Source organism: Variovorax sp. 10N412 (assembly GCF_056394985.1).
On sequence record NZ_JBFTIO010000009.1, the window covers coordinates 112,954 to 168,220 of the forward strand.

The following is a 55,267-nucleotide window of genomic DNA, read 5'->3' on the forward strand; positions in this document are numbered from 1 at the left end:
ATTCGCTGCGCGACGACCGCCACGTGGAAACCGCGGCGGCGTTGCATTTCGATGCAGAGTTCGACAGCGTGTATGCCGCACCCGCCCAGCCGCTGCGGCTGGTGCAGCCGGGCGGCAAGCTCGAAATCTCGCAAAGCGCGAGCTGCAGCGAAACGGTGGTGTGGAACCCCGGCGCGGTGCTCGGTGCGAAACTCGCCGACATGCCCGCGGACGGCTTCCGCCACATGCTGTGCGTGGAGGCTGCCCGCATCGACGAGCCCGTGCTGCTCGCGCCCGGCGCCCAGTGGCAGGGCTGGCAACAGCTGCGCGTTCTCTGATTCTTTCTCTGCTTCCTTCCTGGTCCACCCCATGCTTGCCAAACGCATCATTCCCTGCCTCGACGTCACCGGCGGCCGCGTCGTCAAGGGCGTCAACTTCCTCGAACTGCGCGACGCGGGCGATCCGGTCGAGATTGCCGCACGCTACAACGCGCAGGGCGCCGACGAGCTCACCTTCCTCGACATCACCGCCACCAGCGACGGCCGCGACCTGATCCTGCCGATCATCGAAGCGGTGGCTTCGCAGGTCTTCATTCCGCTGACCGTGGGCGGCGGCGTACGCACCGTGGCCGACGTGCGCCGGCTGCTCAACGCGGGCGCCGACAAGACCAGCTTCAACTCCGCCGCCATCGCCGACCCGAACGTGATCGACGACGCCTCGCAGAAGTACGGCTCGCAGTGCATCGTGGTCGCCATCGACGCCAAGCGCCGCAGCCCCGAAGAGGCCGCCACGCGCGGCGCGGGTTGGGACGTGTACAGCCACGGCGGGCGCAAGAACACCGGCCTGGATGCCGTCGAATGGGCCACCGAGATGGCGCGCCGCGGCGCCGGCGAGATCCTGCTGACCAGCATGGACCGCGACGGCACCAAGAGCGGCTTCGACCTGGAGCTGACCCGCGCGGTGAGCAATGCCGTCAGCGTGCCGGTGATCGCCTCGGGCGGCGTGGGCAGCCTGGACGACCTGGCCGACGGCATCCAGACCGGCGGCGCCGACGCGGTGCTGGCGGCCAGCATCTTCCACTACGGCGAGCACACGGTGGGCGAAGCCAAGGCCCGCATGGCCGCGCGGGGCATTCCCGTGCGGATCGACCGCTGAGCCAGCGCCCCCGGGGGGCCGTTCGAACGCTCCTCAAGGGTCTTTTTCTATCCCCGACAATACCGCGATGAAATGGCTCGATGAAGTGAAGTGGGACGCGAACGGCCTGGTGCCGGTCATCGCGCAGGAACAGGGCAGCAACGACGTGCTGATGTTCGCCTGGATGAACCGCGAGGCGCTCGAAAAGACCGCCGAGCTGGGCCGTGCGGTGTATTTCAGCCGCTCGCGCAACAAGCTGTGGTTCAAGGGCGAGGAGTCGGGCCATGTGCAGACCGTGCACGAGATCCGGCTGGACTGCGACAACGACGTGGTGCTGCTCAAGGTCACCCAGCTCGGCCACGAGCCCGGCATCGCCTGCCACACCGGTCGCCACAGCTGCTTCTTCAGCAAGTACGACAAGGGCCAGTGGACGGTGGTGGAACCGGTCTTGAAAGACCCGGAATCGATCTACAAATGACGGCCACGGTGAACACCCCCAGCCCCTCCTCGTCCGTCGACGCCCTGGCACGCCTGGCCGCCGTCATCGAGAGCCGCCTGCCTGCGAACGGCGGCGACCCCGAAAAAAGCTACGCCGCCCGGCTGCTGCACAAGGGGCCCGACGCCTTCCTCAAGAAGATCGGCGAGGAAGCCACCGAGGTCGTGATGGCGGCCAAGGACGCCGACCATGGTGGCGACCGCTCGAAAATAGTGAACGAAGTGGCCGACCTGTGGTTCCACACCATGGTGGCGCTGGCGCACTACGGTTTTTCGCCCGCCGACGTCACCGCGGAGCTCGAGCGCCGCGAGGGCACCAGCGGCATCGAGGAAAAGGCGCTGCGCAAGGTGCAGGCCCGCGAAGCTGGCAACGGTTAACGGTTGAAAGGACATCCCTCATGGCCAACGACATCGTGAACGTGGAACCCGACGACTCCCTCAAGACCTGGGGCTGGGTCAGCTACATCCTGCACCTGATCGTGGCCATCGGCGCCGTCGTGCCGGGGGCGCAGGCGTCGGTGCTGCTGCTGCTGATCGCGCTGGTGATCGATTTCGTCAAGCGCGACGACGCCGCAGGCACCTGGCAGGCGTCGCATTTCAGCTGGCGCATCCGCTCGGTGCTGTGGGCCGGGTTGCTCTACATCGTGACCTCGTGGCTCTGGCTGCTCTTCTTCATTCCGGGCTGGATCGCCTGGAGCCTGATTTCGCTGTGGTTCCTGTACCGGATCGTGAAAGGCATGATCCGGATGAACAACAGCCGCCCCATGGAATCCAAAGATGTCATCTGACCCGAACTGCGTCTTCTGCAAGATCGTCGAAGGCAAGATCCCCTCGCGCAAGGTCTACGAAGACGACGACCTGTTCGCCTTTCACGACATCGCGCCGTGGGCGCCGGTGCATTTCATGGTGGTGCCCAAGAAGCACATCGCGTCGATGGCGCAGCTCACGCCCGACGACGCGGCGCTCATGGGCAAGATCATGACCCTGGCGCCCCGGCTGGCGCTGGAGCAGGGCTGCAAGCCCTATCCGGAGGGTGGTTTCCGGGTGGTCGTCAACACCGGCAACGAGGGCGGGCAGGAGGTTCACCATCTCCATGTCCATGTCATGGGCGGTCCCCGGCCATGGCTTCGCGGCTGAGTACGCTTAAGCCAAACTGTCACATTTCGCCCGACTAAAATCGGACACATTCTTAGGAGTTCTCCCATGGGTTCTTTTTCCATCTGGCACTGGCTGATCGTGCTGCTCGTCGTGGTCATGATCTTCGGCACCAAGAAGCTGCGCAACATGGGCTCCGACCTTGGCGGCGCCGTCAAGGGCTTCAAGGACGGCATGAAGGACGGCAGCGCAGACGCGCCCGCCGGCACGTCGGCACCCGCCCAGCAAGTGACCGGCCAGCCGGTCAACGACAAGTCGACCATCGACGTCGAAGCGCGTCAGAAGTCCTGAGCGCGGACCGCACGTGTTCGACCTCGGTATCGAGAAGCTGGCACTGATCGGCGTCGTGGCGCTGATCGTCATCGGTCCGGAGAAGCTGCCGCGCGTGGCACGCACCGTGGGCACCCTGCTCGGCAAGGCGCAGCGCTACGTGAACGACGTCAAGTCCGAAGTCAACCGGTCGATGGAGCTCGACGAGCTCCGCAAGATGAAGACCACCGTGGAGGATGCGGCGCGCGACGTCGAGCACAGCATCCACACCGGTGCGAGCGACTTCGAAAAGCAGTTCAGCGGTTCTTCGGGCGAAACACTCTCGGCGCTGGCCGAACCCGAGCCGCCACCGCCGCCGGAGTACCGGCACCCGCGCAAGAACTGGCGCTTGAAGCAGGGCGCCACACCGCAGTGGTACAAGTCGCGCAACGGCGTGCGCACCAAAGCGCTGTCGGGTGCGGCGCGGGTCGCCCGCTTCCGCCCCCACACGATCAACAAGATCAACTAGCGCACCCCCACCACCGCGTTCCCCGAGCGCCGCACGCCGGCCGACGTCACGCTATCTTCTTTTCCAATGGCCGATTCCGACAACAAGAACAACGACAAAGAAGACGAGCTGGCGGGCACCGAACAGCCGTTCGTGGCTCACCTGGTCGAGCTTCGCGACCGCCTGCTCTATTGCGTCTACGGCCTGGTCATCGCGGGCATCCTGCTGTCCATCTGGCCGGGCCCCGGCGGGCTGATCGACATCATCGCGATGCCGATCAAGGCGCACATGCCGCACGACGCCAAGCTGATCGCCATCGGCGTGTTCTCGCCGTTCTTCGTGCCGCTGAAGGTGCTGATGATGGCCGCCGTGCTGCTGGCACTGCCCTGGCTCATGTACCAGGCGTGGATGTTCGTGGCGCCGGGGCTCTACAGCCATGAGCGCAAGTTCGCGCTGCCGCTGATCTTCTTCGGCAGCCTGCTGGCCTACGGCGGCATCGCCTTCGTGCAGCTGTTCGTGCTGGACAAGATGTTCAGCTTCATCCAGCGCTTTGCGCCAGCCGCTGTGCAGGCGACGCCCGACATTTCCTCGTACGTCGAGGCCATCCTGTCGCTGTACATCGCCTTCGGCGTGGCCTTCCAGGTGCCGATCGTGGTGATGCTGCTGGTGCGCTTCGAAATGGTGACCATCGAGAAGCTGAAGTCCTTCCGCGGCTACTTCATCGTGGTCGCGTTCGTCGTGGCCGCCGTGCTCACGCCGCCCGACGTGGTGTCGCAGCTGGCGCTGGCGGTGCCGATGTGCCTGCTGTACGAGGTGGGCATCATCGGTGCCAAGTACTTCGCCAGCTCCGGCAAGAAACCGGAAGAAGAGGAAGGCGCCGACTCGGCGTCCAGCTGAGTTCCGGCGCGCAAAGCCCGAGGGCGGGCCTTATTCGGGCTGGTTGGGCACCTGCTTGACGGGGCTCTTCGGTCGCAGCCCCGGCGTCACATCCAGCTCCATCTTGTCGCTGCCGCGCTGCAACGCGAACCGTGAGCTGCTGCCGGGCTTCAGGCCCGCCACCGCGGTCAGCAGCGCCTGCACGCTGTCCGTCTTCTTCTCGCCCACCGCGATGATCACGTCGCCGGGGCGAATGCCGGCCTTGGCGGCCGGGCCGTTCTGCAGCACGCCGGTGATGATCACTCCCGTATCCGCCTTCACGCCGAAGGTCTCGGCCAGTTCGGGCGACAGTTCGTTCGGCTCCACGCCGATCCAGCCGCGGCGCACCTGGCCTTCCTTGACGATTCCCTCGAGCACGATCTTGGCCATCGACACCGGAATGGCGAAGCCGATGCCCATGCTGCCGCCCGAGCGCGAATAGATCGCGGTGTTGATGCCCTGCAGGTTGCCGTTGACGTCGATCAGCGCGCCGCCCGAGTTGCCGGGGTTGATGGCCGCGTCGGTCTGGATGAAGTTCTCGAAGTTGTTGATGCCGAGCTGGTTGCGCCCCAGCGCCGAGACGATGCCGCTGGTCACGGTCTGGCCCACGCCGAAGGGGTTGCCGATGGCCAGCACCTGGTCGCCCACCTGCAGCGCGTCGGAGTCGCCCAGCACGATCACGGGCAGCTTGTCGAGCTCGATCTTCAACACGGCCAGGTCGGTGTCGGGGTCGGTGCCGATCACCTTGCCGCGCGCGTGGCGGCTGTCGTTCAGCGTCACCTCGATCTCGTCGGCGCCCTCGACCACGTGGTTGTTGGTGAGGATGTAGCCGTCGGGGCTGACGATCACGCCGCTGCCCAGGCCCATCTGGGGCTGGTCGTCCTGGTCACCGAAGAAGAAGCGGAACCAGGGGTCGTTGCTGCGCGGATGGCGCTGAGCGGCCTTGCTGGTGTTGATGCTCACCACCGCGGGCGAGGCCTTCTTGGCCGGCACGCTCAGGCTGCCGGGGGCCGGGATGGCCGCGCCGCCCGCCGGCGCCTCCACGATGGACACCACGCCGCCCAGCGATGTCGAGCGCTTGTTGATCCACTCGGGCTTGAGCGTCGCAACGACGAAGTAGGCCGCCAGCAGGACGGTCACGGCTTGGGCAAAGAGCAGCCAGGTGCGTTTCATGAAAGATTGGAGAGAAAGACGGTGGAAGGCTGCCTGGAGATGCAGCAATGTTGTCAATTGTCCACCAATCGCATGGGACAGAGACCGCGCTGTCCGGTCGAGATTCGGACGGCCCGCGTGCGGAAATAAGGGTTAACACTTAGCATCTCCCGTCGGCTCGAACCGGGCCGCTCTTTCAGGCCTCCTGCGGCGCCCATCCGGCGAACGCGGCCAGGCATTTCGTCCACGCGCCATTGTTCCGTTTCTCATCCGCTCCACGGGCGGGCGCGCGGCCACGACCTCCCTGCCAGCCATGACTTCACAAGCAACCCTCCCGGACGGCGCCCAGCCGCAACCGGCCCGCACGCTCGGCGCGAGCGACTACAAGACCCTGGCCCTGTCCGCCCTCGGCGGCACGCTGGAGTTCTACGACTTCGTCATCTACGTGTTCTTTGCCACCGTGCTGGGCGCGCTGTTCTTCCCGGTGGACATGCCCGACTGGCTGCGCCAGCTGCAGACCTTCGGCATCTTCGCGGCCGGCTACCTGGCGCGCCCGGTGGGCGGCATCGTCATCGCGCATTTCGGCGACGTGTTCGGGCGCAAGCGCATGTTCACGCTGTCGATCTTCCTGATGGCGGCGCCCACGCTGGTCATCGGCCTGCTGCCCACCTACGCGAGCATCGGTATCGCGGCGCCGTTGCTGCTGCTGGCCATGCGCGTGCTTCAGGGCGCGGCCATCGGCGGCGAAATGCCCGGCGCCTGGGTGTTCGTGGGCGAGCACGTGCCCGCACGGCGCTACGGCTTCGGCATCGGCATGCTGACCTCGGGCATCACCGGCGGCATCCTGCTGGGCTCGCTGATTGCCGTGGCCATCAACCGCCACTACGCGCCGGAGCAGGTGAGCGACTTTGCCTGGCGCATTCCGTTCATCCTGGGCGGCGTGTTCGGGCTGGTGTCGGTCTACCTGCGCCGCTTTCTGCATGAAACGCCGGTGTTCAAGGAGCTGGCCAGCCGCCGCACCGTGGCGCGCGAGCTGCCGTTGCGCACCGTGCTGCGCGAACACCGCCTGGCCTGCGTGTATGTCGCGCTGCTGACCTGGGTGCTTTCGGCCGCCATCGTGGTGGTGGTGCTGTACACGCCCACCTACCTGCAGAAGGTGCACCACATTCCCGCCGCGTTGGCGCTGGAGGCCAACGCGCTGGCCACGCTGACCCTCACGCTGGGCTGCATGCTGACCGGCTGGGCCAGCGACCGCCTCGGCACGCGCGCGGTGATGCTGGTCGGCTGGGGCGGCCTGTTCGCCACGGCGTACCTGTTCTACAGCGGACTGCCCGGCACGCCGGCCACGCTGTTCTGGCACTACGGCCTGGTGGGCCTGTTCGTGGGCACCATCGCCACGGTGCCGATCGCCGGTGTGCGCGCCTTTCCGGCGCCGGTGCGCTTCACGGGGCTTTCGTTCGCCTACAACATGTCGTACGCGGTGTTCGGCGGGCTGACGCCGGTGATCCTCACGCTCTGGCTGCAGCACGACACGATGGCGCCCGCGCACTACGTGGCGGTGCTTGCGGGCCTGGGCTTCCTGCTGGCGTTCCTGCCGCTGGCCGCGCGCGGCCATGCCATGCGCGACGGCACGGCGGGCGAGGGCGGCGCGACAATGGCGCGATGAGCACCACCCGCCACGAACTGCTTCACGCATTCGACCTTCTGCTGGCCCCCGGCCGCTTCAAGGACTACGGACCCAACGGCCTGCAGGTCGAGGGCCGCACCGTGGTCCGCAAGATCGTCTCGGGCGTCACCGCCAGCCGCGCGCTGATCGAGGCCGCGATCCACGCCGAGGCCGATGCCATCTTTGTTCACCATGGCCTGTTCTGGCGCGGCCAGGACGGCTGCGTCACCGGCTGGATGAAGCAGCGCCTGGGCTTGCTGCTGGGCGCCGACGTCAATCTGTTCGCCTACCACCTGCCGCTGGACGCGCACTCGGAGCTCGGCAACAACGCACAGCTGGGGCTGCAGCTGGGGCTCGTGGCGCATGCCGGCGCCGGCGGGCGCTTCGGCGAACAGGAGCTCGGCTTTCTCGGCGCGCAGGAACGCGGCGCCGGCTTCGCCGATGCCCGAACGCTCGCCGTGCATGTCGAATCGGTGCTGAAAAGGCCGGTAACGCTGGTGGATACTGCGCATCGCGCTATTAAAAACATAGCGTGGTGCACAGGCGGCGCGCAGGGCTACTTCGAGGCCGCCATCGCAGCGGGCGCGGATGCCTTCATCACCGGCGAGATCTCCGAGCCGCAGGCCCATTACGCGCGCGAGATGGGCGTCGCCTACCTGGCCTGCGGGCACCACGCCACGGAGCGCTACGGCGCGCAGGCGGTGGCCGCGCACGTGGCGACGCAGCTCGGCCTGGTGCACGAATTCATCGACATCGACAACCCCGCATGAACGACGCCATCGCCATCACCCTGGGGGACCCGGCGGGCATCGGCCCCGAGATCATCGTCAAGGCCTTCCGCGACGCGCCGGAGGCCGCCCGCGGCGCCTTCGTCGCGGGCGACGTGGGCACCGTGCGCCAGGCCTCGCAGGCGCTGGCCGCGCCGGGGCACCCGGCCTGGCCGGTGCTGGAGATCGAATCGGTCGCCGAGGCCGCCACCGTGCCGCCGCGCTGCATTCCCGTGCTGCAGGTGATCGCTGCGCCGTCGCACATCGCCCAGGGCCGCATCAGCGCCGAGGCCGGCCGCGTGGCGGGCGAATGCGTGGTGTGGGCCGCGCGGGCCGCGCTGCGCGGCGAAATCGGCGCCATCGTCACCGCGCCGCTGCACAAGGAGGCGCTGTCGGCCGCCGGCTTTCCGTACCCCGGCCACACCGAGCTGCTGCAAGCCGAGGCGGCCGCCCACCTGGGGCGCACCGTGGCCGAGGTGCCGGTGCGCATGATGCTGGCCAACGACGAGCTGCGCACCGTGCTCGTGAGCATCCACATGTCGCTGCGCAACGCCATCGACGCGGTGCGCTTCGATGGCGTGCTCGACACGCTGCGCATCACGCACCGGGCGCTGACCCATGCGCTGGGCCGCGCGCCGCGCATCGGCGTGGCAGGCCTGAACCCGCATGCGGGGGAGGGCGGCCTGTTCGGCTTGGAAGAGCGCGAGATCGTTGCGCCGGCCATCGAGGCCGCGCGCGCCGAAGGCATCGACGCCCGCGGGCCCTACGCGCCCGACACGGTCTTCATGCGCGCGCGCGCCAAGGCGGGTATGCCGGCCAGCGGCGAGTTCGATGTGGTGGTGGCGATGTACCACGACCAGGGCCTGATCCCGGTCAAGTACCTGGGCGTGGAGAAGGGCGTGAACGTGACGCTGGGCCTGCCGCTGGTGCGCACCAGCCCCGATCACGGCACCGCGTTCGACATTGCGGGAACGGGGCGGGCCGATGCGGCCAGCCTTGTCGAGGCGCTGCGCATGGCCAGGGTGCTCAAGGGCGGCTGAGCGGCGCCCGGTTTACTTGACGAAGGAACGGCGCCTGAGCGGCACCCGACTTGCCTGAAGGGAAGGTCCCTGAGCGGCACCCGGCTTGCTTGAAGGGAAGGTGCCTGAGCGGCACCCGGCTTGCTTGAAGGGAAGGTGCCTGAGCGGCACCTTCGTGCTCAAGGGCGTTGCTTGAGGCTGTCGCGAATCTCGCGCAGCAGCACCACGTCTTCGGGCGTGGCGGGTGCCGGCACCGGTGCCGGCTCGTCGTTGCGCTTCATGCGGTTGATCTGCTTGACCATCATGAAGATGATGAAAGCCAGGATCACGAAGTTGACCGCGATGGTGATGAAGTTGCCATACGCCAGCACCGGCACGCCGGCCTTCTTCAGGTCTGCCAGCGTGTGCGCCACACCGGGCGGTGCGGTGCCCAGCACCACGAAGAGGTTCGAGAAATCGAGCTTGCCGAACACCAGGCCGGCGATCGGCATGATGATGTCGGCCACGAGTGAGTCGACGATCTTGCCGAATGCGGCCCCGATGATCACGCCCACTGCGAGGTCGATCACATTGCCCTTGACGGCAAATTCCTTGAATTCACTGAGGATGCTCATGATTCAAATGGCTGCTTGAGCTTTGCTTGTTGAGGGAGACGCTAGTATGCCTGCGGAACCCTCGCACGCATGCGCGTCTCCCAGTGGGGTTTGCCTCTTCCGCCCTCGTTCTCCGCCCGGCTCCTGACCTCACCCATGCACAGTTTCTGGCAGGCCTTCACCTGGTTCGGTGACAGCGGCTTCTTGCTGCCCACGGCGCTGCTTGTTGCGCTCTGGCTTTTCGCGGACACCGGCTCGCGGATGGCCGCTGCGCAATGGGTGCTGCTGTTTGGTGCCTGCGGCCTTGTCGTCATGGTGTCGAAGATTGCCTTCATGGGATGGGGCATTGGCAGCGCCACCCTCAACTTCACCGGCTTCAGTGGCCATACCGCGCTGGCGACCAGCGTGTGGCCGGTGTTGCTGTGGGCGACCGCGTCGCGCTTTTCCGCGCGCGTGCGCCTCATGGCCGCGGCCTTCGGGTGGTGCCTGGCCATGGCCATCGGCGTGTCGCGGCTGGCGCTCGAAGCGCACTCGAACTCCGAAGTCGTGGCTGGCGCATTGCTGGGCACGCTCGCGAGCGCGGTGTTCCTGACGCTGCAGCGGCACGCGCCTGCGCGGCCGTGGGGCGCGCGCTGGATGCTGCTTGGCGTGGCAGCGCTCATGGCCGTTCTCATGCATGGCCGCGCGGCGCCGACCCAGGGGGCGCTCGAGATCATCGCCGCCAGGCTCGCCAATCTGGAGCGACCTTTCACCCGGGCCGACCTCCTGCGAAGAAGTTGATTGAGTGCTACGTAACGTGCTCCGCCACATGCTTCGTAACAGTGACGCGAAATAGCGTCCACCTACCGCTTTCCGCAGGCCCGGATTTCACCGATTGCTTCGGTATTCCCCAATGAAATCAATGTGATCGGCCTGAAGACGGGGTCCACGCATCCAACTGTTTCCGGGCGGGCATCGTTCCTGCAACGTCTGATACGAAAGTGAACATTTCCCGGAGTTGTCGCCATGAGTCTTGTATTCCAGCCCTCTTCTTCGTTGCCGATGCTGGCGCCCGGAGCGCCCGAGGCCTCCTACGGCGCCGCCTTCCACGGCGTGCTGGTCGTGGAGCAGGACCTCGCCATGGGCGGGCGCATGCGGCGCATCGTGAGCGGGCTCGCGCCGGGTCGCCGCGTGGTGATTGCGTCCACGCGCGCCGAGGCCTGCAACCTGTTGGCGGCGCTGCCTTACGACCTGGTGCTGATAGACATGCGCCTGCCCGACCGCGACGCCGTGGCGCTCATCAAGCACGTTCGCCAGACCTACCCGTGGATCGAAAGTGTTGCGATGTCGGCCGCCGACGACCACGAACTGGTCGACGCCGCCATTGCCGCGGGGGCGGTGGGGTACCTGCTGACCGAGGCGGACGATGCCGAACTGGCCTTCCTGCTGAGATCGATCGAGCGCGGCGGCGCGCCGATGGACTCGCGCGTGGCGCGCCGCCTGCTGAGCATGATCGCAGCGTCGTCCAGGCCGCAGGGCATCGCGCCGGTCATGACGCGGCCTTCGATGCCGTCGGCGTCTCCCGCCCAAGCCCGTCCGGCGCCCAGCCCGCTGTCGCCGCGTGAACTCAAGGTGCTGCGGCTCATTGCGCAGGGCTGGAGCAATCGCGAGATTGCCGAGGCGGTCTTTCTCTCGGTCAACACGGTCGAGTTCCACGCCAAGAGCATCTATCGCAAGCTCTCCGTGAAGTCGCGGACCCAGGCGGTCCACGAGGCGACGCAGCACGGTCTCCTGAACTGAGAGCCCGTGCGGGGCCGTGCCGCCCCGTCACGCGGGCGGCACGGCCGCTCCTTCGATGGCGCGCAGCGCAAGCCCGCGCGGCGCCCCCGCGCGCCGCTTCAGCGGGTTTTCCGCCTGTTGAAACTCCTTGAAGCGCCCCGCTACAATCCTTGGTTGACCTTGCTACGGTTAAGGTTGGCCCTGCTCCAGCGAAGAAGACAAGAGGATCCCCATGAGTGACATGACCTCCGGCTCGCCCCGGACCGACACCAGCAAGCGGACGTGGTTGATCGCATCCGGATGTGCCGGCGTAGCAGGTGGCGTGGCCACCGCCATCCCCTTTGTGAGCACTTTCCAGCCGTCCGAAAAGGCCAAGGCTGCGGGTGCCGCGGTCGAGGTCGATATCAGCGGCCTCAAGGTCGGCGAGAAGATCACCGTCGAATGGCGCGGCAAGCCGGTCTGGATCCTCAAGCGCACGCCGGCGCAACTCGCCGAACTTCCCAAGCTGGACGGCCAGCTCGCAGACCCGCTCTCCAAGCGTCACCCCGACGAATTCACCCCCAAGTACGCGCAGAACGAGCACCGCTCGATCAAGCCCGACGTGCTGGTCGTGGTCGGCATCTGCACCCACCTGGGCTGCTCGCCCACCGACCGTTTCCAGGCCGGCCCGCAGCCCTCGCTGCCCGCCGACTGGGAAGGCGGCTTCCTCTGCCCTTGCCACGGTTCCACGTTCGACCTGGCCGGCCGGGTCTTCAAGAACAAGCCCGCGCCCGACAACCTGCCGGTGCCGCCGCACATGTACCTGTCGGAAACCAAGCTCCTGATCGGTGAAGATTCCAAGAAGGCCTGAGGCAGAAGAACGACATGGCTGAATTCCACGACATCTCCCCCAATGCGCCCGCGGGCGCGAAGCTGCTCAACTGGGTCGACAACCGGTTCCCGCTGAGCAAACTCTGGAACGACCAGTGGGGCAAGTACTACGCACCGAAGAACTTCAACTTCTGGTACATCTTCGGCTCGCTGGCCATGCTGGTGCTGGTGATCCAGATCGTCACCGGCATCTTCCTGGTGATGCACTACAAGCCCGACGCGACCCAGGCGTTCGCATCGGTCGAGTACATCATGCGCGACGTGCCGTGGGGCTGGCTCATCCGCTACATCCATTCGACGGGCGCCTCGGCGTTCTTCATCGTGGTGTACCTGCACATGTTCCGCGGCCTCATGTACGGCAGCTACCGCAAGCCGCGCGAGCTGATCTGGGTGTTCGGCTGCGCGATCTTCCTGTGCCTGATGGCCGAAGCCTTCATGGGCTACCTGCTGCCGTGGGGGCAAATGAGCTACTGGGGCGCCCAGGTCATCGTGAACCTGTTCGCCGCCATTCCGTTCATCGGCCCCGACCTGGCCCTGCTGATCCGCGGCGACTACGTGGTGAGCGACGCCACGCTGAACCGCTTCTTCAGCTTCCACGTGATCGCCGTGCCGCTGGTGCTGCTCGGCCTCGTGGTGGCCCACCTGATCGCGCTGCACGAAGTGGGTTCGAACAACCCCGACGGCATCGAGATCAAGGCCAACCGCGGGCCCGACGGCCATCCGGTCGACGGCATCCCGTCGCATCCGTACTACACGGTGCACGACATCTTCGGCGTGGTGGTGTTCCTCACGATCTTCTCGGCGGTGATCTTCTTCGCCCCTGAAGCCGGCGGGTACTTCCTGGAATACAACAACTTCATTCCGGCCGACTCGTTGAAGACGCCGAACCACATCGCCCCGGTCTGGTACTTCACGCCGTTCTATTCGATGCTGCGCGCGACCACCGACGACATGGTCAACGTGTTCGCGCTGATCATCGGCGCGGCCGCCATCTGGAACTTCGTCAAGGGCAAGTCGGGCACGGGCCTGAAGATCGCGGCCCTGGTCGTGGCGGCCGTGGTCATCTTCCTGCTGAAGACCTTCGACGCCAAGTTCTGGGGCGTGCTCGTGATGGGCGGCTCGGTCATCATCCTGTTCTTCCTGCCGTGGCTCGACCACAGCGAAGTCAAGTCGATCCGCTACCGCCCGAGCTGGCACAAGTACGTGTACGGCGTGTTCGTGTTCTTCTTCCTGATCCTGGGCTATCTGGGCATCCAGCCGCCGGGCGTCTGGGGCAACCTGGTCATCGGTTCCTTTGCCCTCGACATCGCACAGACCATTTCGCAGATCGGCACGCTCTTCTACTTCGGCTTCTTCCTGCTGATGCCGTGGTGGAGCCGCAAGGGCGATTTCAAGCCCGTGCCCGAGCGCGTGGTCTTTGCCGCGCATTGAGACAAGCCGCCCCCAAGAGCTGAGAGAACACACGATGAAGAAAAGCATTTCCGGCTGGCTCGCGGTCCTGGGTCTGGCACTGGGCCTGACCTTTTCCGCGGCGGCGTCCGCCGAGTCCGAGGGCATTGCCTGGGACAAGGCGCCCAACAAGACCAACGACGTGGCATCGCTGCAGAACGGCGCCAAGCTGTTCGTCAACTACTGCCTGAACTGCCACTCGGCCGCGTTCATGCGCTACAACCGCCTGCAGGACATCGGCATCACCGAGCAGCAGATCAAGGACAACCTTCTGTTCACGACCGACAAGGTTGGCGAAACCATGAAGGCCAACATCGACGCGCGCCAAGCCAAGGAGTGGTTCGGCACCACGCCACCCGACCTGACGCTGGTCGCCCGCTCGCGCGCCGGCCACGGCGGCACGGGTGCCGATTACCTCTACACGTATCTGCGCACGTACTATCGCGACGACACCAAAGCCACCGGCTGGAACAATCTCGTGTTCCCGAGCGTCGCCATGCCGAACCCCCTGTGGGAACTGCAAGGCGAACGCCGACCGGTCTACACCAAGGTCGAACAGCACGGCCACGAAACCGAAGTGTTCAAGGGCTGGGAGCAAGTCACTCCCGGCACCCTGACATCCGTGCAATACGACAATGCCGTCGGCGACCTGGTGAGCTACCTGCAATGGATGGCCGAACCGGCACAGAACACCCGCATTCGTATCGGCGTGTGGGTGCTGCTGTTCCTGGCCATGTCGGTGGTTTTTGTGTGGCGACTGAACGCCTCGTACTGGAAAGACGTCAAGTAGTTCCGTCCACGCCGACCGGGCGCCCGCTGGGGGCAACCGGTCCCACAGAGTGGGTTGCCAACGCGACCCACTCTTTTTGATTTTTAGGAGTCTCTCGCCATGATGGTCTTGTATTCAGGAACGACCTGCCCCTTTTCCCACCGTTGCCGTTTCGTGTTGTTCGAAAAGGGCATGGACTTCGAGATTCGCGACGTCGATCTCTACAACAAGCCCGAAGACATCAGCGTGATGAATCCGTACGGCCAGGTGCCGATCCTGGTCGAGCGCGACCTGATCCTGTACGAGTCGAACATCATCAACGAGTACATCGACGAGCGCTTCCCGCATCCGCAACTGATGCCCGGCGACCCGGTCGACCGCGCCCGCGTGCGCCTGTTCCTGCTCAATTTCGAGAAGGAGCTGTTCGTGCACGTCGCCATGCTCGAGAACCGCACCACCAAGGGCAACGAGAAGGCGATCGAGAAGGCCCGTTCGCACATCCGCGACCGCCTCACGCAGCTGGCCCCCGTGTTCCTCAAGAACAAGTACATGCTGGGCGACAACTTCTCGATGCTCGACGTGGCCATTGCGCCGCTGCTCTGGCGCCTGGACTACTACGGCATCGACCTCAGCAAGAACGCTGCGCCGCTGCTGAAGTACGCCGAGCGCATCTTTTCGCGCCCCGCCTACATCGAGGCACTGACCCCGTCCGAAAAGGTCATGCGCAAGTAAGTAAGCTCCGTGCCTGCTTTCACTGTTCTTCGCCGTCTTTCATGATCAACGCGCTCGAGTCGTCTTCCACCCGCCCGTACCTCATCCGGGCGTTGTATGAATGGTGCACGGACAACGGGTTCACGCCCTATGTCGCCGTGCAGGTCGACGACACCGTCCAGGTGCCGCGCGAGTACGTGAAGAACGGCGAAATCGTGCTCAACATCAGCTTCGACGCGACCAGTTCGCTCAAGCTGGGCAACGATTTCATCGAGTTCAAGGCCCGTTTCGCGGGCTCGGCGCGAGAAATCAGCGTGCCGGTGGGGCGCGTGATTGCGATCTACGCGCGCGAGAACGGACAGGGCATGGCGTTTCCTGCGCCTGTGCCCTCCGTTCCCGCGGACCTGCAGGGCGGCGACGCCCCGGCGGCCGTGCCGTCGCCGCAGGGCCCGGCGCGCATGCCCTTGCGTGACGCTTCGCGCGGCACCGAAGGCGACGCTGGCAAGGTCGTCCACCTGGTGACGGGCGAGGACGGCGACGAACCCGTCGTCGATACCGGTGCAGGCACCGACCCGGTCGACGAGCCGCCACGCCCGCCGGTCAACGGCGGCTCGCGGCCGTCGCTCAAGCGCGTCAAGTAGGTGTGTGCAGGGCGGGCGGCCGTGCCGGCCAACGCCACTAGAATCACGCACTGGAATTTCAGCCGCTTTAGCTCAATTGGTAGAGCACCCGCCTTGTAAGCGGAAGGTCGTCAGTTCGATTCCGACAAGCGGCACCATGCAAAGAACCCCCAAGTCAGCCATGGCTTGGGGGTTTTTTCATGCCGATGCCTCTGTGGCTGCGGACTGCGCCACGCCCTGCATCAGCAGCCCCAGCATCGCCAGTTGCGCCACCAGCGCCGGCCGCTGTGCCGAGCGCAGGTTTTCCAGAACCGTGCCCAGCAGCGCCGCGCCTCGGCCGAGCCCGGCCTGCTTCAGGCGCAGCACCTGTGCCTCGGCACGCGACAGCGCATTGCCGCCCTGATGCCGAAGGCCCTGGCGCAGCCACAACGCCAGCAGCGCGAGCGTGTCGTTCGCGAGCGCGTTCAGCGCGGGCGCCTCGTCGACTTCGCTGTGCAGGCCCAGCGGCTGCGGCGCCACCGTCTCGACCTGCAGCACCACGGCGCGTTGTGCGGTCAGAAGGCTCAGCGGCTGCATGACCGCCACGCCGCCTTGCAGGTGCACCGTGCCCGCCACGGCGCGCAGCGCGCCATGGTCGCCGGCGAGGGTGCGGGCCAGCGCATCGACCGCGCCCGGCGCCACCGCGCGATGCGGCAGCGCCAGATGCAGCAGTTCTTCGGCGGGAACCGCCACGGGTTCGCCTGCCTCGTCCACCAGCGCCTGTGCCTGCGCCAGCGCCGCATGCAGCACCTGCGCGGCCGCATCCCAGTGGCACGACACCACCTCCATGCGATCGAAGGCCACCACGTGCAGCTGCCCGGAGGCCCCGGCGGACGCACCGCTCGCCGCCTGCCTGGGCCGGACGAAATCGGGCGGCGCCTCGCGCAGGTGCGCCACCAGCGCGGCCACGCTGCCTTGCCGCAGCGGCGCGACGAGGTCGTTCCACGACGTGGGCGAGAGCGGCAGCACGCCCGTCTGCCGCGCGCCGGCCGTGATGTCGACCAGCCCGTTGGCGCGCCGCGTCGCGGTCTTGGTGATGACCTGCCCGCTCGCGAGCTGCCGCAGCGGAAAGCCTGCCACGCGCCGGTTCATCAGCGCCTGCGCCGCGCCGCCGGCCGCCGCGTCGGCCGCGCGCGTCCACTGGCGCTCCAGCACCGTCACGTTCTGCGTGTCGGGGTCGGCAAAGAGAATGCTCGCGCCTTCCGCCGTGTCGTCGGACCAGAGCTCGGCGCCGAGCGACACCAGCCGCAGGTGGTCGAGCGCCACCTCGCCCTTCACGCCGACGCCGAGGATCTGGCTCGCCAGCAGGGCCGGCCGCGCGGTGCCCGGCTGTTCCGCATGCGCCGCCGCCTGCAGCCGCGCCCACAGCTCGGCCAGCACGCGCACCAGGCGCAGCGGCTCGAAGCGGCTGCTGCGTGCCTGCTGCGCCTGCAGCAGCTGCCACAGCTCGTCGAGCGCGTCGTCGACCCAGTTCCAGCCCAGCGCGCGGGCCTGTTCGCGCACGGCCTCGAAGCGTGCCGCGAGCGCCATCAGCGGCTGGCCCGAGCCGTCGAGCCAGAGCGAGAGCAGCAGGGCGTCGATATGGGCGCGCAGCGTGCGCGCAGCGTCGCCCTGCATCAGCGGCTGCTGTGCGCCGGCCGTTGCGTCCGCATCCGCCGACGTGGGCGGGCGGACTTCGACCATCGCTTCCGCGGCGCCCGGCGTCAGCGCGCCGGCCTGGCGGAACGCCCACACCGCGACCACCACGTGCGCGCAGCCGCTGCCCTGCTTGCAGTCGCAGCGCGCATGCACGAGCGAGCTGCGCGAGAAGAAGCGCACGCTGCACATCGGCAGCCGCGCCACCGGCGGCGCACTCGCGCTGCGCCACGCCTGCACGCCGACCACCGGGCGCGCGGCGGCCAGCTTGTTCGCCTGTTCGAGCACGGACGGCGCAAAGCTCGCGGCCAGCGCGGCATCGTCGAACTGCGCGGGGTTCCAGGCGCCGTCGGGCTCGGCGGGCGCATCGTCCGCGGCCGCAGGTGCCTGCGCTTTCGAAGACGCCGCCAGTGCCTGGTACGCCAGCACCAGCATCACGCGGTGCCTGCACATGCCGCTGGCCGGGCAACTGCACTGCGCATCGCGCAGGGTGCGCCCCGGCGGCAGGCTGGTGCGCACGCCGTCGTCGAAATGCGCCTGCACCACGCCGTCCACACCGGCCTCCAGCCGCGGCAGCAAGCCGGCGGCCACGTCCTTCTGCGCACGCTTCACGAAGCCCGCGTTGGCCAGTGCCGTGAGCGCCTCGGGCGTCAGCTCCAGCAGGTCGGTGCGCCATGCGATGTCGTTGCTCATCCCTGCACCTTCTCTGCGAGCCAGCCGGCCAGTTGCCCCGGCGTCATCGCGCCGATCTGCGCGCCTTCGCGCACCAGCCGCGCGGCCATCTCGCGGTCGTAGTTGGGTTCGGCCTGTGCATCGAGCGCGGCCAGGCCCAGCACCTTGGCGCCGGACTCCACCAGCGCCTTCACGCGCCGCACCAGCTCGTGGGGGCTGCCGCCTTCGTAGAAGTCGCTCACCAGCACCACGATGCTGCGGGCCGGATTGGCGACGAGCGACTGCGCATAGCCCACCGCCTTCGCGATGTCGGTGCCGCCGCCCAGCTGCACCTTCATGAGCAGCTCGACCGGGTCGGACACGTCGGCCGTCAGGTCGACCACCGCCGTGTCGAAGGCCACCAGCCGCGTGCGCATGCCGGGCAGCTGCCACAGGCAGGCCGCCATCACCGCGCTGTGGATCACCGAGTCGACCATCGAGCCGCTCTGGTCGATCAGCAGGATGATGTCCCACGGCTCGGCATGCCGCTTCGTGCGGCTGATGAACACCGGCCGCTCCACGTAGAGCTTGCGGCGCTCGGGGTCGTAGCGGTGCAGGTTGGCCGCCAGCGTCTGCTTGAAGTCGAAGTTGCGCGCCACCTTCATGCGCGAGCGGCGGCGCCGGTCGCGGCTGCCGCTGAAGGCCTGGCGCACTTCGGTGGCGAGCTTCTCCATGATGCGGCGCACCACCTCGGCCACCAGCTTGCGCGCGGCGGCCAGCACCTCGGGGTTCATCAGGTGCTTGGTGTGCAGCACGGCGCGCAGCAGCGACTCCGACGGCTCGATGCGCTCCAGCACCTCGAGGTTGGTCACCACCTCGTCGATGCCGTAGCGCTCCACCGCGTCCTGCTCCAGCCGCTCGATCACTTCCTTCGGAAAGAGCGTGTGGATGGTGTTGATCCAGTCCGGCGTGCTGAGCGCCGAGGGGCCCAGGCCGGCGCTGCGTTCGCCGCGGCTCGCGCGGTCGCTGTCGCGGCCGTAGAGCCAGTCGAGCGCGGCGTCGGCCGCCTTCGCTTCGGCGCTCAGGCCGCCGCAGGCCGACTCGGCGGGGTCGCCCAGCAGCAGGCGCCAGCGTTGCAGCGGGTCGGGAATGTCCAGGCTCATGGGTGAAGCGTTCCTTGCGTATCGTCGAGCGTCACGCCCCAGGCGGCGAGGCGCGCGAGCACGGCGTCTTCCACGCGGCGCGCCTCGGCCAGCTGCGCGGGCGCGGCCTCGCCGGCGCGGTGCGCCGTGAGCGTGCGGCGCGACAGGTGCGCGGCGTCGTGCAGCGCCAGCACCTGGTCGGCCAGCAGTCCGCGCTCCTGCGGCGGCAGCCAGGCGAAGGCGGCGCGCAGGCTGGGCATGGCGCGCACGAAGTCGGCGTTGTCCAGTGCCTGCACGGTGCGGTCCATGCCGGCGATGAAGGCGGGCTCGGACGCCAGCGTCTCGCGCGCCAGCGCCAGCAGCCCGGTGAGCGCATCGCCGAGCACGGGGGCGGGCAGCGAGTGCAGCAGCAGCATCGCCTCGTCCACGCCGTCTTCATGCGCTTGTGCATGCGGCAAGCGACCGGCCAGGCTCAGCGTGGCGCCCAGCGCCGCGCCGCGGCTCACGGGCGCGGCGCCGGCGTCGGCGGCCTTGCGCTGCCACACGGCGAGCGCGCGGGCGGGCTCCACGTCGAGCAGCGAGGGCACGTGCATGTCGTGTGCGCCGTGGGCGTTGTCCTGCGCATAGGCCAGCACGTCGGCCACGATCTGGCGAAGCGCCAGGTGGCCTTCCAGGTGCGGCTGCATGTCGGCCGGCGCCACGGCGGCGGGCGGCTCCAGCAGCCACAGCGCGCGATCGAAGCCCGCGCCGATCACCACGCGCAGCACCGGCGCGTCGGCCATGCCCAGCGTCTGGCCGTGGCGCAGCAGCGTGTGCAGCACCGACAGGGCGGGCCCCAGCGCCTCGAAGCGCGCTTCGTTGGCAATGGCGCCCTGCAGCTCGCGCAGCAACGCATCGCTGAGCGCCGACAGGCCCGCCCATGCGGCCTGGTTGAGGCCGTCGGCCAGCGGGGCGATCTGGCCTTGTGCCTGCCGCAGGTCGTCTTCCAGCCGGGCGCGCGCGGCGTCGTGCAGGCTTGCGCCCCAGGCGCCGGCCTCGATCAGCGCGGCCTGCTGTTCCAGCGGTTCGCCGAGCGACCAGAGTTCGGTGCGCTCGCCCGACATCGCGAGCTTCGGCCCCTGCGTGCGCCGCACGCCAGGCAGCCGCAGGATCGACAGCCGGTGCAGCACGCGGCTCTTCGCACGGTCGGCCTCGCCCAGCAAATCGAGCTTGAGCTGCCCGCGCAGCACGATGCCGTGCGCCGCCAGCTCGGCCTGCACCGCGGCCACCAGCGGCGGCTGCGGCGTGCCCGGCGCGAGGCGCCCGACGGTGTCGCCGGCCAGCACGTCCATCGCCTGCACCAGCACGGGATCGGTGCCGGGGCGCATGGCGCCGCGGTAGGTCCAGGGCAACGGGGCGTCGAGCGCGTCTTTCACCAGTGCGCCGGCCAGCGCGTCGAGCCAGTCGGAACGCAGCGGCTTCTCGTGCCCGCGCAGCCGCGCGAGCCCCTGCGCGCGCAGATGCACGGCCATCAGGTCGGCGGTGGAGGCGGGGAGCTTCTTCTCGCGCAGGCGCTGCATCACGTGCTGCAGCGCGCGGTGCGCCGCGCCTTCGGGGCCCAGCTCCCACACCCACTGGTAGTAGGCCGGGGAGGGCATGCCCGAGGCATAGCCGGCGAAGGCGTCCAGGCGCTTGAAGGTGTAGGGCACGAGGTAGGACCCGAAGCGCAGCGGGGCTTGCGCATCGCGCGTGCCGGCGCCTTCTTCGTCTTCTTCGTCTGGCTCGGTGGATTCGTGCGAAGGCTCAGGCGTGGCGGGCAACTCGGCGGGCATGCCCGGCCACAGCCGCGCGAGCGCGGGCGCGTGGTAGCCGCCGCACACCACCAGCGCCTGCGCGCGGCCGGGCTCGGCCGGTTGCGCCATCGCCCAGGCGATCCAGCGCGCCATCATCTGTTCGCGCGCCTGGTTGCCCTGCGAGCCGGCGTCGTCGCCGCGCAGATGATCGAAGTAGGTGCCAAGGCGCTGCGCCAGTTCGGCCGCCTCGCAGCCGTCCTCGAACAGGTGGTCCCACAGCGCGTCGCGGCCCTGCACGGAAAGTTTCTCGGTCAGCGCGCGCTCGTAGGCTTCGGCGCGTTCCTCATGTGCATGGTCGGCCACGTCGGCATAGCGGTTCTCCATGTGCGAGAAGGCGCCGTGCCACGCGGGCAGGTCGATGAAGCGCACGGCCGCGCCCACCTCGCGCGCCACCACCAGCGCCTGCCACTCGGGCGAATGCTCGGCAAAGGGCGACCACGAGCCGTGGTGCCGGGCGTCGCCCGACAGGTAGCTGTAGATCGCCACCGGCAAGCGGTGCGGCAGGTACAGCTCGTCGAGCCGCTCGTTGAAATCGGCCGGGCCTTCGATCAGCACGAACGCCGGGCGCAGCGTGCGGATGCGCTCGGCCACCAGCCGCGCGCAGGCCGGACTGTGATGGCGCACGCCGACGATGTGGGGCTGTGTCATCGCGGTATGGTCAGGGCAGGCGGTGGCGCGCTTCGTAGTACGCGCGCCAGTGGGCACCGTTGCGCTTGGCCGCCTTCTGCTCGAAGTAGCGCCGCAGCTTGGCGCGGTCGTCCGCGTTGTCCTTCACCACCGTGCCGGCGATGCAGTCGACCAGGTCGGCCGGCGAGCCTTCGCGCTGTTCGAGGAACCAGGCACGCACGCCCACCGCATGCGCCACGTTCACGGCTTCGGCGGTCGACATCACGGCGGTGAGCTTGTCCATCGCGCCGTCGTTGCCCCCGTTGCCGTTGCCTTTTTCGGCCTTGCCCGGTGCGCCGCGCAGGTCGCGGAAGGTCGACACCAGCAGCTCCAGCACCGGCGCGGGCACGGTCTTCGGAATGCCGCTCTGCGCGAGCAGCCGCGCGGACGATTCCTGCACCAGCGCCAGTTCGCGGTCGAAGTCCAGGATGGGGAACACCGTCTCGAAGTCGAAGCGCCGCTTCAGCGCCGCGCTCATCTCGTTCACGCCGCGGTCGCGCGTGTTGGCGGTGGCGATGATGTTGAAGCCCTCGCGTGCGTAAAGCATGCCGTGCTCGCCCGAGAGCTCGGGCACCGCCATCACGCGGTCCGACAGCATGCCCAGCAGGCAGTCCTGCACCTCCAGCGGCGCACGCGTGATTTCCTCGAAGCGCACCACCTGGCCGCGCTGCATGCCCAGGTACAGCGGCGCGGGCACCATGGCGCGCGGGCTCGGGCCTTCGTTGATGAGCAGCGCGTAGTTCCAGCCGTACTTGATCTGGTCTTCGGTGATCGACGCGCCGCCCTGGATGGTGAGCGTCGAGATGCCCGAGATGGCCGTGGCCAGCAGCTCCGACAGCATCGACTTCGCCGTGCCCGGCTCGCCCACCAGCATCAGCCCGCGGCCGGTGGCCAGCGTGACGAGCATGCGCTCGATGCTGGCCACGGGCGCGACGATCTTCGGCGCGATGCCGAGCGCCGCGTCGCCCAGGATGAACGAGCGCGCGGCTTTCAGGCCCAGTGCCCAGCCGGGCGGGCGCGGGTCGGTGTCCTGCGCCTGAAGGCGCGCGAACTGATCGGCGTGGAGGATTTCCGCCGGTGGGCGCTGCAGTTGCTGCGATGCCGTACCGGAGGCGTCTTTGGTCTTGTTCGATGTGGCCATGTGTGTGTCGTTCAGGCCCGCAGGCCTTCCATGTCGCGGATCAGTTCGCTCGCGGAAATCGGGTCGAGCTGGTTCAGCGTTTCCGCATCCTGCATGTCGCCCCAGCCCGAGGGCTTGCCGACCTGCACCTGGCCCAGCGTCTGCTCGGGGTACTCGTCCACCATGCCGACGATGATGCCGGGGTCCAGGCTGAGCTCGATCACGCGGCTCGTGCCCAGCGGCTTGCTGAAGTACCAGATGCAGCCCGCGTCCTGCGCCTGGCCGCGGCGCCAGCCTTTGTTGGCCAGCCCCAGCACGCGGCCCGTGGGCACCTTGACGTCCTTCCAGCGCTCCAGCTTCAGGCTCTTCTTCTCTTCGTCGGTCAGCGTGTACACGTCGCGGCCGATCTGCGCGAAGGGCTGCAGCAGCTCGTAGTCGGCGAACACCTGGCCGAAGGCCGCGGCGTCGGCGGCCGGCAGGTCCAGCGCATGCGGCACGCCGATGCGGATGTTCGAGCCGTGGCCCGGTTCCGGCAACTCGAACGCGTCGTCCTCGGCCGTGGTGTAGCTGCCGTCCTCCGCCACGCGGAAGCACGCCTGCAGCGTGCCGCCGTAGTTGGCGTCGCCTTCCACCGCATACACGCCCCAGATCAGCCGCTGCACGATGTGGCGCACCAGCGGATGCTCGACCAGGAACATGCGAAACACCTCGGGCGTCCAGCGCCGGCGCGCGCACATCGCCACCTCCAGGCGCAGCAGCTGCTGGCTGGCGATGGTGCGTGCGTCCTTCTTCAGCAGCTTGAAGCGCTCGACGGCCTCCTTGCTCAGCTCGGCGTCGTCGGTCTTCTTGGGCTTGGGCAGGTCGGGCAGGCGGGCGCCGTCCACACCGTCGGTGGTCTCGCGCACATACGGCTTGAGCGTTTCGTCGAAGCCCACCTTGAACGCGCGCGGGCCGAAGTCCAGCCGCATCGTGCCCTGCTCGTCCAGGCCGAGGTCGGGCGCGAGCCGGTCTTCGAGCTCTTCGGTGCTCAGGCCGCGCGCTTCGGCAATGGCGTCGATCTTCTCGCGCGCCTTGTCCTGCAGGCCCTTGAACTTGACCTTCTGCGCAATGCCGTTGAGAAGCATCAGCGCCACGTCGCTGCCGATGGTGGCCAGCACGTCCAGCCCGGTCACGGCGCGCGCATGCGCCGCCTCGCCGGGCCACGCGCGAATGAAGGGCGTGAGCTTGCGCGCGGTGTCGTCGTTGCCGAACTGGCCCAGCATGGTGAGCGCCCAGCCTTCCTTGCTCGGGCCGCCGGCTTCGAGCCAGGCGGTGAAGGCGTCCCAGGCGAACTCGGCCAGCGAGACGGCGTCGCAGGCTTCCCTGACCACGGCGATGCCGCCGTAGACCTCTTCGTTGGTCGGGAAGGTCAGCATCTGGCCGAGGTTGTCGAGTGCGTCGTCGGGCAGGGCCTTGCCGTTCTTCAGCGCGGGCCGGCGCCAGCCGCGCGGCTGCCAGAACTCGGGCAGCTTGGCGCGCTTGGTGGGGAAGCGGTCGAGCGGGCTTTCGTCGAGCACGGCGCGCAATGCCTCCACCACTTCGGGCTTGCCGTAGCGGCCGGCCACCTCAAGCAGCAGCGCCTCGTGGCCGTTGGCCTGCAGCAGGCGCAGCGCGGAGCCGGCGCAGTCGCGCGCCTCGCCGGCCTTGCCGAGCGCGGGTGCAATCAGGCCGCAGGCGGTGTGCTCGGGGTACTTCAGCAGCCAGGCGCGGCCTTCGGCGCGCAGCGTCTTCAGCTTGGCGAAGGCGCGTGCTGCGGGCATGGCCAGTTCGGCCGCGCCGTAGTTCAGCGCATACGAGAGGTTCTCGGTAGGCTTGGTGCGCACCATGGCCACCAGGCCCGGCAGCACGGCCAGGCCGTGGGTGGCCAGGATGAGCCCGATGTCGTCGCTCTCGGCCTCGCCGGCCACGGCATTCCAGAACGGCACGCCGACGGCGGCCGGCAGCAGCGCGGCATAGGCCGAGTCGAAGCGAAACCAGTAATAGCGCTCCTTCTTGCGCTCGGCCACCATCGCGCGCCAGTGGGTGATGAGCGCGTCGGCGTCGCCGGCCTTCACGGCCTCGGCCGCCAGCTTGCCCAGCGGGCCGATCGTCTTCTGCTTCGACTTGTCGAAACCCAGTTCGTCCATCAGCACCGACAGGTCCTGGCGCGCCGATGCATGGCGGTTCATTTGCCAGGAGTTGATGCGCAGCGCCTTCTCGCGTTCGCCTTCCTGCCATTGCTCCACCGGCGTCGATGCCAAGGGTTCCAGCGCGAGCGCGCCGGCCGCTTTCTTCTGCACCTTGGCCAGCCACGGCGGCGCCACCAGCACGCCGGGCAGCTCGCTCGCCTCGGCCACCTCGGTGGGGCCGGCCAGCAGCGCCAGTTGCTGGTCGATCACGGCCTGTGCGCCCGCGTCGAGCCAGGGCCGCAGCGCGGGCAGGGCCGCGCCGTGCGCGCGCAGCAGCCGCGTGAGGCTGGGCTTGACGAGGTTCGCGTCCTTGCCGCCCGACGCGACCAGCCGCGACAGCGCGGGAATCGCCGCCATCGGCCAGCGGTCGACCGACAGCGCCAGGCGTGCCAGCGCGCCCTTCGACGTGCTCGCCACGCGGGCCAGCGCCAGCACCGCATCGGGCGTGCCGATGCAGGCGAGCGCGTCGCCCGCGTCGTCGGTGGCCGCGCCGCGCTCCAGCACAGGAACCGCATCGACGCCCCGCTCCTGCGCCAGCGTGCTGGTCATGGGGCCGCTGCCCCAGAAGCCGCTCGAATAGCTCAGCCGCACCTTGGCGGCCAGCGCGACGGCGTCGGGGTCGGTGGCGGTCAGCTGCAGCCAGTGCATCGTCTCGGGCGCGGGCTTCGCGGCCGCGAGCACATGCACCAGCGCGTTGGAAATTTCGGGCGCATCGGGCAGCAGCATCGCCAACGCGGGCTGGCGGCTCGGGTGCACGCGGGGCAGGCCGGCCTCGATGCGGTCGCGGCAGTCCTGCCAGACCTCGGGCGCGGCCAGCGCCAGCTGCGCGCGGAAGGCCTGCTCGCCTTCACCCAAGGGGCCGTAGTAGGCGCTGCCCATCTGCTTGGAGACGCTGGCGCTGAAGCTGTAGTGGTGCTTCTTGGCCGCCCGGTCGTAGTCGGACTGCACCTCGATCTGTTGCGCGGCCAGCAGGATGTCGACCGCGCCGGGCAGGCCGTACTGCGCCGCCAGGTAGGGCACCAGCTCCGCGCCCATCTGGCTGTTGCCGTGGTTGCCGCTGCTCAGCGCCAGCGCCAGAAGCACGGTGTCGGCCTCGGCATCGGCCGCGGGAATGGGCTGCGTGCTGCGCTCGATCATGCGCTGCGTGGCGTCGCGCAGCACCGCGTCGGTGCCGGTCATGTTCACGTGGAGCTCGAGCTTGCGGCGCACCGGCAGCCAGGCCGCGCCCACGCTCACCGGCGGCTCCAGGGGCTTGGGCGGAAACCGGCGCGAGGGGAAGGCTTCGCGCAGCATCTCGGGCGACAGCCGCACGGGCGTGCCGGCGGCGAGCCAGGGCGGTGTGTCGGCGCTGACGGCGGCTTCCGAGGCCGGTGCGGACGAAGCCGCGGCCTGCGTGGTCGAGGCCGAGGTGCCCAGTTCCTTCGCGATGGCCTGCGCGTCCTTGGGTGGCGAGCAACTGGTGCCCCAGCCCTCCAGCAGACCCGCGGACTGCAGCCGCTTGAAGGCGAGCGCGGCGCCTTGTTCGCTCACGCCGTGCTGGCGCTTGAGGCTGGCGGGCGAGAGCGTGTCCTTGCGGGTGAGCGTGCCCTCTTCGATCTGCGAGCGCACGCTTTCGAACACGCGGTCGGCCTGGCTGTCGATGCCTTCGGCGGGCGCGTCCGCCGCTGCGGTGTCGCTTGCCGGCGCGGCCTTCGCGGCCGATGCGGCCGTGGCCTTTTCCGGTGCCGCCTCGGCCTTCGGCTTGGTCTCGGGCTTCGTCTCGGCCTTTGTCTCGGCCTTCGCCTCGGTCTTGCCGATGGCCGCACCCGCCGCCACGCCCACTTCGCTGTAGCCCTTGCCCGTCTTCTCGGCCACCAGCTTGGTCAGCGCGGTGGCGGCCTTGGTGGCGTCGGCGAACGACTTGGTCTGGCTCTGGCCCGCGGTGCCGATGCGGCCCCAGCGGATGTTGAGGTCGGTGTCCGACTGCTCCACTTCCCAGAATTTGCTGGCGGTTCCTTCGATCAGTTCAAAACGGCGCATGGAAAAAACGTCCTCCTGTGATGGCATGGAGCGCCCGCGCGCGATGCGCGCAGCGCTGGATGTGGGGCGGATGAATGAGAAGGCCCTGACAGGCCGGACCTGTCAGCCACGCGAAGGCGGTGCCGTCGGTGGTGCTGAAAAAACAGGCAGTGCGAAAGCATGGAATCTCATGCCTGAATCATGCACTGTGCCTCGCGGTGCGCGAGGTAAGAAGAAGGTTCGAAAGCCGGACGCGCCGCTGGCAGGCCTCGCGCGCAATTGCTGTCAGCCCTGTGCCGCGCTTCCCGAATTTTCCCCGGCGAACGCATAGGACGGCCCCATGCGCTGCCGCTTGCAATGGCGCAGTGCGCGATCGGCCGATTCGAGCAGGCGCGCCAGCGTGTCGCCGTCCGCAGGGTGGCATGCGATGCCCATGCTGAGCTCGCCGCCCGCGAGCAGCCGGCCTTCGAAGGCCACCGGCGTGGCGCCCGCGGTCTCGATGCGGATCGCCATCTCCGCGAGTTTCTGCCGCGCCGGGTTGCCGGCCAGCAGGATCGCGAACTCGTCGTCGCCCAGGCGGGCCACCATGTCGTCGGCGCGCACCTGCTGGCGCAGGCGTTGCGCGATGGCGGCCAGCACCGCGTCGCCGCCCGCGCGGCCGTGGCGTTCGTTCACGCGCTTGAAGCCGTTCAGGTCGACCATCATCAGCGAGAAGGGACGGCCTTCGCGCAGCCATTCCGTGCCGCGGCTTTCCAGGCCGGCGCGGCTGGTGGCGCCGGTGAGCGCGTCGGTGCCCATGGCGCCCATCAGGGCCTGCGTGCGTTGTTCCAGCGCCTTCTCGGCGCGCAACACCTGGCGGATGCGCGCGGCCAGCGCCAGCGCCAGCAACGCGAGTTCGGCGATCACGGCGGCCTGCGCGGTGTTCATGCGCAGGGCCGTCCATGGCTGTTCGGCCCAGGCCGGCAGCGGCGTGGCCGAGATGCCGGCCAGCAGCAGCACGGCACCCGCGCAGAACAACGCCACCGTCCAGGGCAACGCGCGCCGCGCCAGCAGCGCACCCACCGCGAGCAGCACGGTGGAGGCCACCACCAGCCCCTGCAGCGCGCGCAGCGTCCAGCCCAGCCGGGTGTCGAGCGCGGCAAAGAGCAGGGTGACGGCGAGCGCGGCCAGCAGCACCAGCGCGGCCTTGTCCAGGCGCGGCGCGAAATGCCGCATGCGCAGCAGCTGCCGCGCGAACTGCAGCCGGCACGCGGCCCACAGCACCAGTGCCGCGGCCGGCCAGTGCGCGAATGCATCGTGAGGCGACAGGCTGTTCCATCCGGCAAAGGCGGCCAGCGCGAAGCCGCAGGCCAGCACGTACCACACATGGATGAACGTGCCGAACACCAGCAGCAGCACGAGGCCGCAGACCATCAGGCCCGCCAGCAGGCCATGGCTCGCACCGTCGGTCATGAGCGACGGTCCTGGGTGGAGGGAAAGCGGGGGCAGGGGCTGGGCGGCATCCGGGTAAGTCGAGGCACGGGCACTGATCAAAGACGAGGTCTCCGATCGTATGCCCGAAGCGCCCACCGCCTATGCGCTGCGTCTCAGAAACCCTCAGGCCGCACCCACGCTGCCCGTCACCGGCAGCACGATGCCGGTGATGTAGCTGGCGCAACTCGGCGCCGCAAGGAACACGTAGGCCGGCGACAGTTCCTCGGGCTGGGCCGGCCGCTTCATGTCGGTGGCCTTGCCGAAGTTCTTCACGTCCTCGGGCGCCTTGTCGGCGGGGTTCAGCGGGGTCCACACCGGCCCCGGCGCCACCGCGTTCACACGGATGCCCTTGTCCAGCAGGTTGCTGGCCAGCGCCTTGGTGAAGGCGTGGATGGCGCCCTTGGTGGTCGAGTAGTCCAGCAACTGCGCGCTGCCTTCCAGCCCGGTGACCGAGCCGGTGTTGATGATCGAGCCGCCCTTGCGCAGGTGCGGCACCGCGGCGCGCGCCATCTGGAAGTAGCCGAACACGTTGGTTCGCAGCGTGAGGTCGAAGCGCTCGTCGGTGATGTCCTCGATGGACGCCGCGTGCAACTGGAAGGCGGCGTTGTTGACGAGGATGTCGAGCTTGCCGAAGGTCTTGACGGTCTTGCCGACCGCCTTGTCGCAGAACGCCGGCTTGCGCACGTCGCCCTTGACGAGCAGGCAGCGCGCGCCTTCGGCTTCCACATGGCGCCGGGTCTCCTGTGCGTCGGTGTCTTCGTCGAGGTAGACGATGGCCACGTCCGCGCCTTCGCGTGCGTAGAGCACCGCCACCGCGCGCCCGATGCCGGAGTCGCCGCCGGTGATCAGCGCGGTCATGCCCTTGAGCTTGCCGCTGCCCTTGTAGTCCGGCGCTTCGAAGCGCGGCCGCATCGCCATGCCGGCTTCGTGGCCGGGCTTGTCCAGGTGCTGGGTCGGCAACGGCGTGGCGGGTTGCGGCCGGGGGCCGGCCTGCACCGCTGCCTTCTTCGCTTTCTTCTCTGTCTTTTTCGTGGCCGCAGGCTTGGCGCTGTCCCGCGCGTCCTGTGTGCGCTGCGCGGCGCGGGCGGTGGTGCTGGCTGACTTCATGGACGGCATCTCCTGTGGTAAATGACCACGGTAGAACGCGTGCGCCCGGCGCGGCCGTAGGAGTCCGCCGCCAAAACGCGCCCGCCACCCCCGGCCCGCCGACCCGGCCTGATTGCCGACCCTCTTTCAAGCAGTGCCGACGCCAACCTACGCGTGGCGCGGCGGCCGGCGGGCGATAAACACGCTGCCATGCCAACGCCCCAGCAACAGCCGCAGAAGAATCCGTCGATCGGTGAGCTGACCCACCGCAACATCGAAGCCATCCTCTGCCTGGAGGAGGGCAACCGCCGCTCGAAGCCCGCGCTCTACAAGCTGGTGGCGCGCATGTCGCGCTTCTGCGGCACCGTGGCCTTCCTGTGGTGGAACCTGGGTTTCTTCGCGCTGTGGATCGTGCTGAACCAGTGGGTGTGGAAGATCGACCCGTACCCCTTCACCTTCCTGCTGTTCCTGGTGTCGATCGAGGCCATCGTGCTGGCCATCATGATCCTCATCAGCCAGAAAATGTCCGACGAGGAGAACGAGCGCCGCCACCACCTGGACCTTCAGATCAACCTGCTGAACGAGCGCGAGATGACCGCCATGCTGCGGCTGGTGACCCGCATGGCCGAGAAGATGGAACTGCCGCCCGAGGCCGACGACGAGGTGAAGGCGCTGACCGAACGCACCGACCCGGGCAAGGTGCTGCACCAGATCGTGTCCGCCGAGGCTGCGCACGGCAAGGGCGCCTGAAGCGCCCCTTGCGCCCCTTGCGCCCCTTGCGCCCCATGCGCCCCATGCGCCGCTTTGCGCGCTGCAACCGGAACTAGAACTCCGCGCCTTCGACCAGGAAGCGCAGCCGCCGCACGCCCTGCCACTCGTCGGCATCGAGCCGGAACGCCAGCATCACCTTGGGCGGCAGGGGCTCGGTGTGGCTGAACCAGATCGCGTCGATCGGCTGCCCTTGGTGCCTGAGCTTGAGCGACAGGTGCTTCTCGCCCACCAGGCGCTGCGACACCACTTCCACCTCTTCGCTGAAGGTCGGCGGCGCGAAGCCCTGGCCCCACACCTCCTTGTGCAGCGTGTCGACCAGGTCGATGCGCATGTACTCGCGCGCGATCGGCCCGTCGGTCTCCAGCTGACGCGTGAGCGCCGAGGCCGCCAGCCATTCGCCCGCCACCTGCGCCAGGCCCTGCTCGAAGGTCTTGAAGTGCTCGCGCGCCACCGTGCAGCCCGCGGCCATCGCGTGGCCGCCGAAGCGCAGCAGCACGCCCGGGTGGCGCTTGGCCACCAGGTCGAGCGCGTCGCGCAGGTGAAAGCCCGGAATCGACCGGCCCGATCCCTTGAGCTCGTGCTCCTTGCCCGGCGCACCGCTCGCGGCAAAGACGAAGGTGGGGCGGTGAAAACGGTCCTTGATGCGCGAGGCCACGATGCCGACCACGCCTTCGTGGAAGTTGGCGTCGAACACGCTGATGGCCGGCGGCGGGGCTTCGATGCCTTCACCATCCGCGGCGAACAGCGACTCGGCCAGCAGCAGCGCCTGGTCGCGCATGCCGCCTTCGATGTCGCGCCGCTCGCGGTTGATGCCGTCGAGCATGCGCGCCAGCTCTTCGGCGCGGCCCGCGTCGTCGGTCAGCAGGCATTCGATGCCCAGCGTCATGTCGGCCAGCCGGCCGGCCGCGTTGATGCGCGGGCCCAGGGCAAAGCCGAAGTCGAAGGTGGTGGCGGCGGACGCCGTGCGGCCCGCGGCCTTGAAGAGCGCGGCCACGCCGGCCGGCATCGAGCCCGCGCGGATGCGGCGCAGGCCCTGCGCCACCAGGCGGCGGTTGTTGGCGTCGAGCTTCACCACGTCCGCGACCGTTCCCAAAGCCACCAGCGGCAGCAGCGCATCGAGCTTCGGTTGCGTGGCCACGTCGAACACGCCGCGCTTGCGCAGCTCGGAGCGCAATGCGAGCAGCACATAGAACATCACGCCGACGCCGGCGATGCTCTTGCTTCCGAAGTCGCAGCCCGGCTGGTTGGGGTTGACCAGCACATCGGCCACGGGCAGCTCGGGGCCGGGCAGGTGGTGGTCGGTCACCAGCACCTGCAGGCCGCGCGCCTTGGCGGCGGCCACGCCGTCGACGCTGGCAATGCCGTTGTCCACGGTGATGAGCATGTCGGCGCCGCTGTCGGCCACGCGTTCGGCAATGGGCGGCGTGAGGCCGTAGCCGTCGACCACGCGGTCGGGCACGAGGTAGCTCACGTGCCTGGCGCCCAGCAGGCGCAGGCCGCGCACGCCGACCGCGCAGGCGGTGGCGCCGTCGCAGTCGTAGTCGGCCACGATGCACAGGCGCTTGTCCTGCGCGATGGCGTCGGCCAGCAGCACGGCGGCGGCCTGCGTGCCGCGCAAGGTGTCGGGCGGCAGCAGGCGCGCGAGGCCGTCGTCGAGCTCGTCCTTGGCGCGCACGCCGCGTGCCGCGAACAGGCGCGCCAGCAGGGGGTGCACGCCCGCCTGCTCCAGTGCCCAGACCGTGCGCGGCGGGATTTCTCTAGCTATGATTTTCATAGCGAGTCCAGCACGACCGACGCGCGTTTGCGGTCGAAAAGGCTCCTGGCCCAGCGCGCCAGGCCGCGCGGCTGCACGGTGTAGCGCTGCGCGGCCCGGTCGCCGCACAGCGTGAGCGCCACGTCGGCGCCGCGCGTGTAGTCGGCCAGCAGCGTGGCAACGGGGCCGGCGTCCAGCGCCTGCCACGCTTGTGCCCAGCCGGCGCCGTCGTCGCGCAGCGAGGCCACGCGCAGCGCGTCGCTCACCTCGGGCGCGGGGCCGGTCGGCGACGGCGTTTCTTTCAGCGCGCCGGTGCCGCTGAGCCAGAACGAGTTGATGGGCGGCACGCCGCGCGCGGCGCGGTCGTCGTTCACGCGCTCGGTGTACAGCAGCATCTGCATTTCGTTCTGCAGCCGGCGCAGCGAGCGCGCGGCGTCGGCCAGCGGCGACCACTGCGAGATCGGGTAGCCCACCGCGCGGTCGATGGAGGCGGTGGCCAGTCCGTCGAAGATGCGCGCGCGCGCCAGCCAGCGGCCGGGCACGGGAGACGCGTGCAGCGCAATGCCGTCTTCCTCGAAGAAGGGGCGCGCCACGGCCAGCAGCGCCGCCGATTCGGCCGCGTCGATCTCGATGGCGGACGGGTCGCCCAGCGCCACGTCGTCGATGCCGACCTGCCAGTTGCACAGCGTGACGAGGCCCCAGCCTTCGGTGTCGTCCGGCGTGGCGATGCCGAGTTGCCGCGCCTCGAAGGCGGCCCAGGGGATGCAGCCGTCGGCCGCCTGAATGCCGAGCGCCCGCGCCAGCGCGCGTTCGTGCGGCGGCGAGCGCGTGCTGTCGTCCTGGGTGTCGGTGTCGGCGAGGGTCAGTCGCAGCAGCAGGGTTTCGAGGTTGGGCAGCCGCAACGTGGGCAGTGCCGCGCGGCAAGCCGGGGAACCGCGGCCGGCGAAAGGGATCAACAAATGACGTGGGAGGGTTTCGGCCATCTCCCTATTGTCCGGGAAGCCCTGAGGTCATCCGGAATGCCACAATTCCGACCCTATGCGATTTCCCTATGAACTGCAGCTCGGCTGGCGCTACACGCGCGCAGGCCGGGCGACGCGGCGCAACGGCTTCATCTCCTTCATCTCCGGTGTCTCGATGCTTGGCATCGCCCTGGGCGTGGCGGCGCTGATCATTGTGCTCAGTGTGATGAACGGCTTCCAGAAAGAGGTGCGCGACCGCATGCTCGGGGTGGTGTCGCACATCGAGATCTTCTCGCGCGACGGCCAGGCGCTGCAAAGCCTCGACCAGATCATGGCCGCGGCGCGCAAGAACACCGAGGTGGTCGGCGCGGCGCCCTTCATCAGCACGCAGGCGCTCATTGCGCGCGGCGAGGACATGAAGGGCACCATCGTGCGCGGCATCGACCCCAAGCTCGAACCCGAGGTGACCGACATCAACGGCATTGCGTCGAGGGGCACCTTCGACAAGCTGGTGCCGGGCGAGTTTGGCATCGTGCTGGGCGCCGAGCTGGCGCGCTCGCTGTTCGTGCAGCCGGGCGACCAGGTCACGCTGGTGGCGCCGGGCGGACAGGTCACGCCGGCCGGCGTGGTGCCGCGGCTGAAGCAGTTCACCGTGGTCGGCACCTTCGACTCGGGCCACTACGAGTACGACTCGGCGCTGGCCATGGTGCACGAGCAGGACGCCGCCAAGGTGTTCCGCCTCGAAGGCCCCACCGGCATCCGCCTGAAGCTGAAGGACCTGAACGAGGCGCGCGACGTGGCCGACCAGCTGGCCGTGAGCCTGCCGGGCGAGTTCCTCATCCGCGACTGGACGCGCCAGAACAAGACATGGTTCGCGGCCGTGCAGGTCGAGAAACGCATGATGTTCATCATCCTCACGCTCATCGTGGCGGTGGCGGCGTTCAACCTGGTCTCCACGCTGGTGATGACCGTGACCGACAAGCGCGCCGACATCGCCATCCTGCGCACGCTGGGCAGCTCGCCGCGCAGCATCATGGCCATCTTCGTGGTGCAGGGCGCGATGGTGGGCGTGATCGGCACGCTGGCCGGGCTGCTGCTGGGGCTGGGCATCGCCTACAACATCGACGTGATCGTGCCCTTCCTGGAGCAGCTGTTCCACGCGAGTTTCCTGCCGAAGGACATCTACCTGATCAGCAAGATGCCGAGCGATCCGCAGCAAAGCGACATCCTGCCCATCGCGATCATTTCCCTGGTGCTGGCCTTCGTCGCCACGCTGTACCCGAGCTGGCGCGCCAGCCGCGTGAACCCGGCCGAGGCCCTGCGCTATGAGTGAAGTTGTTCTGAAGGCCCGTGGACTGACCAAGCGCTTCCACGAGGGCCGGCTCGACCTGACCGTGCTGCACGGCGTCGACCTCGACGTGCACGCAGGCGAAACGCTGGCCATCGTCGGCGCATCGGGTTCGGGAAAGAGCACGTTGCTCCACCTGATGGGCGGACTCGACGCGCCCACGGCGGGCAAGGTCGAGCTGCTCGGCAAGGACATCGCGCATGCGGACGCGGCGGAGCAGGGGCGCTTGCGCAACCAGCACCTGGGCTTCGTCTACCAGTTCCATCATCTGCTGCCCGAGTTCAGCGCGCTGGACAACGTGGCGATGCCGCTGAAGATCCGGCGCGTGGAGCCTGCCACGGCGGCGCAGGCGGCCACGAAGATTCTCCAGAGCGTGGGGCTGGGCGAGCGGCTGCACCACCGGCCGGCCGAGCTGTCGGGCGGCGAGCGCCAGCGCGTGGCGATTGCGCGCGCACTGGTCACTCAGCCGGCCTGCGTGCTGGCCGACGAACCGACGGGCAACCTCGACCGCAGCACGGCGGACAACGTGTTCGAACTGATGCTGGACCTGGCAAGGCGGCATGGCACGGCGTTCGTGATGGTCACGCACGACCAGGACCTGGCGAAGCGGTGCGATCGGGTGCTGCAGCTGGTGGCCGGGCGCCTGGCCGGCTGATCGAGGTTTTTCTCCCTCCCCCGCTGGGGGAGGGCCGGGGTGGGGGCCCGCGGCCTTCAACGCCATGCAGCCTTCGAGGCCGCGCGTGCCCCCATCCCAACCTTCCCCCAGAGGGGGAAGGAGCCAAACCAAGACGGGAGCGACGTCAGTTCGTCGCGTTGCCTTCTGTTTTTCTCCCTCCCCCGCTGGGGGAGGGCCGGGGTGGGGGCTCGCGGCTTTCAACGCCATGCAGCCTTCGAGGCCGCGCTGCCCCCATCCCAACCTTCCCCCAAGAGGGGGAAGGAGCCAAACCAGGACGGGAGCGACGTCGGTTCGTCGCGTGCCTTCTGTCTTTCTCTCTCCCCCGCTGGGGGAGGGCCGGGGTGGGGGCTCGCGGCCTTCGACGCCATGCAGCCTTCGAGGCCGCGCTGCCCCCATCCCAACCTTCCCCCAGAGGGGGAAGGCGCTAATTCAAAGGCAGGGCTTCTTCTTCGGTCTGCCGCGCATCCAGCGGCAGCACGCACAACACCTTGCCGCCCAGCGTCAGCACCAGCCCGAGCCGTCCGCCCATCTGCACCACCTGGCAGACCGCGCGGGGCGCGTCCGACCTGGGTGCCATGGCGGCCGGCACCGCGACCGCACGCAGCGGCGGCTGCCGCAGCATCGCGAACAACGTTCGCGCATCGCAGTCGCTCAGCGCCTGCCGGTACGCCTGGAGGGCCGCTTCCGATCCGGTGTCTTCCCCGTCCCGGTCCTCTCCGTCCTTGCTCTGGCGCAGCCGCAGCAGCGCGCGATGCAACTGCTGCCGGCAGGCTGCCTCGGTCTTGCCGCTGGCCTGCGCAATCTCCTTGAAGCTGGCCTCGAAGACTTCGCGCAACAGCACCGCGGCACCATCGGCCGGTGACAGCCTCGCGGCGATCGAGCGCAGCGCCTGTTCGATGGACTCGGCCTGCGCCGCATCGGCTTCCGCCGAAGGTGCTTCGAGCGTGAGCGGATCGGCATCGCGCAGCCAGCGCTGCATCCAGTTGTCGCGCCGCAACCGGTCTACCGCAAGGTTCTGCATCACCGTGGTCAGCCACGCCTGTGCCGAATCGGGCGGCTGCATGTCGCCGGCTTCGAGCGCGCGCAGGTAGGTGTCCTGCACCACGTCCTCTGCTTCGGCCTGCGTGCCCAGCATGCGCGCCGCCGCGCGAACCAGCCGGGCTCGCAGCGCCGGGAATTGCGAGAGATAGCGTTCATCGAGCATCGGCGCAGCTTGCCACAGCAGGCGCGATGTCACGAAACTGTGGGCTTGTTCGTCAAGACAGTCCAACCACAGGAGCTTTCTTCATGCACCCGATGTTCTCTCTGGAATCCGACGACGACACCAAGCCCGCCGCCACCGCCGAGCCGCGCAACTCCTACCTGGAAGAAAAGGCGTTCAAGTCGCGCACGCTGCTGATCTTCGGCAGCATCACCGACGCGGTGGCCGCCGACGTGACGCGCCGCCTCATCGCGCTGGACGCCGACAGCGCCGACAAGGCCATCGACATCCTCGTGAGTTCGCCGGGCGGGCACCTGGAATCGGGGGACGCGATTCACGACATCGTGCGCTTCATCAGCGCGCCGGTGAACATGATCGGCACCGGCTGGGTCGGCAGCGCGGCCACGCACCTGTTCCTGGCCGCGCCGCGCGAGCGCCGCGTGTGCCTGCCCAACACGCGCTTTCTCATCCACCAGCCCAGCGGCGGCGCGGGCGGGCAGGCGACCGACATCGCCATCCAGGCGCAGGAAATCATCAAGGCACGCCTGCGCATCGCGCACGAGATCGCGCGCGAGACGGGCAAGCCGCTGGAGGTGGTGATGGCCGACATCGAGCGCGACCGCTGGCTGTCGGCCGAGGAGGCGGTGGAATACGGGCTGGTCTCGCGCATCATCCAGCGCAAGACCGAGCTGAAGTAGCGGTTACTTCGGCTTGTAGGCCACCACGTCGATCTCGACCTTGGCATCCACCATCAGGCGCGCCTCGGTGGTCGAGCGCGCCGGCTTGTTCTCGCCGAAGTAGCTCATGTAGATGCGGTTGAAGGCACCAAAGTCGCGCGCGTCGTGCAGCCAGACGGTGCTCTTGCACACGTCGTCGAGCGTGGCGCCGGCCAGCGCCAGCACGGTCTTGAGGTTTTCCATGACCTGGCGCGTCTGCGCCTCGATGCCGCCCACCACGATCTCGCCGTTCTTGTCCGCGGGGACCTGACCCGACACATAGACGAAGTCGCCGGCACGCACGGCCGGGGAGAAAGGGCGCACCTGGCGGTCGGAGGCGAGGGGCGGGGCGCCGAGGTATTCGAGAGGCATGAGGGCTCCTTGAGAGGGAAGAAATCGGGTGATCGAACAGGAAGGAAACGCGCCGCGAGTATCCCTCCAATCTGAAAATCTATTTCAGAATAACCCCTGAGCAAGGGTTAACACGGATGATTTGGCATGGATAGTGCTTCAGAGTCCGGGCAAGAAAGAAAATTTCTTTCAAAACCCGCCCGTTCGAGGCGCCCGCCCCAAGAAGGAGTCCTCATGCCCCACATCGGTCCAGTCCAGCGTCTTTCGTTGCCCCTGTTGTCCAGGCGCAGCCTGCTGGGCGCCTCCCTGCTCGCGATGCTGTGCGCCGCGCTGCCTTACCAGAGCGCCCACGCACAGGGCCCGCGCAACTTCGCCACGCTGGCGATGGTGGCCGAGCCGCAGACGCTCGACCCGATGGCTTCGACCGCCGACCTGGTCGGAACCATCATGCAGCACGTGTACGAGACGCTCTACACCTTCGACGCCAAGTGGAACGTGGTGCCGATGCTGGCCGAGGGCATGCCGAAGATCTCGGCCGACGGCAAGACCTACGCCATCACTTTGCGCCGCGGCGTGATGCTGCACAACGGCCGCGAGCTCACCGCCGACGACGTGGTCGCCAGCCTGCAGCGATGGATGGAGCAGTCGCCGCGCGGCAAGGCGGTAGGCAAGGAAATCGACAGCCTGAAGGCCAAGGGCCCGCTGGCGGTCGAGGTGGTGCTGAAGGAGCCCTATGCACCGCTGCTGTCGCAGCTCGCGCTGCCCAGCGGCATGGCCGCCATCATGGCCAAGGACTCGATCGCCTCGCCGCTGAAGGACTTCGTCGGCACCGGCCCCTACAAGTTCAAGGAGCGCCGCCCCGACCAGTTCGTGCTGCTCACGCGCTTCGACAAGTACGCCGCGCGCAAGGAGCCCGCGAGCGGCTACGGCGGCAAGCGCGAGGCGGCCATCGAGGAGCTGCGCTTCGTGCCCGTGCCCAATGCCAGCACGCGCGTCGAAGGCGCGCTGGCCGGGCAGTACGACTTTGCCGACCTGCTGCCGGTGGAAGCCCTGCCGCGCCTGGAGAAATCGGGCGGCAAGACGGTGCCGATCATGACGCCCTCGTTCGGCTTCCCGTACCTCGTGCTCAACACCAAGGAAGGCGTGGCCGCCAACCCGGCCCTGCGCCAGGCGATTCAAACCGCGCTGGGCGAGGGCGAGATGCTCGCGGCCGGTTTCGGCGACACGCGCTTCTTCGCGGCCGAGGGCAACCACTTCCCGAAGGGCTCGCCGTTCTATTCGACGGCCGGCACCGACCAGTACAACCAGCGCAACGCGCCCAAGGCCAAGGAGGCCGCCGCCAAGGCCGGCTACAAGGGCGAGCCCATTCGCGTGCTCACCAGCCGGCAGTACGACTTTCACTACAACATGTCGCTGCTGATGGCCGAGCAGTTGAAGCGCGCCGGCTTCAAGGTCGACCTGAACGTGGTCGACTGGGCCACGCTGGTGCAGCGCCGCAACGACTCCAAGCTGTGGGACATCTACGTGACCCATTCGGGCCAGTTCCCCGAGCCCATGCTGTCGCCGCCGCAGCTCGGCGACGGCGCGCCCGGCTGGTGGGACACGCCCGCCAAGAAGGCGGCGCTGCAGGCCTTCAACGTCGAGAGCGACCCGGCCAAGCGCGGCGCGCTGTGGGGCAAGGTGCAGCAGGTGGTCTACGAGGAGGTGCCGTACATCAACGTGGGCAAGTTCAACGGCCTGTCGGCCAGGAGCCCGGCGCTGGACAACTACACGCCCGCCACCTGGCCGTTCTTCTGGAACGCGAAGATCAAGTAAGCCCGCAAGGACCCCCGCCATGCCATCGCGTCGCCAACTTCTGCAAGCCAGCGCACTGGCCTCCGGCCTCGGAGCCTTGGGCCTCACGTCCACTGCCGTCCGGGCCGCAACGTCCGGCCCTGTCTACGCCTACGTCGGCACCTACAGCGACGGCGGCAAGCCGTGGCGCGGCGGGCGCGGGCTGGGCGTGCACCAGTTCGTGCTCGACGGCGCGACCGGCGCGCTCAAGCCCATTCCCGGCGCGCCGGCGGCGGTGGCCGCCGCGGGCGAGAGCGCGAAGCTGCGCAACCCCGCATCGCTCGCGCGCCACCCGAAGCTGCCGATGCTTTACGCGGCCAACGAGTTCGAGGCCGGCTCGGTCTCGGCTTTTCGTATCGGTGCCGACGGCGCCCTGTCGTTCGTGTCCGAGACGCCCTGCGGCGGCAAGGACCCGGCCTACATCAGCGTGCACCCCGACGGCCGCTTCCTCTTCACCGCCAACTACGCGAGCGGCGACGTCAGCGTGATCGCGTTGCGCGCCGACGGCACGCCCGACGCCGACACCGCCGCCGTGGTCTACAAGGACATCGAGGCCTGCGGCGCCGGCACGCCCTGCAAGCCCGGCGCCGACGTGGTGCCCGCCGCCGCCCGCTCGCACGAAGGCTTCGCCACCAGCGACCACGACGGCCCGCATGCGCACATGGTGCATGCCGACCCGAAGGGCAACTTCGTGCTGGTGGCCGACCTGGGGCTGGACCGCGTCATCTCCTACCGCTTCGACCGCATCACCGGCGTGCTGAGCCAGCCGAGCACCGTGGCCGTGTCCGAGAGCTCGGGCGCGCGGCACTTCGTCTTTCACCCGAACGGCAAGTGGCTGTATCTGGTGAACGAAGAGGCCTCGACCATGGCCTTCATGCGCTACGACAACGCCACGGGCGTGCTCGCGCTGGTGAGCGAGACCTCGGCGTTGCCGCAAGGCTTCAAGGGCACCAGCTACGCCTCGGGCATCCGCATGCTGCCGGACGGCCAGCACTTCGTGTCGCTCAACCGCCTGCACGATTCGATCTCGCTCTTCAGGATCGACGCGCGCACCGGCGCCCCCGCGCTGGTGCGCGAGGAGTGGACGCGCGGCAACTACCCGCGCAGCTGCACGCTCGACCCGAGCGGCCGCTTCCTCTACGTGTGCCACAACAAGCAGGGCGACAACGTGACGGTGTTCCGCGTGCGCAAGGGCGACATCCGGTTCACCGGCCAGTACGTGGCGGTGGGCAGCGCGTCGGCCATCGAGTTCTCTGCGTGATGAAAAGCGCTCCGCTTCGCTACATCGCCTCGCGCGCGCTCGGCATGCTCGTGGTGCTCGCCCTGGTGGCGGTGATCGTCTTCGTGCTCACGCGCGCGGCCTCGGGCGATCCGGTGTCGGTGCTGCTGGGCGACCAGGCCACCGCGGCCGACATCGCCCGCGTGCAGAAGGAATACGGGCTCGACAAACCGCTGCCCGTGCAGTTCGGCTACTGGCTGCGCGAGGTGCTGCAGGGCAACCTCGGCACCTCCATCTTCCTGCAGCGCCCGGTCACGCAGGCGCTGTGGGAGCGCGCCGAGCCGACCACGCTGCTGGCGCTGATGGCGGTGGCCATCGCGGCGCTCATCGGCGTGCCGTGCGGCATCGTCTCCGCCGTGTTCCGCGGGCGCGTGGTCGACCAGCTGTTCACCGGCATCGCGATGCTGGGCGCCAGCATTCCGAGCTTCTGGCTCGGCATCGTGCTGATCCAGATCTTCGCGGTGTCCTTCGGGTGGTTCCCCGTGTCGGGCTACGGCGCACCCGACGCGCCGCTGGCCGAGCGGCTGCATGCGCTGGTGCTGCCGGCCGCGGTGCTGGGCCTGCTGAACTCGGCGCTCATCATCCGCTTCACGCGCGCCTCGATGCTCGACGTGCTGGGCGAAGACTACGTGCGCACCGCGCGCTCCAAGGGCCTGAGCGAAAGCACGGTGGTGCTGAAGCACGCGCTGCGCAACGCGCTGGTGCCCATCGTCACGGTGATCGGCCTCACGGTGGCGCTGATGATCGGCGGCGCCGTCATCACCGAGACGGTGTTCGGCCTGCCGGGCGTGGGCAACCTCGTGGTCAGCGCCGTGCTGCGGCGCGACTACCCGGTCATTCAAGGTGCGCTGCTCGTGATTGCGGCGATCTACGTGCTGATCAACTTTTCCATCGACCTGCTCTACGCCGTCGTCGATCCGCGCGTGAAGGTCTGAGGAAAGAAAAATGCAAATGCCTCGCATGCTCCGCCAGCTGATGCATCGCCGCATCGTGATGGTCTCCGCCCTGGTGCTGCTGGTGATCGCCATCCTGGCGATCGGCGCGCCGGTCGTCGCCTCCATGGACCCGAACGACACGGCGGTGCTCGACCGCCTGAAGCCGCCGAGCGCCGCGCACCTGCTGGGCACCGACGAACTGGGCCGCGACATGTATTCGCGCATCGTGCACGGCGCGCGCTATTCGCTGGCCATCGCGGCGCTCACCGCGCTCGGTGCCGTCATTGCAGGCACCGCGCTGGGCCTGATGGCCGGCTTCTTCCGCCGGCTCGACACGCCGCTGATGCGCGTGGTCGACGCGATGATGTCCTTTCCCGACATCCTGCTGGCCATTGCGCTGGTGGCCATCCTCGGGCCCTCGCTGCTCAACACGGTGCTGGCGCTGGTGCTGGTCTACACGCCGCGCGTGGCGCGGGTGGTGCGGGCCTCGACGCTGGTGGTGCGCGAACTGCTGTTCGTCGAAGCCGTGCGCGCGCTGGGCGTGCGCACCTCGCGCATCCTGTGGCGGCACATCCTGCCGAACCTGATGTCGCCGATCCTGGTGCAGGTGTCGTTCATCTTCGCGTACGCCATCCTGGCGGAGGCGGGGCTGTCGTTCCTCGGCGTCGGCGTGCCGCCCGAGATCCCGACCTGGGGCACCATGGTCGCGGGCAGCCAGCAGTACGCGCACCAGGCCTTCTGGGTGGTGCTGTTCCCGGGCCTGGCCATCATCTTCACGGCGCTGTCGCTCCAGTTGCTGGGCGACGGCGTGCGAGATTTGCTCGACCCGAAACTGAAGAAGACCTCGTGATGACGAACACAACCCCACGTCTCACGGTCAGCAACCTGAGCACCAGCTTTCCCACCGAAGACGGCCTCGTGCGTTCGGTGGCCGACGTGAGCTTCTCCATCCAGCCCGGCAAGACGACCGCGCTGGTGGGCGAGTCGGGCTCGGGCAAGTCGGTGACCAGCCTCACGCTGATGCGCCTCTTGCCCAAGACGGCCAACGCGCAGGTCAGCGGCAGCGCCTCGTTCGTGACGCGCGAAGGCAAGACGCTCGACCTGCTGCAGATCGGCGAACGCGAGATGCGCTCGCTGCGCGGCAACCAGCTGTCGATGATCTTCCAGGAGCCCATGACCAGCCTGAACCCGGTGTTCACGATCGGCGAGCAGATTGCCGAGAGCGTGCGCCTGCACAAGGGGCTCGACCGCAAGGCGGCCATGGCGCATGCGCTGCGCATGCTGGAGCTGGTGGAGATTCCGGCCGCCGCGCAACGCATCCACGAGTACCCGCACCAGCTGTCGGGCGGCATGCGCCAGCGCGTGATGATCGCGCTGGCGATGGCCTGCGACCCGACGCTGCTGATCGCCGACGAGCCCACCACCGCACTGGACGTGACCATCCAGGCGCAGATCCTCGAACTCATGCGCCGGCTGCAGGCCGAGACGGGCATGAGCATCCTGTTCATCACGCACAACCTCGGCGTGGTCGCGCACCATGCGGACGACGTGGTGGTGCTGTATGCGGGCCGCGTGGTTGAGAGCGCGCCCGTGCGGCCGCTGTTCGCGCAGCCGGAGCATCCGTACACGCAAGGGCTGCTGGCCTGCCTGCCGGGCAAGGCGCGCCTGCCGGGACAGCCCCGCCCCAAGCGCCTGTTCGCAATTCGCGGGCAGGTGTCGAGCCCGCTGGCGCCGCCGCCGGGTTGCGCCTTCGAGCCGCGCTGCGACCTGGCGCTGCCCGAGTGCAGCGCGGCCATGCCGCCGCTGATCGAAACGCACCATGGCCGCGAGGCGCGCTGCGTGCGCGTGCAGGCGGCGCAACCGTTGCCGAGAGTCGCATGACAAGCGCGCTGCCTGGCGTGTTGCTCCTTCCCCTTCCGGGGGAAGGCTGGGATGGGGGCAAGCGGCGTTCGTTCGGCGCAATGCTTCATCCAGTGCCGTCGTGCCCCCACCCCAACCCTCCCCCAAAGGGGGAGGGAGCCAGTACAACATCCCCATGACCACCGCCGCCCCCCTCATCGAAGTCCGCGGACTCAAGAAATACTTCGGCAGCGGCGACCGTCCGGTGCGCGCGGTCGACGACGTGTCGTTCGCGATCCAGCCCGGCGAAACGCTGGGCCTGGTCGGCGAATCGGGCTCGGGCAAGAGCACCATCGGGCGCACCGTGCTGCGCCTGCTCGAACGCACCAGCGGCCAGGTGCTGTACCGCGGCGAAGACATCGGCGCGCTGTCGGGCGAACGCATGCGCAAGCTGCGCAGCAAGCTGCAGATCATCTTCCAGGACCCGTACGCCAGCCTGAACCCGAAGATGCGCATCAGCGCCATCCTCGGCGAGGCGCTGTCCACGCACGGCCTGCACAAGGGCGCGGCCGCGCGCGACAAGCGCATCGCCGAGCTGCTCGAAACCGTGGGCCTGCGCGCCGAGCATGCGAGCCGTTTTCCGCACGAGTTCTCGGGCGGGCAGCGCCAGCGCATCGGCGTGGCGCGCGCGCTGGCCGTGGAGCCCGAGTTCATCGTGGCCGACGAGCCGCTGTCGGCGCTCGATGTGTCCATCCAGTCGCAGGTCATCAACCTGCTGGCCGACCTGCGCGAGCGGCTGGGCCTCACGATGCTCTTCATCTCGCACGACCTCGACGTGGTCGAGTACCTGTGCGACCGCGTGGTGGTGCTGTACCTGGGCAAGGTGATGGAAGTGGCCACCACCGACGAGCTGTTCGCGCGCCCCTCGCACCCGTACACGCAAGCCCTGCTGGCTGCCAGCCCCAAGCCCGACCCCGAGGTGGCGACCGAACGCATCGCGCTGAAGGGCGACATTCCGAGCCCCATCTCGCCGCCCTCGGGCTGCGTGTTCCGCACGCGCTGCCCGCATGCCATCGAGGCCTGCGCGCAGACCGTGCCGCCGCTCGACGAAATTTCCACCGGACACTACAGCGCCTGCATCCGCAAGGAACTGCTCTCCAACATCACCGCATGACCATGACCGACAAAGCCGCTGCCGCCGACGCCATCGCCTCCGACTTCAACGACCCGCTTCTGAGCGACCGCTTCAAGGGCTACCCGCGCACCCAAGCGCCGCGCCGCCGCAGCGAAGTCGGTGCCGCCGGCTGGAACGTGCTGGCCGGCGACCTGCCGCTGCCGCTGGCCGTGCTCAAGCGCGAGGCGCTCGAACACAACCTGGCGTGGATGCAGGCGCGCGTGCGCGAGTGGGGCATCGACCTGGCGCCGCACGGCAAGACGACCATGTCGCCGCAACTGTTCCAGCGCCAGCTCGACGCGGGCGCCTGGGGCCTGACCTTCGCCACTGTCACGCAGCTGGCCGTGGGCGTGGCCGCCGGCGCGCGCCGCACACTCATCGCCAACCAGGTGGTGAGCGACGAAGACCTGGGCGGCATCCAGCTGCTGCTGCGCGCGAACGCCGGCCTGCGCATCGTGTTCCTGGTCGATTCGCTCGCGCAGCTGGCCTTGATCGAGGACTGGACGACCCGCCATGCCGGCAGCGTGCCCTTCGAGGTGATGCTGGAGATCGGCGTCGAAGGCGCGCGCACCGGTTGCCGCACGCATGAGGAAGCCATTGCGCTCGCCACGCGGCTGCGCGCCAGCGGCGCCACCCGGCTCGTCGGCATCGAGACCTACGAAGGGCAGGGCGCCACCGGTGCCAGCGAGCCCGACGCGGCCTATGCGAAGACGCTGATGGACCGCGTGGAAGCCGTGGCGCGCCATTGCGACACGCACTCGCTCTTCGAGACCGACGAGGTGCTGGTCTCCGCCGGTGGCTCGGCCATCTTCGACCTGGTGGCCGGCCGCCTGAAGCCCGCGCTCGGCGCACCGGTGCGCGGCCTGCTGCGCTCGGGCTGCTACGTCACGCACGACCACGGCTTCTACAAGCGCATGGTGAGCGCGGTCGACGAGCGCCTGGGCTGCGGCTGCGGCGAAAGCCTGGTGCCCGCCATGGAGGTGTGGGCCACCGTGCAGTCGCGCCCCGAACCGGGCCTGGCGATTCTTGCGGTCGGCAAGCGCGACATCTCCTTCGACCTGTCGCTGCCCGTGCCCATCGCGCGCGCGGCCCGCGGCGCGCTCGAAGCGCAAGCGGTGCCCGCCGGCTGGAAGATCACCGCGCTGAACGACCAGCACGCCTACCTGCGCTGGGACGCGGGCGAGGAAGCGCAGGCCCCCGTGGTCGGCGAGCGCGTCGGCCTGGGCATTTCGCACCCCTGCACCACCTTCGACAAATGGCACTGGATGCCCGTGGTCGAAGAGAACTACCGCGTGAGCGACGCCGTCGCCATGCACTTCTGAATCCGCACCGATGACGCCCTCCCTGCTCCAGAAAATCGCCGAGCTGCGCAGCAGCGCCCCGGCCACGCGGCGCGCGATTCTCGACCTGATCCTCGAAGACCCCGACCGCGCGCTCGAAGAAAGCTTCGAGCAGCTGGCCGAGCGCTCGCGCAGTTCGGTGCCGACCATCATGCGCACCTGCCGCGACCTGGGCTTTGCCGGGTTGCGCGAGTTCAAGCTCGCGCTGGCGCAGGAACTGGCGCTGGGCGGCTCGCCGCTGCACCGCCGCGTGAACATCGAGGATGCGGCCGACGAAGTGGTGGGCAAGATCGCGCGCAGCGCGGCGGCGTCGGTCTCGGGTGTGCGCGGACAGCTCGACATGCAGGTGCTCGAAGGTGCCGTGGCGGCCATTGCGGCGGCGCCGCATGTGGACATCTACGGCGCGGGCGCCACCTCGTGGTTCATGGCCAACGACCTGCAGGCACGGCTGTTCCGGCTCGGCCTGTCGGCCAACGCCTGGGCCGACTACCACCTGCAGCAGGTGGCCGGTGCGGCGCAGCGTCCGGGCGGCGTGGTCATCGCCATCTCGCACGTGGGCGGCATGCCGTCGCTGCTCGACGCGGTGGACATCGCGCGCGGGCAGGGTGCCCAGGTGGTCGCGCTCACGCGGCCCGGGACGGCGCTCGCGGCCAAGGCCGACTTTCTGCTCGGCCTGTCGGTGCCCGACGACGCGGTGATGCACGTGGGCATCGACGCTTACCTCACGCACCTCACGGCCATCGAGATCCTCACGGTGCTGGTGGCGCAGCGCCGCGGCGAGCCCGCGGTGCAGCGCCTGCAGCGCGCACGCGAGGCGTTTCAGCGCCACGGCATCGACGCCTCCACGCACCCGCTGCAAAGCTGGGACGGCGGCGGCATCAACAGCAAGAAGGCCGCACCATGAACGAGACCGCCAGCAAAGCCGTCCTGCTCGAAGCGGGCCTGGTGGTCGACGGCTCGGGTGGGCCGTCGTGGCCGGGCGACGTGCTGCTGCGGGGCGACCGCATCGTCGCGCTGGGCGAAGGCCTGCGCGGGCGGCTGCCCGACGGCCTGACGCTGGCCGACCTCGACGTGGTCGACTGCCGCGCCAAGGTGATCGCGCCCGGCTTCATCGACGCGCACACGCACGACGACGCCATCGTGCTGCGCGACCCGCTGTGCCTTCCCAAGGTGTCGCAAGGCATCACCACGGTGGTGACGGGCAACTGCGGCATTTCGCTGGCGCCGTACCGCACGCCGCAGTCGAAGCCGCCGCTCACGCTGCTGGGCGCCGAATCGTTCCAGCACGCGACCATGGCCGCGTACCGCGCGGCGGTGGACGCTGCGCAGCCCGCGCTCAACGTGGCCGCGCTCATCGGCCACACCACGCTGCGCTTCGCGACCATGCAGGCACTCGACCGCCCGGCCAGCGGCGACGAACTCGCGCGCATGGCGGCGCTGCTCGACAGCTGCATGGCCGACGGCGCGCACGGCATGTCCTCGGGCCTGTTCTACGAAGAGGCGTTTGCGGCGCCCGCGGAAGAGGTCACCGCGCTGGCCCGCGTGGTGGCGCGCCACGGCGGTGTGTATGCCACGCACCTGCGCAGCGAGATGCAGCAGATCATCGAGGCGCTGCACGAGGCCGGCGACTCGGCCTTTGCGGCCGGCGTGCCGCTCGTCATTTCGCACCACAAGTGCGCCGGCCCCGCCAACTGGGGCCGCACCAGGGAAACCCTGCCGCTGATAGAAACACTAGCGCAGCGCCAGCAGATCGCGATGGATGTCTACCCCTATGTGGCCGGCTCCACCGTGCTGCGCGAGGACCTGGTGGACGGCGTGATCGACGTGCTGCTCACCTGGTCCGACCCGCACCCGGAGATGACCGGTCGCCTCGTTTCCGACATCGCGCGCGAGTGGGGCACCACCGAACAGAAGGCCTGCCTGCGCCTGAAGCCCGGCGGCGCCTGCTACTTCCAGATGCAGGAGGAAGACGTGGAGCGCGTCATTGCGCACCCGCTCACCATGATCGGCAGCGACGGCCTGCCGCACGACCGCCATCCGCATCCGCGCCTTTGGGGTGCCTTTCCGCGTGTTCTGGCGCGCTACTGGCGCCAACGCCGCCTTTTCACGCTGGAGCAGGCCGTGCACAAGATGACCGGCATGACCGCGCGCAACCTGCGCATTGCCGACCGCGGCCTGCTGCGGGCCAACGCCATGGCCGACGTGGTGGTGTTCGACCCCGAGACCATCGCCGACACCGCCACCTACGACCGGCCGCATGGCGTGAGCCTGGGTGTGGAGCGGGTGTTCGTGAACGGCGTGCTGGCCTACCGCGGCGGCGAGGCCGAAGCGCGTGTGCTCGCTCGGGCGGGCCGGATGCTGACGCGCGGCGCCTGAAAGACCGCGACGTCAGGCTGGTTGCTGGCCCTGCCGGTCGAGCGACGGGCCTAAGCTATCTGAAAGTACTAACAGTACGATAGAAAATGCGTCACACTGGCGCCAGATGGGCGGACCTCTACGTGACAGGAGCGACCATGGACAAGGACGCGAACAGCCTCGGAGCCGACTACGAACAGTGGCAAAAGCTCACGGACGACTACGAAAAGGCGCTCGACGCATTGGCTCGTGGCGAGACCGGTGCACGTGAGCATGCGATTGCTCTTTCCTTGGCGCTGCGGCGTCTGTACCCCGTACAGAACGTCAGCACTGTGAATTAAATGCTTCGCCTGCTGGAGCGTTACGGACAGAATCGCTATCGTCGATTGATTTTCTATCTCGATGAGGGCATAGCCTCTTGGCTGTGAGCATTCATCAACTTATTCGCGAAGGTCGAAAACGTCTCGGGATGAGCGAGCAACAGTTTGCTGACGCCGTCGGAGTGAGCCGTGGTGCCGTACAACAATGGGAAAAGGCCGGCGGAACCGCACCGAAGCGAAGCAACCAGCCGCGCGTCGCCGAGCTGTTGGGTGTCTCGCTGGCCGAGTTGGTCTCCGGCGGCACCAACATCAGCCCGGGCTTCGACATGCGCGCTGAGGTGCCGCTGGTGTCCGAAGTCGAGGCGGGCAACTACACCGTCATTGACAACTTCAAGCCCAAGGGCCGGTTCGAAACCGTGCCCGTCACGGTGCCGATCAAGCGCCACACCTATGCGCTGCGCGTGCACGGCGACAGCATGGTGAGCGAGACCGGCGACTCGTTTCCCGATGGCTCGCTGGTCATCGTCGAGCCCGAGATGGCAGCCTTGCCGGGCGACTACGTGATCGCCATGAACGACACGAACGAAACCACCTTCAAGCAGCTCATCCGTGACGGCGGCGACCTCTATCTCAAGCCGCTCAACACGCGCTATCCCATCAAGCTGCTCGGCAGCGCCACCGTGATCGGCGTGGTGCGCGAGTTCACCAAGCGCTTTCGGTAGCCGCTTTTCATTTATTTCCAGATAGATTTGCCTGCGGGCCGATGAATTTGCTATCGGTGTCCGCGATCCGGCGGTAGGCCGTCATGGGTCTGTCACCTCGGGTTCACAGAATCGGGCCGCCTGCGGCGGTGGCGGGCCACGCCTGCACGGGCGTGCCCAGTCTCTTTTTCCTGTGGACTTTCATGCATCACAACTTTCGATGGACCTGCGCGCGCGCCGCGGGATTGGCCGGCCTTGCGGCCTTGTCTCTGGCAGCTTGCGGCGGCGGTGGGGGAGGAAGCGGCTTCGTGCCGGTCAGCGCCCCTGCTGCGGGCGCCCCCGGCGCCGGCAATCCGGACGCCCCCGTCGTGGCGCTCCAGCCGCTGGCGGGCGGTTCGCAGTACACGGGCACCGCCAGCTTCGGCGACACCGTCTCCATCACCCTCGACCAGCCCGCGGCCGGCAAGCTCACGCTGCGCTTCGTCGATTCGCGCTTCGGCCTGGCCGGCGCACTGAGCGCCAGCTACACCACCCAGCCCGACGGCTCGCTGCTGGCTGGCAACTTCGCCGTGGTGGCCGGCAGCGGCGTGCCCGATGCGCTCGCCGCCGCGCTGCCCCGCCTGGGCCTGCGCTTCCAGCTCGACGGCGGCCTGCTCAGCGGCTCGCTGGCCCAGGTGCCCAACCTCAAGGCGGCCGATGGCTCGCTGCTGCAGGGCGAGATTGCCGCTTCGAACCAGGGCGTGGCCGACGTGGCCCGGCTGGCCGGTGTGTACAGCTTCGTCAGGCTCACCACCGCCTACAACGCCAAGGGCGTGGCGCAGGCGGGCCCCGAGTCGGCGTTCGGCCAGTTCAATGTGGCGGCCGACGGCAGCGTGCGCGCCTGCCTGGGCCAGGCCTATGCAGACACCTGCAGCACCGCACGCACCGGCAAGCTCGCGGCCGAAGCCGACCAGGCGACCTACCCGGGCGCGCTGGCCCTGACGCTGGACGGCCAGCGCGTCGGCCGTGTCATGGTCAATGCGCAATCGGGCGCGGCCACGTTGCTCGCCGATGAGTTCACCACCGCCGCCGACGGAAGCTTCCGCACCGGCACCTGGGTGCTGCAGAGCGCGTCGATGGCCTTGCCCGCCACCGCGCTCGACGGCGAATGGCTGTGCAGCCAGCCCGCGCTCGATGCCACCACCGGCGCGGCCACCGGCCGCACGCAGCGCAACTTCGTGTCGGTGGGCCAGGGCCTGCTGCAGACCGACACCATCGACTACGACGTGAAGCTCGGCGCGGCGGGCACCAATGCCGTGAACGGCCTCGTCACCGGCCAGTGGGCCGACAGCCAGAAGGCCGCGCGCGTGCTGCTGCCCGTGGGCAAGCAGACCGTGTACTACGTCGGCACCGGCAGGGATGCCGCGGCGTCCACCAACTTCTCGGGGGTATGCCGCATGCTGCCGGTGCAGCCCGTCATCGGCACCTACGCATCGGCGCCCACCACCGGCACCGCCGTCATGGACATCCGCATCGGCGACGCGCGCCCCACGCAGCCGGCCATCGGCTACGACCAGGTCTATTACAAGCAGGCACGCTACCGCAACAACGCCAACGGGTCGACGCAGTGGAAGAAGGAGTTCGACGACTATTGCGAAGCCCGGGGCCTCACGGACGGCGCCAAGGGCTCGACGGTCATTGCGGGCACCTCGCTGCTCACCGACCCCACCAGTTTCACCTGCTCGACCAAGAACGCCTTCGACCAGAGCGCGCTGAAGTCGGCCGTGGTCGGCCCGCGCGGCGTGCTGTACCTGACGGACGGCCACCACACCCTCACCAGCTTCTGGGAGGCGCCCAACGGCGGTGGCGCCGACGTGAAGGTGCCGGTGGTGATGAAGGGCAACTTCATGGACCAGAACAACGCCACCTTCTGGCGCGGCATGCGTGCGAACAAGACGGTGTGGCTCAAGCTGCCCGACGGCCGCGCCATCACGCCGGCCGACCTGCCGCAGCAGCTGGGCCTGGGCAACGGACTGCAGGACGACCCGTACCGCGCGCTGCTGTATTTCACGCGTGACATCGGCTATGCGCAGCCCGCCAACAGCACCGAGTTCCTGGAGTTCTACTGGTCCGAATGGCTGCGCGCCGCGCCGCAGAACCTGCAGCTCTCGGCCTACACGCTGACCGATGCCGCGAGCTACCTGCAGGCCATCCAGACCGCGTCGAACCTGATGGTCGCGACGCCCGACACCACGCCGATCGGTTCCTCGGGCCTCACCGCGCTGCAGATGGGCAAGCGCGCGAGCTTCGACAGCGCCGCCTTCGCCGACCTCAACACGCCGGTGACGGCCGCGAAGCCGGGCAAGCTGGCGTATGCGTTGAGCTACCGGGCGTCGCTGGCGACGAAGTAGGCCGGCAAGGCAGGCGCCTGCTGCCGCTAGCATGTGGGTCCACGCCCCGGACCTTCCAGCCCTCATGCACAAAGCCGCGCAGCACCTCGTCTTCGATGCCGATGACGCTCGGCGCCCCGGCCCTCCCGTCGTTCAGTTGATCGGCCCCGGCGGTGCCGGCAAGAGCACCGTCGGGCGTGTGCTGGCCGAACGGCTCGACTGGCAGTTCGTGGACCTCGACCAGCAGTTCATGGCGCGTGAAGGCGACATCGCCAGCTACATGTCGGCCCACGGCTATGCCGGCTACGCGAGACGCAACCTCGCTCTCCATGCCGAACTTCGGCGCGTCTTCGTGGCATCGACCGTCCTTGCACTCTCGTCCGGCTTCATGACGTACCCCGCAGAAGCGGGGTCGGGCTATGCACAAGTTCGAGCGAGCACGGAGCACGACGCGCTGACCTTGTTGCTGCTGCCGTCGTTCGACCTCGAGCAATGCGTCGAAACCATCGTGGGACGGCAGCTGTCCAGACCCTACCTGCCGGGCAACGCAGCGAGCGAGGCATCACGAATCCGCGAGCGCTTTCCGTCGTTCATGGCCTTGCGGTGCGCGCGATTCCTCAACAATGGCGCTCCGGACGAGGCGGCCTCGCAAATGGCCTGCTTCGTGCGCGAACGTCTCGGGCTCACCGGCGCAGCGTCTACCGGTCCCTGAAGGAGGCACCCATGAGTTCTCGAAGAAGCATTGTTCTGGCCGGCGGCGGGGCCCTGCTGGGCGCCGCCGCAGTCGGTTGCGCCGCCGCGTCCGCGCAAGGAGCCGCGACGCAGCACCTGTCCGCCGAACACCTCGATGAGGTGTTGGACGCGGGCGGCAACGTGCCCGCGCTTCGCGCGCTCGTCGTCATGCGCGATGGCGTGCTGGCCGGCGAGCGTTTCTACGCGGGCGCATCGGCGAACGACCTGCTGGCCGTCAACTCGGTCACCAAGAGCGTTTGCTCGATCCTCGTCGGGCAGGCGCTACAGCAAGGAAAGATCCAGGGTCTGTCGCAGACCGTGGCCCAACTGTTGCCCGACGCTTCGCGCACGGCACTCGATGCACCGGCCACCCGCGTCACGTTGCGGCAGATTCTCACGGGCACCACCGGCCTCGCCTACGACTGGCGCACGCAGATCAACCCGCTGTTCAATGCGCCGGACCCCACCGCCTATGTGCTGGGCCTGCAGGCCGACGGCACGGCACCGGGCACTTGGTCGTACAACGATGCGGCCGTGTCGTTGCTGACGCCGATTCTGGAGGGCGCGCACGGCATGCCAATTGCGGATGTCGCCCGGCGCGACCTGTTCGCACCGCTGGGTATCGAGCGCTTCAGCTGGCGCACCGACAAGTCCGGTCATTCGACGGCCTACATGGGGCTCAACCTGCGCACGGGCGATCTCGCCAGGCTGGCATGGAGCATGGCCGACGGCGGTCGATGGAATGGCGCGCAGGTGGTGCCCGCCGATTGGGTGTCGGACAGCACGCGGCGACACGGCCCTGCGGCGTGGCGCAATCCACCGATCAGCGACACAGGCTATGGCTACCTCTGGTTCACCGGTACGCTCGACGGACGCGAGGTGGCTTGGGGATGGGGCTATGGTGGGCAGTTCGCATTGCTGGTGCCGTCGCTGCGGCTCGTGGTGGCAACCGCCGCCACTTCGCCGCCGCCCAGGGAGGTGGCCACGCAGACCGCAGGCATCGCCAGGCTGGTTCAGCAGGTGGTTGCCCTGGTGGCCACTTCCTCCTGACGTTCAGCCCGGCGAAGCCTCTTCTTCCCCCTGCGCCTGGAACATCCGCGTGAAGTCGCAGCATTCCTGCGCCAGCATCACGATGGACGAGGTCAGCGCGCTGCGGTGCTCGCCCTTGTGCATGGCCACGTACCGAACCACGGGCAGGGCGGGCGTCACCTCGATCACCGCGAGCATGCCCGCATCGACCATCGGCGACAGGCATTCGCGCGGCAGGTAGCTCACGCCCAGGCCCGACACCGTGAGCCCGGTGAGCGCCACCAGGTTGCTCACCACGATCACGTTGGCCGGCTGCACGCCTTGCTCCTTCATCCATGCGTCGTAGGCACGCCCGGTGCCCGAGTTGTTGCCCTGCACCAGCATGCGGTGTCGCGCCAGCTCGTGCAGCCGCACGCTGCCGGCGGCCGATGCCGCAGGCACCACGCCGGGCTTGCACATCCACGCGCTGCGCACCTGCCCGATGACCGTGTGCGGCAGGCGCGACTCGGCGAAGGTGTCTGGCACGATGACCAGGTCGAGCTCGTCGGCCAGCAGCTTGTCGCGCAGCTGCAAGCTGTCGTCCACGTCGGGCTCCAGGATCACCTTGGGGTAGTGCTGCTGGATCAGCCCCACCAGCCGCGGCAGCCAGGTCATGGCGGTGAGCTCGGTCACGCCGATGCGGATGCGCCGTTCCACCACGCCGGGCTTGCCGAACTGCTCGACCGCGGCGTCGCGCTGTGCCAGCAGCTTCTGCGCGAGCACGAACATCTCCTCGCCCTTCTCGGTGAGCCGCGCGGTGCGCTGGCTGCGGTCGAACAGCGCGGTGTCGAACAGCAGCTCCAGCTCGTGCACCCGCTTGGACACCGCGGACTGCGAGGTGTGCAGCTGGTTCGCCGCCTGCGCAAAGCCGCCCAGCTGGCCGATCCAGTAGAGGGCTTCGAGTTGCTTGAAAGTCATCACGGTGCGGCACTCCGGCTGAAAGAACGCTTTTAGTCATGTGATTCGATCACAAAAAATCGCTTTTGGAAATTCATCGAGAGGCAGAAGATGCGGCCAAGCCACCCCTCATCCACCCTCCGTCCACTCTCTTCGACCCTTCAAGGAACGCCCGATGAACTTCAAGAAACTGCCCCTCGCGCTCTGTTTCGGCCTGGTCTTCGCCTGCGGCGCGGCCAGCGCCCAGGACGGCGGCACGCTGCAGAAGATCAAGGAGAGCGGCACGATCCAGATCGGCGCGCGCGACAGCCAGATTCCGTTCTCGTACAAGCTCAGCGCCGACAGCGCGCCCATCGGCTTCACCAACGACATCTGCCTGAAGATCGTCGACGCGGTGAAGGCCAAGCTCGGCCTGCCGAAACTCGAGGTGCGCTACACCATGCTGAACTCGACCAACCGCATTCCGCTGCTGCAGAACGGCACGGTCGACCTCGACTGCGCCACCACCACCAACACCACCCAGCGCCAGGCACAGGTCGACTTCGCGCCCAGCCACTTCGTGACCAACATCACCGCCGCGGTGAAGAAGGCCTCGGGCATCAATTCGCTGGGCGACCTCAACGGCAAGAACGTGGCCACCGTCTCGGGCAGCACCTCGATCCAGCTGCTGCGCGGCGCGCGCAAGAACGGCACCATCGAAGTCAACGAGATCGCCGGCAAGGACACCTCCGACGGCTTCCTGCTGCTGTCCACCGGCCGCGCCGACGCCTATGTGCTCGACGACGTGCAGCTCGCCGGCATGGTCGCCAGTGCCACCAACCCCGGCGAATACAAGCTGCTGAAGGAGTCGCTGCGCCAGGAGCCCTACGGCATCATGCTGCGCAAGGACGACCCGCAGTTCAAGGCGCTGGTGGACGAGACCGTCACCGGCCTCATGAAGTCGGGCGCCATCGAGCAGCTGTACACCAAGTGGTTCCTCTCGCCGATTC

Annotated in this window: 52 protein-coding genes and 1 tRNA gene (2 of these 53 running past the window's edge); 39 read left to right on the forward strand and 14 right to left on the reverse strand. The window is 68.6% G+C overall.

The annotated features are described in order from the left end of the window. From AC1DJH_RS21270 to tatC, 9 genes are all read left to right on the forward strand, one after another. Positions 1-317: the 3' portion of a D-hexose-6-phosphate mutarotase gene (locus AC1DJH_RS21270; protein ID WP_478187057.1), read on the forward strand. 517 nt of this gene lie to the left of the window's left edge; 317 of the gene's 834 nt are visible here — the last part of the coding sequence; the start codon falls outside the window, past its left edge; it ends in the stop codon at positions 315-317. A gap of 31 nt (positions 318-348) precedes the next feature. Continuing rightward, positions 349-1,134, forward strand: a complete 786-nt coding sequence (hisF, locus tag AC1DJH_RS21275; protein ID WP_435482811.1) for an imidazole glycerol phosphate synthase subunit HisF — start codon at positions 349-351, stop codon at positions 1,132-1,134. Positions 1,135-1,201: 67 nt separating this feature from the next. Next, a complete protein-coding gene (hisI, locus tag AC1DJH_RS21280) occupies positions 1,202-1,591 on the forward strand; it encodes a phosphoribosyl-AMP cyclohydrolase (protein WP_435441364.1) in 390 nt (129 codons plus the stop codon). Then, the gene (locus AC1DJH_RS21285) at positions 1,588-1,986 is read left to right on the forward strand and encodes a phosphoribosyl-ATP diphosphatase (RefSeq protein ID WP_435482812.1); all 399 of its coding nucleotides are present in this window, start codon (positions 1,588-1,590) and stop codon (positions 1,984-1,986) included. The genes hisI and AC1DJH_RS21285 overlap by 4 nt, the downstream gene beginning before the upstream one ends. A 20-nt stretch (positions 1,987-2,006) precedes the next feature. Further along, positions 2,007-2,396, forward strand: coding sequence for a DUF4870 family protein (locus tag AC1DJH_RS21290; RefSeq protein WP_478187058.1), 390 nt, complete (start codon positions 2,007-2,009; stop codon positions 2,394-2,396). Then, positions 2,386-2,745 carry a histidine triad nucleotide-binding protein gene (locus tag AC1DJH_RS21295; RefSeq protein ID WP_472117086.1) on the forward strand — a complete coding sequence of 120 codons (360 nt, stop codon included), beginning with the start codon at positions 2,386-2,388 and terminating at the stop codon, positions 2,743-2,745. Before AC1DJH_RS21290 ends, AC1DJH_RS21295 begins: the two co-directional genes overlap by 11 nt. Before the next feature lie 66 nt (positions 2,746-2,811). After that, positions 2,812-3,054: a Sec-independent protein translocase subunit TatA gene (tatA, locus tag AC1DJH_RS21300; RefSeq protein ID WP_116912174.1), complete on the forward strand. Its 243-nt coding sequence runs from the start codon at positions 2,812-2,814 to the stop codon at positions 3,052-3,054. Between the two features lie 13 nt (positions 3,055-3,067). Continuing rightward, the gene (tatB, locus tag AC1DJH_RS21305) at positions 3,068-3,541 is read left to right on the forward strand and encodes a Sec-independent protein translocase protein TatB (RefSeq protein WP_472117084.1); all 474 of its coding nucleotides are present in this window, start codon (positions 3,068-3,070) and stop codon (positions 3,539-3,541) included. Between the two features lie 66 nt (positions 3,542-3,607). Then, positions 3,608-4,417, forward strand: a complete 810-nt coding sequence (gene tatC / locus AC1DJH_RS21310) for a twin-arginine translocase subunit TatC (protein WP_472117080.1) — start codon at positions 3,608-3,610, stop codon at positions 4,415-4,417. Between the two features lie 30 nt (positions 4,418-4,447). On the opposite strand, the gene AC1DJH_RS21315 is transcribed toward tatC, so the two are convergent. After that, entirely contained in the window at positions 4,448-5,608 is a 1,161-nt protein-coding gene (locus tag AC1DJH_RS21315) for a trypsin-like peptidase domain-containing protein (protein ID WP_472117079.1), read from the reverse strand. 292 nt (positions 5,609-5,900) lie between these two features. Between AC1DJH_RS21315 and AC1DJH_RS21320 the strand changes: the two genes are divergently transcribed. The 3 genes from AC1DJH_RS21320 to pdxA are packed head-to-tail and all read left to right on the forward strand — an operon-like array spanning position 5,901 to position 9,060. Then, a complete protein-coding gene (locus AC1DJH_RS21320) occupies positions 5,901-7,253 on the forward strand; it encodes an MFS transporter (protein WP_478187059.1) in 1,353 nt (450 codons plus the stop codon). After that, on the forward strand, positions 7,250-8,023 hold the full coding sequence (locus tag AC1DJH_RS21325) for a Nif3-like dinuclear metal center hexameric protein (RefSeq protein WP_478187060.1): 774 nt from the start codon (positions 7,250-7,252) through the stop codon (positions 8,021-8,023). Before AC1DJH_RS21320 ends, AC1DJH_RS21325 begins: the two co-directional genes overlap by 4 nt. Further along, complete coding sequence (pdxA, locus tag AC1DJH_RS21330) at positions 8,020-9,060, forward strand: 4-hydroxythreonine-4-phosphate dehydrogenase PdxA (protein WP_478187061.1); 1,041 nt, start codon at positions 8,020-8,022, stop codon at positions 9,058-9,060. Before AC1DJH_RS21325 ends, pdxA begins: the two co-directional genes overlap by 4 nt. Positions 9,061-9,218: 158 nt before the next feature. Here pdxA and mscL read toward each other — a convergent pair whose 3' ends face one another. Beyond that, positions 9,219-9,653, reverse strand: a complete 435-nt coding sequence (mscL, locus tag AC1DJH_RS21335; protein ID WP_435482819.1) for a large conductance mechanosensitive channel protein MscL — start codon at positions 9,651-9,653, stop codon at positions 9,219-9,221. A 69-nt stretch (positions 9,654-9,722) separates the two neighbouring features. Here mscL and AC1DJH_RS21340 point away from each other — a divergent pair, with 69 nt between their 5' ends. The 8 genes from AC1DJH_RS21340 (at position 9,723) to AC1DJH_RS21375 (ending at position 15,967) form a co-directional block, all read left to right on the forward strand. Then, positions 9,723-10,412 (forward strand): phosphatase PAP2 family protein, encoded by a 690-nt coding sequence (locus tag AC1DJH_RS21340; protein ID WP_478187062.1) that lies wholly within the window; start codon positions 9,723-9,725, stop codon positions 10,410-10,412. A 225-nt stretch (positions 10,413-10,637) separates the two neighbouring features. Then, positions 10,638-11,411: a LuxR C-terminal-related transcriptional regulator gene (locus tag AC1DJH_RS21345; RefSeq protein WP_478187063.1), complete on the forward strand. Its 774-nt coding sequence runs from the start codon at positions 10,638-10,640 to the stop codon at positions 11,409-11,411. Positions 11,412-11,622: 211 nt separating this feature from the next. Beyond that, a complete protein-coding gene (gene petA / locus AC1DJH_RS21350) occupies positions 11,623-12,240 on the forward strand; it encodes a ubiquinol-cytochrome c reductase iron-sulfur subunit (RefSeq protein ID WP_472117063.1) in 618 nt (205 codons plus the stop codon). A 14-nt stretch (positions 12,241-12,254) separates the two neighbouring features. Next, positions 12,255-13,691: a cytochrome b gene (locus AC1DJH_RS21355; protein ID WP_435441796.1), complete on the forward strand. Its 1,437-nt coding sequence runs from the start codon at positions 12,255-12,257 to the stop codon at positions 13,689-13,691. A gap of 34 nt (positions 13,692-13,725) precedes the next feature. Beyond that, positions 13,726-14,499 (forward strand): cytochrome c1, encoded by a 774-nt coding sequence (locus tag AC1DJH_RS21360; protein ID WP_435482838.1) that lies wholly within the window; start codon positions 13,726-13,728, stop codon positions 14,497-14,499. Positions 14,500-14,598: 99 nt separating this feature from the next. Next, positions 14,599-15,210 (forward strand): glutathione S-transferase N-terminal domain-containing protein, encoded by a 612-nt coding sequence (locus tag AC1DJH_RS21365; protein WP_435444840.1) that lies wholly within the window; start codon positions 14,599-14,601, stop codon positions 15,208-15,210. A 41-nt stretch (positions 15,211-15,251) separates the two neighbouring features. Beyond that, entirely contained in the window at positions 15,252-15,830 is a 579-nt protein-coding gene (locus tag AC1DJH_RS21370) for a ClpXP protease specificity-enhancing factor (protein ID WP_478187064.1), read from the forward strand. A 61-nt stretch (positions 15,831-15,891) separates the two neighbouring features. Continuing rightward, positions 15,892-15,967 (forward strand) — tRNA-Thr (locus AC1DJH_RS21375). Positions 15,968-16,007: 40 nt separating this feature from the next. Here AC1DJH_RS21375 and AC1DJH_RS21380 read toward each other — a convergent pair. From AC1DJH_RS21380 to AC1DJH_RS21410, 7 genes are all read right to left on the reverse strand, one after another. Beyond that, positions 16,008-18,176 (reverse strand): SWIM zinc finger family protein, encoded by a 2,169-nt coding sequence (locus AC1DJH_RS21380; protein ID WP_478187065.1) that lies wholly within the window; start codon positions 18,174-18,176, stop codon positions 16,008-16,010. Further along, positions 18,173-19,297: a VWA domain-containing protein gene (locus AC1DJH_RS21385; RefSeq protein ID WP_478187066.1), complete on the reverse strand. Its 1,125-nt coding sequence runs from the start codon at positions 19,295-19,297 to the stop codon at positions 18,173-18,175. Before AC1DJH_RS21385 ends, AC1DJH_RS21380 begins: the two co-directional genes overlap by 4 nt. Further along, the gene (locus AC1DJH_RS21390) at positions 19,294-21,756 is read right to left on the reverse strand and encodes a DUF5682 family protein (RefSeq protein ID WP_478187067.1); all 2,463 of its coding nucleotides are present in this window, start codon (positions 21,754-21,756) and stop codon (positions 19,294-19,296) included. The genes AC1DJH_RS21385 and AC1DJH_RS21390 overlap by 4 nt, the downstream gene beginning before the upstream one ends. A 10-nt stretch (positions 21,757-21,766) precedes the next feature. Continuing rightward, entirely contained in the window at positions 21,767-22,915 is a 1,149-nt protein-coding gene (locus tag AC1DJH_RS21395; RefSeq protein WP_478187068.1) for an ATP-binding protein, read from the reverse strand. 11 nt (positions 22,916-22,926) lie between these two features. Next, on the reverse strand, positions 22,927-27,120 hold the full coding sequence (locus AC1DJH_RS21400) for a WGR and DUF4132 domain-containing protein (RefSeq protein ID WP_478187069.1): 4,194 nt from the start codon (positions 27,118-27,120) through the stop codon (positions 22,927-22,929). A 264-nt stretch (positions 27,121-27,384) separates the two neighbouring features. Next, positions 27,385-28,551, reverse strand: a complete 1,167-nt coding sequence (locus AC1DJH_RS21405) for a GGDEF domain-containing protein (protein WP_478187070.1) — start codon at positions 28,549-28,551, stop codon at positions 27,385-27,387. Between the two features lie 144 nt (positions 28,552-28,695). After that, a complete protein-coding gene (locus AC1DJH_RS21410) occupies positions 28,696-29,679 on the reverse strand; it encodes an SDR family oxidoreductase (RefSeq protein WP_478187071.1) in 984 nt (327 codons plus the stop codon). Between the two features lie 189 nt (positions 29,680-29,868). Between AC1DJH_RS21410 and AC1DJH_RS21415 the strand changes: the two genes are divergently transcribed. Then, positions 29,869-30,408: a DUF1003 domain-containing protein gene (locus tag AC1DJH_RS21415; RefSeq protein ID WP_472117038.1), complete on the forward strand. Its 540-nt coding sequence runs from the start codon at positions 29,869-29,871 to the stop codon at positions 30,406-30,408. A gap of 73 nt (positions 30,409-30,481) precedes the next feature. Here AC1DJH_RS21415 and recJ read toward each other — a convergent pair whose 3' ends face one another. Beyond that, positions 30,482-32,203: a single-stranded-DNA-specific exonuclease RecJ gene (gene recJ / locus AC1DJH_RS21420; RefSeq protein WP_478187072.1), complete on the reverse strand. Its 1,722-nt coding sequence runs from the start codon at positions 32,201-32,203 to the stop codon at positions 30,482-30,484. Further along, complete coding sequence (locus AC1DJH_RS21425) at positions 32,200-33,165, reverse strand: hypothetical protein (protein ID WP_478187073.1); 966 nt, start codon at positions 33,163-33,165, stop codon at positions 32,200-32,202. The genes recJ and AC1DJH_RS21425 overlap by 4 nt, the downstream gene beginning before the upstream one ends. A gap of 55 nt (positions 33,166-33,220) precedes the next feature. On the opposite strand from AC1DJH_RS21425, the gene AC1DJH_RS21430 reads away from it, so the two are divergent. Together AC1DJH_RS21430 and lolD are read left to right on the forward strand one after the other, a co-directional pair. Then, positions 33,221-34,477 carry a lipoprotein-releasing ABC transporter permease subunit gene (locus tag AC1DJH_RS21430; protein WP_478187074.1) on the forward strand — a complete coding sequence of 419 codons (1,257 nt, stop codon included), beginning with the start codon at positions 33,221-33,223 and terminating at the stop codon, positions 34,475-34,477. Continuing rightward, positions 34,470-35,147 (forward strand): lipoprotein-releasing ABC transporter ATP-binding protein LolD, encoded by a 678-nt coding sequence (gene lolD / locus AC1DJH_RS21435; RefSeq protein WP_472117027.1) that lies wholly within the window; start codon positions 34,470-34,472, stop codon positions 35,145-35,147. The genes AC1DJH_RS21430 and lolD overlap by 8 nt, the downstream gene beginning before the upstream one ends. Before the next feature lie 445 nt (positions 35,148-35,592). On the opposite strand, the gene AC1DJH_RS21440 is transcribed toward lolD, so the two are convergent. Beyond that, entirely contained in the window at positions 35,593-36,405 is an 813-nt protein-coding gene (locus AC1DJH_RS21440; protein ID WP_478187075.1) for a sigma-70 family RNA polymerase sigma factor, read from the reverse strand. Positions 36,406-36,455: 50 nt separating this feature from the next. Here AC1DJH_RS21440 and AC1DJH_RS21445 point away from each other — a divergent pair, with 50 nt between their 5' ends. Then, positions 36,456-37,067 (forward strand): ATP-dependent Clp protease proteolytic subunit, encoded by a 612-nt coding sequence (locus AC1DJH_RS21445; RefSeq protein ID WP_478187076.1) that lies wholly within the window; start codon positions 36,456-36,458, stop codon positions 37,065-37,067. Positions 37,068-37,070: 3 nt separating this feature from the next. Here AC1DJH_RS21445 and AC1DJH_RS21450 read toward each other — a convergent pair whose 3' ends face one another. Beyond that, positions 37,071-37,457 carry a RidA family protein gene (locus AC1DJH_RS21450; protein WP_478187077.1) on the reverse strand — a complete coding sequence of 129 codons (387 nt, stop codon included), beginning with the start codon at positions 37,455-37,457 and terminating at the stop codon, positions 37,071-37,073. A gap of 213 nt (positions 37,458-37,670) precedes the next feature. Here AC1DJH_RS21450 and AC1DJH_RS21455 point away from each other — a divergent pair, with 213 nt between their 5' ends. The 14 genes from AC1DJH_RS21455 (at position 37,671) to AC1DJH_RS21520 (ending at position 53,363) form a co-directional block, all read left to right on the forward strand. Next, complete coding sequence (locus AC1DJH_RS21455; protein WP_478187078.1) at positions 37,671-39,251, forward strand: ABC transporter substrate-binding protein; 1,581 nt, start codon at positions 37,671-37,673, stop codon at positions 39,249-39,251. Between the two features lie 19 nt (positions 39,252-39,270). Continuing rightward, entirely contained in the window at positions 39,271-40,530 is a 1,260-nt protein-coding gene (locus tag AC1DJH_RS21460; RefSeq protein WP_478187079.1) for a lactonase family protein, read from the forward strand. After that, on the forward strand, positions 40,530-41,483 hold the full coding sequence (locus tag AC1DJH_RS21465) for an ABC transporter permease (protein ID WP_435482858.1): 954 nt from the start codon (positions 40,530-40,532) through the stop codon (positions 41,481-41,483). Before AC1DJH_RS21460 ends, AC1DJH_RS21465 begins: the two co-directional genes overlap by 1 nt. A 10-nt stretch (positions 41,484-41,493) precedes the next feature. After that, positions 41,494-42,333 carry an ABC transporter permease gene (locus AC1DJH_RS21470; protein WP_478187080.1) on the forward strand — a complete coding sequence of 280 codons (840 nt, stop codon included), beginning with the start codon at positions 41,494-41,496 and terminating at the stop codon, positions 42,331-42,333. Next, positions 42,333-43,364: an ABC transporter ATP-binding protein gene (locus AC1DJH_RS21475; protein ID WP_478187081.1), complete on the forward strand. Its 1,032-nt coding sequence runs from the start codon at positions 42,333-42,335 to the stop codon at positions 43,362-43,364. The genes AC1DJH_RS21470 and AC1DJH_RS21475 overlap by 1 nt, the downstream gene beginning before the upstream one ends. Positions 43,365-43,518: 154 nt before the next feature. After that, on the forward strand, positions 43,519-44,496 hold the full coding sequence (locus AC1DJH_RS21480; RefSeq protein WP_472117003.1) for an ABC transporter ATP-binding protein: 978 nt from the start codon (positions 43,519-43,521) through the stop codon (positions 44,494-44,496). Further along, positions 44,493-45,818: an amino acid deaminase gene (locus tag AC1DJH_RS21485; protein ID WP_478187082.1), complete on the forward strand. Its 1,326-nt coding sequence runs from the start codon at positions 44,493-44,495 to the stop codon at positions 45,816-45,818. The genes AC1DJH_RS21480 and AC1DJH_RS21485 overlap by 4 nt, the downstream gene beginning before the upstream one ends. 10 nt (positions 45,819-45,828) lie before the next feature. After that, positions 45,829-46,740, forward strand: a complete 912-nt coding sequence (locus tag AC1DJH_RS21490) for a MurR/RpiR family transcriptional regulator (RefSeq protein WP_478187083.1) — start codon at positions 45,829-45,831, stop codon at positions 46,738-46,740. After that, positions 46,737-48,212 (forward strand): N-acyl-D-amino-acid deacylase family protein, encoded by a 1,476-nt coding sequence (locus AC1DJH_RS21495; RefSeq protein ID WP_478187084.1) that lies wholly within the window; start codon positions 46,737-46,739, stop codon positions 48,210-48,212. Before AC1DJH_RS21490 ends, AC1DJH_RS21495 begins: the two co-directional genes overlap by 4 nt. A gap of 137 nt (positions 48,213-48,349) precedes the next feature. Further along, positions 48,350-48,532, forward strand: coding sequence for a hypothetical protein (locus tag AC1DJH_RS21500; protein ID WP_435482865.1), 183 nt, complete (start codon positions 48,350-48,352; stop codon positions 48,530-48,532). An 83-nt stretch (positions 48,533-48,615) separates the two neighbouring features. Next, on the forward strand, positions 48,616-49,233 hold the full coding sequence (locus tag AC1DJH_RS21505) for a LexA family protein (protein WP_435483707.1): 618 nt from the start codon (positions 48,616-48,618) through the stop codon (positions 49,231-49,233). A gap of 287 nt (positions 49,234-49,520) precedes the next feature. Then, entirely contained in the window at positions 49,521-51,602 is a 2,082-nt protein-coding gene (locus AC1DJH_RS21510; protein WP_478187085.1) for a ParB/Srx family N-terminal domain-containing protein, read from the forward strand. 64 nt (positions 51,603-51,666) lie between these two features. Further along, the gene (locus tag AC1DJH_RS21515) at positions 51,667-52,293 is read left to right on the forward strand and encodes a shikimate kinase (protein ID WP_478187086.1); all 627 of its coding nucleotides are present in this window, start codon (positions 51,667-51,669) and stop codon (positions 52,291-52,293) included. Positions 52,294-52,304: 11 nt separating this feature from the next. After that, positions 52,305-53,363 (forward strand): serine hydrolase domain-containing protein, encoded by a 1,059-nt coding sequence (locus AC1DJH_RS21520; RefSeq protein ID WP_478187087.1) that lies wholly within the window; start codon positions 52,305-52,307, stop codon positions 53,361-53,363. Between the two features lie 3 nt (positions 53,364-53,366). On the opposite strand, the gene AC1DJH_RS21525 is transcribed toward AC1DJH_RS21520, so the two are convergent. Beyond that, the gene (locus tag AC1DJH_RS21525) at positions 53,367-54,299 is read right to left on the reverse strand and encodes a LysR family transcriptional regulator (protein ID WP_478187123.1); all 933 of its coding nucleotides are present in this window, start codon (positions 54,297-54,299) and stop codon (positions 53,367-53,369) included. A gap of 154 nt (positions 54,300-54,453) precedes the next feature. On the opposite strand from AC1DJH_RS21525, the gene AC1DJH_RS21530 reads away from it, so the two are divergent. Further along, positions 54,454-55,267, forward strand: the 5' portion of a protein-coding gene (locus AC1DJH_RS21530; RefSeq protein WP_478187088.1) for an amino acid ABC transporter substrate-binding protein. It continues 83 nt past the right edge of the window; the window shows 814 of its 897 coding nt (coding positions 1-814); the start codon lies at positions 54,454-54,456; its stop codon lies beyond the right edge, outside the window.

Excerpts from the sequence above, each read along its gene's own strand:
- hisF (WP_435482811.1), top strand. The coding sequence starts at position 349 with ATGCTTGCCAAACGCATCATTCCCTGCCTCGACGTCACCGGCGGCCGC.
- hisI (WP_435441364.1), top strand. The coding sequence starts at position 1,202 with ATGAAATGGCTCGATGAAGTGAAGTGGGACGCGAACGGCCTGGTGCCG.
- AC1DJH_RS21285 (WP_435482812.1), top strand. The coding sequence starts at position 1,588 with ATGACGGCCACGGTGAACACCCCCAGCCCCTCCTCGTCCGTCGACGCC.
- AC1DJH_RS21290 (WP_478187058.1), top strand. The coding sequence starts at position 2,007 with ATGGCCAACGACATCGTGAACGTGGAACCCGACGACTCCCTCAAGACC.
- AC1DJH_RS21295 (WP_472117086.1), top strand. The coding sequence starts at position 2,386 with ATGTCATCTGACCCGAACTGCGTCTTCTGCAAGATCGTCGAAGGCAAG.
- tatA (WP_116912174.1), top strand. The coding sequence starts at position 2,812 with ATGGGTTCTTTTTCCATCTGGCACTGGCTGATCGTGCTGCTCGTCGTG.
- tatC (WP_472117080.1), top strand. The coding sequence starts at position 3,608 with ATGGCCGATTCCGACAACAAGAACAACGACAAAGAAGACGAGCTGGCG.
- AC1DJH_RS21315 (WP_472117079.1), bottom strand. The coding sequence starts at position 5,608 with ATGAAACGCACCTGGCTGCTCTTTGCCCAAGCCGTGACCGTCCTGCTG.
- AC1DJH_RS21320 (WP_478187059.1), top strand. The coding sequence starts at position 5,901 with ATGACTTCACAAGCAACCCTCCCGGACGGCGCCCAGCCGCAACCGGCC.
- AC1DJH_RS21325 (WP_478187060.1), top strand. The coding sequence starts at position 7,250 with ATGAGCACCACCCGCCACGAACTGCTTCACGCATTCGACCTTCTGCTG.
- pdxA (WP_478187061.1), top strand. The coding sequence starts at position 8,020 with ATGAACGACGCCATCGCCATCACCCTGGGGGACCCGGCGGGCATCGGC.
- mscL (WP_435482819.1), bottom strand. The coding sequence starts at position 9,653 with ATGAGCATCCTCAGTGAATTCAAGGAATTTGCCGTCAAGGGCAATGTG.
- AC1DJH_RS21340 (WP_478187062.1), top strand. The coding sequence starts at position 9,723 with ATGCGCGTCTCCCAGTGGGGTTTGCCTCTTCCGCCCTCGTTCTCCGCC.
- AC1DJH_RS21345 (WP_478187063.1), top strand. The coding sequence starts at position 10,638 with ATGAGTCTTGTATTCCAGCCCTCTTCTTCGTTGCCGATGCTGGCGCCC.
- petA (WP_472117063.1), top strand. The coding sequence starts at position 11,623 with ATGAGTGACATGACCTCCGGCTCGCCCCGGACCGACACCAGCAAGCGG.
- AC1DJH_RS21355 (WP_435441796.1), top strand. The coding sequence starts at position 12,255 with ATGGCTGAATTCCACGACATCTCCCCCAATGCGCCCGCGGGCGCGAAG.
- AC1DJH_RS21360 (WP_435482838.1), top strand. The coding sequence starts at position 13,726 with ATGAAGAAAAGCATTTCCGGCTGGCTCGCGGTCCTGGGTCTGGCACTG.
- AC1DJH_RS21365 (WP_435444840.1), top strand. The coding sequence starts at position 14,599 with ATGATGGTCTTGTATTCAGGAACGACCTGCCCCTTTTCCCACCGTTGC.
- AC1DJH_RS21370 (WP_478187064.1), top strand. The coding sequence starts at position 15,252 with ATGATCAACGCGCTCGAGTCGTCTTCCACCCGCCCGTACCTCATCCGG.
- AC1DJH_RS21380 (WP_478187065.1), bottom strand. The coding sequence starts at position 18,176 with ATGAGCAACGACATCGCATGGCGCACCGACCTGCTGGAGCTGACGCCC.
- AC1DJH_RS21385 (WP_478187066.1), bottom strand. The coding sequence starts at position 19,297 with ATGAGCCTGGACATTCCCGACCCGCTGCAACGCTGGCGCCTGCTGCTG.
- AC1DJH_RS21390 (WP_478187067.1), bottom strand. The coding sequence starts at position 21,756 with ATGACACAGCCCCACATCGTCGGCGTGCGCCATCACAGTCCGGCCTGC.
- AC1DJH_RS21395 (WP_478187068.1), bottom strand. The coding sequence starts at position 22,915 with ATGGCCACATCGAACAAGACCAAAGACGCCTCCGGTACGGCATCGCAG.
- AC1DJH_RS21400 (WP_478187069.1), bottom strand. The coding sequence starts at position 27,120 with ATGCGCCGTTTTGAACTGATCGAAGGAACCGCCAGCAAATTCTGGGAA.
- AC1DJH_RS21405 (WP_478187070.1), bottom strand. The coding sequence starts at position 28,551 with ATGACCGACGGTGCGAGCCATGGCCTGCTGGCGGGCCTGATGGTCTGC.
- AC1DJH_RS21410 (WP_478187071.1), bottom strand. The coding sequence starts at position 29,679 with ATGAAGTCAGCCAGCACCACCGCCCGCGCCGCGCAGCGCACACAGGAC.
- AC1DJH_RS21415 (WP_472117038.1), top strand. The coding sequence starts at position 29,869 with ATGCCAACGCCCCAGCAACAGCCGCAGAAGAATCCGTCGATCGGTGAG.
- recJ (WP_478187072.1), bottom strand. The coding sequence starts at position 32,203 with ATGAAAATCATAGCTAGAGAAATCCCGCCGCGCACGGTCTGGGCACTG.
- AC1DJH_RS21425 (WP_478187073.1), bottom strand. The coding sequence starts at position 33,165 with ATGGCCGAAACCCTCCCACGTCATTTGTTGATCCCTTTCGCCGGCCGC.
- AC1DJH_RS21430 (WP_478187074.1), top strand. The coding sequence starts at position 33,221 with ATGCGATTTCCCTATGAACTGCAGCTCGGCTGGCGCTACACGCGCGCA.
- lolD (WP_472117027.1), top strand. The coding sequence starts at position 34,470 with ATGAGTGAAGTTGTTCTGAAGGCCCGTGGACTGACCAAGCGCTTCCAC.
- AC1DJH_RS21445 (WP_478187076.1), top strand. The coding sequence starts at position 36,456 with ATGCACCCGATGTTCTCTCTGGAATCCGACGACGACACCAAGCCCGCC.
- AC1DJH_RS21450 (WP_478187077.1), bottom strand. The coding sequence starts at position 37,457 with ATGCCTCTCGAATACCTCGGCGCCCCGCCCCTCGCCTCCGACCGCCAG.
- AC1DJH_RS21455 (WP_478187078.1), top strand. The coding sequence starts at position 37,671 with ATGCCCCACATCGGTCCAGTCCAGCGTCTTTCGTTGCCCCTGTTGTCC.
- AC1DJH_RS21460 (WP_478187079.1), top strand. The coding sequence starts at position 39,271 with ATGCCATCGCGTCGCCAACTTCTGCAAGCCAGCGCACTGGCCTCCGGC.
- AC1DJH_RS21465 (WP_435482858.1), top strand. The coding sequence starts at position 40,530 with ATGAAAAGCGCTCCGCTTCGCTACATCGCCTCGCGCGCGCTCGGCATG.
- AC1DJH_RS21470 (WP_478187080.1), top strand. The coding sequence starts at position 41,494 with ATGCAAATGCCTCGCATGCTCCGCCAGCTGATGCATCGCCGCATCGTG.
- AC1DJH_RS21475 (WP_478187081.1), top strand. The coding sequence starts at position 42,333 with ATGACGAACACAACCCCACGTCTCACGGTCAGCAACCTGAGCACCAGC.
- AC1DJH_RS21480 (WP_472117003.1), top strand. The coding sequence starts at position 43,519 with ATGACCACCGCCGCCCCCCTCATCGAAGTCCGCGGACTCAAGAAATAC.
- AC1DJH_RS21485 (WP_478187082.1), top strand. The coding sequence starts at position 44,493 with ATGACCATGACCGACAAAGCCGCTGCCGCCGACGCCATCGCCTCCGAC.
- AC1DJH_RS21490 (WP_478187083.1), top strand. The coding sequence starts at position 45,829 with ATGACGCCCTCCCTGCTCCAGAAAATCGCCGAGCTGCGCAGCAGCGCC.
- AC1DJH_RS21495 (WP_478187084.1), top strand. The coding sequence starts at position 46,737 with ATGAACGAGACCGCCAGCAAAGCCGTCCTGCTCGAAGCGGGCCTGGTG.
- AC1DJH_RS21500 (WP_435482865.1), top strand. The coding sequence starts at position 48,350 with ATGGACAAGGACGCGAACAGCCTCGGAGCCGACTACGAACAGTGGCAA.
- AC1DJH_RS21515 (WP_478187086.1), top strand. The coding sequence starts at position 51,667 with ATGCACAAAGCCGCGCAGCACCTCGTCTTCGATGCCGATGACGCTCGG.
- AC1DJH_RS21520 (WP_478187087.1), top strand. The coding sequence starts at position 52,305 with ATGAGTTCTCGAAGAAGCATTGTTCTGGCCGGCGGCGGGGCCCTGCTG.
- AC1DJH_RS21525 (WP_478187123.1), bottom strand. The coding sequence starts at position 54,299 with ATGACTTTCAAGCAACTCGAAGCCCTCTACTGGATCGGCCAGCTGGGC.